The organism is Allobosea massiliensis (genome assembly GCF_042655245.1).
Lineage (GTDB): Bacteria > Pseudomonadota > Alphaproteobacteria > Rhizobiales > Beijerinckiaceae > Allobosea > Allobosea massiliensis.
Genome location: NZ_JBHSLU010000082.1, coordinates 114,132 through 168,672, shown reverse-complemented (window position 1 = coordinate 168,672; position 54,541 = coordinate 114,132). Strand labels below are relative to the sequence as shown.

The window sequence follows — 54,541 nt, the reverse complement described above, 5'->3', positions numbered from 1 at the left end:
GCGACGATGATCGAGAGAAAGCCGCCGGACGCCGCGATGAATGCGCCCTCAACGAAAATCGGCGGCGCATAAGCATCGTAGCAATACCACCACCAGAAGAAGATCGGCGGGTAATAAACCGGCCAGCCCGCCACATCGAACCAGGGCTGTCCGAGTTGCGCTTGAAAGCCGAGGCGCCACGCCGTCCATTCTGTCGCGCACCAGATCGTGGCGAGCACGATGGCGAGAACGATGGTGACTTGTCCCCACAGGACACGGCTTCCAGACATACAGGCTCCAATCGACAAAATAGACGGAGCCGATCAGAGAATAGCCGTTCCGGCCAGAAGCAACAGAAAATCCGAAGCGTCGGGGTTTCGGATACCATGGCGAAGAAAAAGGACGGTCAGTGCCGCGTCGATCGTGCCTCGGCTGCTGCCTGCACCAGTATTTTGCGATAGCCTGTCTTTGTCATCCAATGCGCGCGGCTGAGGTGACTTTCCCAACAGCTTCGTGTGCGATCTGCTTCGGTTGCTGGATCGCGATGCAGCACGATCCGCGCCACCTCTTTCCAATCCGCCCCGTCCGCCTCGGCGTCGAGCAAACGCAGATAAGTGACGAAATGCCGTTCGTCATAGATCGTGATCTCCGATCCGGTCGGGGCCAGATCATCGACGTCGGGGTCAAGCTCGGGACGCACACGCATCGCACGGCCCTCCCTCAGACCTCGCATCCAGAACAATCCCGAAATGGGATAATCCTAAATCAGGATTAGCGCACTGGCTCGCCCTTTTCAATGGAGAGCCAGTCCGAATGCAGAAATCCTTGCGCACGCCCCGACAAATACTGCTGCAATCTCTTCTCGTCGAAGCGCGCAAGGCTAAAGGATTGACCCAGGCGGAATTGGCTGATTTGCTGGGGAAACCACAATCCTTCGTCGCCAAATATGAGAACGGCGAGCGGCGGATTGATGTCATAGAGTTCGTCGACATCACCGCGATCCTCGGAATTTCGACTCACAATCTTCTTGCGAAGATCGAACCGGCTGGCGCAAAAACGCGACCAACCGCACAGTAAATACCATGGATCATTCCTGTGCTGGTTCCTCTCATGCCATGGATCTCAAGGAGGTCATGGCGGTCAACCTGCGCCGGATTCGTTATGATCGGAACATGACGCAAGAAGATTTGGCGGACCTCGCCAACTTGAGCGCGCGTTACATCGGCGCGATCGAGCGTGCCGATGTGTCAGCGAGCGTCACAGTCCTCGGGCAAATTGCTGACGCACTTGAGGTCGAGCCAGGCGAATTAGTGAAGCTATCAGATAAGGCGTGCTGATTGGCTCATTTCAAAGGCGAGTTCGAGCAGGTTCAATAAAGCCGGATTGCGGTTGTACGGCGACCACACGGCGCTAAATCGAGCCGATTCCGACTCATCAGAAATAGAGCGAAATACCACGCCGGGAAATGGCATATATGTCGTCGCCTCGCTGGTAAGCGTAATGCCATCGCCTGCGGCGACTAGCCCCAATAGAGTGTCGCGCGCGACATCATAGCGATGGATACGAGGTGAACGCTCACGCTCGCTAACTCGACGCACGACATGTTCAAACACCTGCGGGCCGGTGCCGCCATGTCTCACAAGAAAGGTCTCGCCAGCAAGATCGAGCCAGGTGATCGCTTCCCGCTGGACCAAGCGATGATCGGCCGGCAAGGCTACCACGATCGGCTCACACCATAGCAGTCGAGAATGGCAATCGGGTGCGTTCACCGCCCCAGCAATGAAAGCCAGATCGAGCCTGCCTTCGCGGACCAGCGCAATCGTCTCCGATGAGCGCCCCTCTAGCACCGATTGCTCGATCAAGGGATAACTGACCCGATACCGACGGCGAAGATCGGCAAGAAATCCGGCGGCGATCGGGCTATGCAGGCCGATCGCTAAGCTGCCTTTCGTCCCGTCCAGCATAGCCCCTGCCGTGCGCACCGCATGGTCGATTTGCGCGATACCGGCAGAAACCTCGGCAACAAAGTGACGCCCGGCCTCAGTCAACCTGACACCACGATGACGCCGTTCGAAAAGCAGAATGCCGAGCGTTTCTTCCAATGCCTTAATACGGGTGCTGACGCAGGATTGGGTCACACCTAGGACGTTAGCAGCGTGTCGGAAATTCAAATGTTCCGCAACGGCCAGTGTTTGGACAAGAGCTATCAGCGGTATTTGTCCGCTGGCGACGCGCACAGGTTCTATTTTGCGGCGTGCCCTGCGCATCTTGGCGCTATCTAGGCGGTTGAAAGGCCACTCTCGCCTGAGCGACCTTTTCGCGGATGATACATTCATACAGATGATCGTTGATAAGGCCCATGGCCTGCATGAACGCATAAACGGTTGTTGGCCCGACGAAGCTCCAACCTCGTCTTTTCAGGTCCTTCGACAACGTGTGTGACGCTGCTGACATTGATGCGGTCTGCGCCGCCGCCAGTTCCTCGACCTTTGGCTCGAAACGCCAAATATACGCGGCAAGCGATCCCTCCTGCGTGACCAACTCTTGTGCCCGTTTCGCGTTGTTGATGACAGCAGAGATCTTGCCGCGATGCCGAACAATTCCTTTGTCGTTTAATAGACGCTCGACATCAGCGTCGGTAAATGTAGCGATCCGGTTAAAGTCAAAACCATGGAACGCCACGCGAAAATTCTCTCGCTTGGCTAAGATAGTCCGCCAGCTTAATCCCGACTGAAAACCCTCCAGGCACAACTTCTCGAAAAGGCGGTTGTCGTTATCAACCGGAAAACCCCATTCCCTATCGTGGTAAGCCATAAATTCGGGAGCCGCCGCGCACCAGCGACAACGTGAGAGGCCGTCTGGACCGGAGATCGTGGCGCTCATGGCTACCCTTTCAGGAAAGCTAGGCGCTCATCGACGCGACCTGCCGTGATTTCAAGAATCTCGGAACTAACGACGCCCTGCGTTACGAAGGGATCGTCCTGCACGCGGGCCTCAATGTCAGCGCGCGAGACGTTATGAGCGATGATCGCGCCACCAGCATTTGGTTGAAGGCTACCGACAAAGAGGAAAACGCCATCATCGAAACCGCGCTTTATCCAGGCATTATGCCCATCCATCAATTGCGGCGCCTTCGTTTTGTCGGCAAACTGAAGAATTATAACAAACATAGCGGCTCCATCATGCGTGCTGTCGAGGGTTAGGTTGAGATGCCTCAGCGGCGGCCGGGCAATGAGCGTCGAGCCAAGCGTGGATGTCCTCGACTTCACGGCGAATGAAGTCCTCGTCCCGAAAAGCTGTCGCGAGTGTCGCCACGCCTTGGCTGCGCATCAGAACATGCATTGCGAGTTTATCGGCATCCGCTTTGCGCCCGAGTGCAATGAACTGGCGAGCGAGCCATTCGCGGAACAGAATGAACAACTTTACAGCGTCATCCTTAGCGACATGATCGAGCTTGGCGAGTTCGTTGGAAAGTGTGCCGACTGGACAGCCGTGCGCCATGATCTTCGTCTTGTTCATAATAAGAATATGGACGAAGCTACGGATACGTTCGGCGGGTTGGGAGGCCGCTTCTTCCCATTCGTCGAGCATTGCTTGCGTGTTGGCGATGCGAAGTGCGATCACCGCATCGAGAATTTCGTCCTTCGTTTTGAAGTGATAGTAGAAATTACCTCGTGAGAGGCCCACAGCCTTCGATATGTCTGCGAAGGAAGTCGCCTCGAAGCCGTTCTCGTAAAAAAGTTGGTCGGCAGCTTCTACGATTTGTTGGCGGGTTTCAGTAGCCCCCATCAGGCATCCCTTTCTGACTGACAGGCCAGCAGGCGGCACATTTATAGGACAAACGCCCTACAGTGCGTTCTAGGGCATTTGTCCTATGCAGTCAAGACTGACCTGTTACGCTTTGTGGCGAGGCTATGGGGTTGCAACATTGAGAAACTGCATCCAATTCATAGTCCTACCCCTCTCTGTCGCCCCAACTGCCAAGACACCGATCCGCCTTGCACGATGCCGGAGACCTCGCGCCCAAGCTGGCGGTCGATGGTTGGCCGCCACGGAACCAGCGTGAACTCTTGGCTCTTCTCGACGATGGCGAACTTGCCGCTCGATAGCTGCACGGTCCCGGTGAACTTGCCGCTGATGGTCTCGCCATCAACGGCGGCGCGGAACGGCAGCGCCTTCTTCACCGCCAGGTCTTCCCCGGCGTGGGCGACCTCGCGCTCCTGAAGCGTAGCGATCAGGTTGCGACGGTAACGGACACCGCCGTCCTCGTGTCTGATCGCATCCCCCCGGTCGATCAGCGTCTCGCGCCGCCGCTCCATCGCCTCGCGCACGTCATTGCCGAACCCGGCCGCCGACAGGTCCGCTGTGCCAGCGCTGACTAGCCGCCGGTCGAGCCAGGTCGCACCCTCCGATCCAATCTGGCGCTCAAGGTCAAAGGTCGAGAGAACGCGAATATTGGCGCGAACGCCGCGACCGGCGTCATGGGCGGCGGCACGCGCCTCGAAATCGTCGGGAATACGCCATTGGTCTACGTCGATCCGCTCGGCGATCCCGGCGCGGCGTAGCGCCTCCAGTCGCCGGACATGGGCCTGCACGAACCCCTCATAGTCGCCGCCCGGCACGCGGCCGTCGAATCGGGCCTGTTCCAGATGGCGGCTCGGTCGATAGATGCCGTCATCGGCCATGCCGACGATGGCGCGATCCGATGGACGGCCGGCGCTGTCTGGCGGCCCGATCTCGATGATGCTGCCGATGCGGGCGTCCTCGACGCGGGTCGGGTCGATGCCGGCGACATGATGCGTCCGGCCGTCGATGCCATCGACCACCAGCGTCAGGTTCTCGCCCAGCTCATCGCTGAGGTGCTTGTCGATGACGTGGCCGACGATCGGCGTCGGCGGAGCCGCGTCATGAATCTGGAAACTCATCGGATCACGCTCCAGGCCATCGGCCCTCAGCGCCTTCTGCATGGTGCGGATGATGTCGCCGCGCTCGCCCATCTCGCGCAGCGTCGGCTCCAACCGCTCGCTCAATTCCCAAACGCCCGGAGCGTGCTCGGTGGCAAGGCCCATGTCCTCCAACTTGCCGAGGCGGCGCAAGCGCAGCGTCCGGTCGGATTGGCCGCGCGGATCATCCGGCTCGTGGTGCAGGTCAATGAAGCGATCCTGGCTCTCCGCGATCATCGCCCGGTCGATGCGGGTGTGCCTATCCTGATCGATCTCGGCCATGAGCTTACGGCGCTGCTCGATCTCGGTGACGGGTCCGAGTTCCAGCGTCGCCAGTTCACTCGCCCGCTCGCGGATGCCATTGGCGAGATAGTCGCCATTGATGACGAGATCCTCGCCCAAAGTGTCGCGGCCGTTCACAACGACATGGACATGGGGATGGCCGGTGTTGTGGTGATTGACCGCGACCCAATCGAGCTTGGTGCCGAGGTCGGTCTCGATCCTAGCCATCAACTCACGGGTATAGCCGGTGAGGTCTGCGAGATCGGCGGCATCCTCGGGCGAGACGATAAGCCGGAACTGGTGCCGATCCTCTTGGCCGCGATCGAGGAAGCTATCCCCATCGGCACGATCCTCGGTCGCCGAATAGAGCCGGCCGCGCTCGCCGTCGCGCGACGTACCGTCACGCTGGATGTAGCGCAGATGGGCGGCGCCCTTGCCGCTACGGCCGGCAGCACGAACCGACCGGGACTTGACGATGACGCGGCGGCTGCCGAGCTGGCGATGGCTCCAGCGGTTCGACAGGTTGCGGGCGCGCACGAAGGCCGCACCGCGCCCGCGCTGCACGCCCCGGCCGGAAGAGACGATGCTTTTGCCCTTCGACGCATGGCCGGAGCTACCGCCCTTCGCGGACCGGCTGCGGCCCGACGCGGCCTGCTGCTGCCGAGTGATCTTCCGAACCTTGCTGAGGAAGCTCTTGGCCCGGCCTGCCCTCGAAGCGTCGGAGCGGACGCGGCCGGGCCTCGGCCGAAAATGGGTGTCGTCGTCGCTCATAGCTGGCGCGCCGACTGAAACCGCCGATTTCGGCGGAGAGTGCCGCGAGAAACGCGGCAGATGCTGTCTTTGCCGCGCTTCGCGGCACCATGACGGCGCGGAGACGGTGCCGCCTCGAACAGTGTGCAGACAAGGGCTTGCCCTGCGGATCGGACCCATGGGGTGCCGTCCGCTTTAATCTTGCCCTCCCGCCCTCTTTCCCCTTCTGCCCCTCCAGCCAACGAATGAGACTGACGCCAGCCCCATCCGCTGCACACAGAAACCTCTCGTCGGACCACCGCGACCACGATCCTCATGGCTGCCGTCCGGCATCGGCGCGTGCGACAAACAGGCCGCCAGGTTGCGGCATGATGGCAGAGACATCGCGCACCGTGGGCGTGGAAGACGTGACTTTCGGCGGCGTTCCGTTTCGCGCAGAATCGGCAGCGGAAACGCGATATCCCTGCACGACGAACAGCGGTGCTCTTGTCCAGGACAGCGGATCGGCTGTCGCGATGACGGTATCACCGCGATCGCCCGCACCGTCCAAATGGGACGCAACGGCGGTGAGATAGGCGCGGGTTTCCGGCGGCAGCGAACGTCCTTTCAGCGACGCCTCGTAGCGACCGGGACCGGCATTATAGGCAGCGATCCAGCCGGGTGATCCGTAGCGGTCGAACAATTGGCGGATATAGGCCGCGCCCGCGATGATGTTGTCGTGCGGCCCGTAAGGATCAGCGCCGAGGCGATGACGGGCGCGAAGATCGCGCCAGGTCGCCGGCATGATCTGCATCAGCCCGATTGCGCCCTTGGGCGAAATCGCGCGTGGATCGCCGTTGCTTTCGGCGGTCATCACAGCACGTATCCAGGCGGCGGGAAGCTCGAAGCGCTGCGCCGCCTCAGCGATGTGATCGGCATAAGGATCACGCGGCGATGGTTGGGCGGCGGGCGCGTTTTGCGCCAGAGCCGTGGTCGCGAGGTTCGGCAAGAAGCCGGTGAACAGGATGAGCGCAAGTCGAATGGGCGTGCCGATCTGCGGCATGAAAGCCTCCTTGGGATGACGGTGATTGACAGAGCGGGCGCGGCTCAGCGCGTGGCGGCACGCCAGACGTAACGGCCATCGCCGTCCTCGTCGGTGTAGAGCGGTATCGCCTTGCCGATGACGGTGCGTGCCGGGATCGGGCCGAAGTAGCGCCCGTCGAGACTGTCCGGCACATCCGGGTTCATCAGGAAAATGTCGCCGTCCGCGATGCGGCGACAGCCCTGCCAGACCGGCAGCGGACGCCCGCGTTTGTCGCGGTTGAGCGCATCGCCCAGCGGCATGGCATCGACGGTGACGGCGATGCCGGTGCGGCAGACGGTCTGCCCCGGCAGCGCGGCGATGTGCTTCATCAGCGGCACGCCGCGCCCGATATAGCCGCGCTCGACCATGAAGTCGGCGAGCGGCTTGTCCGGCATGACGGCGACCAGATCGCCGACCGCTAGATGGCGCGGCGGATGGAGATCGTAGAGACCTATCGGCACGCTAGCCGAGGCGTTCCAGACGAGGCGCAGCGGCGTCGGAACGAAGGAGGCGATGGCGACGCCCATCGCGGAGAAATACGTCACCATGACATAGCCGAAGCGGGTCATCGTTCGATCTCCCGCCGCTTGAGCCACGCCTGATGGCGATCCGGCGTGTAGGCGCGCGGCTCATGACCGGTGCCGATCCGGTTGCCGACATGCCGCCAGTGATCCGGTGCGACGTCGCAGGCATCGACGCCGGTGGCCTCCACCGCGTCGATGTGGCGGAGTACCTGTTCGACCTTGGGCCAGTCCTTGACCTTCAGCAGGATGTCTCCACCGGGGCGCACGAAAGGCAGCGTCTGGTAGCTCTCGCCCGGATCGACGGCGCGCACGATGTCGATGCGCGAGATGATCGTGCCAAAGTCGTTCGCCGCCCATCGGACGAAAGCGAAGATGCTGCCCGACCGGTAGGAGAAGACACGGCGACGGCGATCGAGGATCTGTTCATGGACCTTACGGCCAAACCTGATCCAGTTTTCGATCCGCCTTTCAATATGCGTCAGTTCGACATGGGTGAGGTTGTCGGATGAACGTGGGAACGGCACGGGGCCGCCGTGCACGCGGGGAACCGCGTTGCCAGTCATGATGGGTCTCCTGGGGTGGGTGGGAATTCGCGCGCGAGCAAGTCGCGCAACATGTCTGCGACGGTGATGCCGCGCTGAAACGCGGCGATTTTGATCCGACCACGCAAGTCTGGCGTCACGTCGATTGTCAGCCGCGCGGTGAAACCGGCGGCATTACCATCACGCGGCGCGCTATCCGCCGCCTTGATCCAGTGCTCGGGATCGGCGGGCCGAGCGGCAAAACCGCGACGGGACGGACGTTCACTCATGGTGCCGCCCTCCCGATGCTCAAGCGCTTGATCTCCGCCGCCAGCGCCGCGATCTCGCGCGCGGCGGGCGTGTCGTGCAGCTCTGACACCAGCCGGCCAGATTGCGCGGTGACAGCAAAAGCGATGCGCTGGCCGATTGTGGCGGCAAGCACCGGCGGATCGTGGTCGGCCAGCGTTTCGGCCGTCTCGCGGGCCAGCACGGTGCGCGCCCCGCAGCGGTTGAGGATGAAGCGAGCCGCCAGATCGGGCCGGTAGATGCGCGCCTCGGCAACGAGCGCCAGCATCTCGGCCGAGGCCCAGCCATCGAGCGGCGACGGCTGCACCGGGATCAATACCAGGTCAGATGCGAGCAAGGCCGAGCGCATCAAGGCGGCGACGCGCGGTGGCCCGTCGATCACGATATGATCGGCATTACGCGCCAGCTCCGGCGCTTCCCGGTGCAGCGTATCCCGCGCTAGGCCGACGACACCGAATAGGCGTGGCAGGCCCTCGCGGGCACGCTGCTGCGACCAGTCCAGCGCCGAGCCTTGCGGATCGGCGTCGATCAGGGTCACGCGCTTTCCCTGCCGCGCCCATTCGCCTGCGAGGTTCAGCGCCAGCGTCGTCTTACCGACGCCGCCCTTCTGATTGAGGAGCGCGACAATCATGGCGCACCTCGCCTGACGGCACTGGCACCGTGCCTTTCATGCGCGCGCGTCAACAAAGAAGAGTTAGATTCTTTGTTAGACTCTAAGTTAGCAGTCGGAATCCGCGTTTCAGGCCAGAGACTTAACTGCGGTTCGTGCGCCCGAAATCCCGATAGTGCTGCGCCCGAAGTCCCGATAGCGTTTGCGCCCGAAGTCACGAGCGTTTCCACAGCGCTGTCCACAGGCACTGTGGACAGGTTGCAGGGGCGAATTTGCAGCATCTCGCGCCGCCCTTCGCGCCAGATATCGAGCCGATAGCCGGGTAGCGGCTGACGTGCGGCGATGCGGCGCAGGTCGAGCGCGAAGTCGGAGAGACGCGCCAGGCTGCCCGACTTCTCGTGAAGATGGCTGACCTCGAACAGCCAGCCGTGCGGCTGATGCCCGGCGTGCTTGCGGGCGACACGGTAAAGCCAGCGTTCGATGCCGCCGGTCAGCCGGAAGTAGGCGGGATCGATGGTCAGGACCAGCGAACGGTCGATGACACCGCGATAGAACCAGTCGGGCAGGACAAACTCCATGCCCTCGACGCGACCGTCGCGGGTGGTCAGTTCCTCCCATTCGTTGATCCAGGAGAACTGATGCCGTCGCCAATGCTCGCCGTGACGGATCGTGGTGCGGATCACCGTCGATTGCAGACGGGCGAGCGCGCCCTTCAGCAGGCGGTATTCGCGCGCGCCGGTGGCGCGGCCAATCCCCAGCAAGAGCTGATAGGGGGTGAAGCGGAGGAAGCGCGACGTGCGCAGGCCGTGGTTCTCGGCCTCGACGGTCTGGCTGGCGGCCCAGATCAGCACATCGGCGTCCCAGATCGTCGCCATGCCGTGCTCGGGCATCCCGAAGACCTCGACGTGCTGGCCGCCAGCCTCATAGAGGATCGGGGCAACGCGCTTGGTCTTGGCGAGCGAGAAGAACGGCCGCTCCATGAGGTCTTGCTGATCACGGGGTGATGCGTCACCCGTGGCGATCACAAAGGGATCTAGCCGCTGGCGTTCGCTCCCGGCGGAAAGGTGTCGGCCGTGTTGAGGATCGGTGGCCGACATTCAGCGGGACGCCTTCTCGGCCGGAGTCAGCGGACGAGCTGGAAAGACGCGCGTCGCCGTTTCCTCACGGGTCGATGTGCGGACGCCGATCTCCGTCCATGCCTGAAGATCATCGACGGAATAGACGATCCGCCCGCCGATCTTGCGATAGGTCGGGCCGGTGCCGTAGGTGCGGTGCTTCTCCAGCGTGCGGATGGAAATACCGAGGAAGCGCGCCGCATCGGGCGCCCGCAGGTATCGGGGCGGCAGCCCCGTTTTCGGGTCGATCACGATCGGGTCTCCGGTCGGGTTCGGCGGCTGTCAGCGGCGACAGCGGGCTATGGCGAACCGTGGCGGAGAACCGGCGGCGGCGAGCGTGCCGGAATCAGGGGGTGGCGATTCCGGCACCCCGGCGGCCATAACAACATGCAAGCGCTATGGCGATCAGCGGCGGCGCGGCAGGCGAAGAGGATAGTGCAGAAGGTCGCGATAGCCGCCGCGCATGTAATGCTTGCCATCGGCGACTAACCGACGGGTCTGGTTCTTGCTCGGATCGGTCTCCCAGTCGGCCTTGGTGCCACGAAACCCAAGCAGCGTTTCGGCGATCTTGCGATAGCTCGCGCCGTCGCTGTGGCCGTCGAGCGCGCGCAGGATCAGGATATGTCGGCTGCGGCTCTGTGGCGGCAGGCCGTGGGCATATTCGCCCGGCGGTCGTCCGACCACGGCGCGCCAGAAGCGCAGGATCGCCAGAGCGCGCAATTCCGTGAATGCGTCCAGCGGCAGCAATACGATATAGGACGTTGCACCGCCGACCGTGGCATCGCTCATCCAGAACTGATGCCCGGTATCCCCGCGCCGCCAGAGGCCATGCTGTGTGCCATTCTCGGCCGCGCGGAGATCGACATTGGGCAAGCGGACGAGATCGATGGGCATCGCCGCTGGATCGCTGGAAACGGCAGCGACGGACTTAAATTCGAAGGCGTCAGGAAGCAGCGCCGGAAGCCAGAATACTGGGGCTGAACCGGCCGATTGATCGGGATCGGCCGGGAAATCGCAACCCCCAGCGTTCGGAGAACGCGCTGAGGGTGTCCGACTTGTCTGTTGAGCCAGCGCTCACGCGATGAAAATCGCGGCGATAGTCTGCGTCGCGGCGGAGATATTCCCAGGCAAAGCCGGCAGCAGGAATGCTCTTGGCATGTGCATAGGCTGCCGGCGAGCGCCAATCAGAACTCGGCATGGCGTCACCTTTCCAGTCATGCGCCTGTAGGGCGGCGCTTGAGCTGAACAGCATGAACAACCATGGGTTTATTTTGGAGAGACTGCTTCGAGATATGTTGATCGCGCAAGACGATCAAAACGGGTTAATGATTACTATCAGTTCACACCGTCTTTGGCGAGCCGGGCCACGCCCGGCGAGCCGCCGTTATTTGGCGCAGCCAAAATGCCGCCGATCCGCCAAGTCGGATCGGCGCAAAAACTGAAAGGTGTATAACCCGAAAGAAGGAAAGCCGTAGAACCGACAATCCGGCTCTACGGCTTTACGGTCAGGCGGATTTTAGGCGCTGCATCCCTTCGGCCAGCGTCCACAGTGCGCGGTTCAGCCCGACATTCTGGTCGATACCGTTGATGGGTCGGGTCTGGCTACGGCGGATACGGCCATCGGCGGTCTGGCGGCGTCCGGTGATCCCGCCCCGGATGAGGTTTTCCTGAATGACGTTGAAGGTCTGCCACAGGCTTTGTCCGACATCCTCGCGGCGGCGTGGCTGGATGATCTGGTCCGGGCGGATGGGGCTTTCGTCCTCGCCGTAGCGGGCGACAAGGCTCGCCTCGGCCAGCACGCGCTGTTCGTCCTGCGACAGGCGCGTCTCCTTCATCGTCTCCGTGGCATCGATCAGACGCGGGAAGTCTTCCGCCACGGTATAGACGCCCTCGATGATTTGATCCTGAATGCCGCCCTTGTGGGGGACGCGGACCTCCTCGAACCGCTCGCCCGCAATCATGGAATTGGTGCAGACGAAACGGAGCATCCCGGCGAACATCTGATAGGCGCTGGTCCCGTCATGCGAATTGACGATGATGACTTCCGCCGCCTCCGGCTTGCCGATCCCGTCATCGCGGCGCAACCGCAACATATGCTTGGCGTGGCCCATGCGGGTGCCATCGCGCGGCACGGCCTGCACGGCGAAGAACGGGAACCAACCTTCCCGGCGCAAGCCTTCAACGACATCGATGGTGGGAACGTAGACATACCGCTCCGACCGGCTGTTATGGGCTTCGCGGGCAAAGATCGACGGGACGTGGCGAAAAAGGGCTTCGTTATCGAGGGCTTCGCGCCCGCCGATCTGATGGGAATTGCGGCCGAACCGGGTGGCAAGGTGGTGGTAGGTCATGGTCTTGATCCTCTTGGGCTTGGGTTTCCGCGCAGCGGGAAGCGCCGCGCTGAAACCCTGCCCGTCGGCGAGACCGGGGGGTGCAAGGTGCAAGGGCGGCCGGGACGGAGGGGGATCACCTGGCCTGCACGCAATGAAATGAAGGAAGGCTGGGGAAACCGTCCCGGACGAGCGTCAGCGACCCTTGCGCCGCGCCAGGGGGCAGAGCGCCCCCAAGCAACTTGTCCGGCGTGAGCACGAGCGGGAGCCGGCCACAAGACCGAATCAGGATGTAAAAGCCGCTGAACCTGAAATCCGCACATCCTGATTGCCGTATGACCTGAAAGACGGCGACAAGCATGACGAAGCCCCGCACCATGTGCGGGGCTTCGGGACGATGTCCGGCCTTAGTCGCCGTTGCGGCGGGACCAGATGAGGTTGTGGGCCTCGCCGCCTTCGTCCTCGATCAGGCTGGCGTAGATTGGAGCGGGGAAGCTCGGATCATCCAGCTTGACCGATAGATAGTCGCGGCCGGTTTCGCGGGCGGTCTTCTTCCAGGCCGCCCCGAACTCCGTGGTTCCAGCGAAGATCCGATAGTCGGGGCCGCGCTCGCTTTCGCCTTCGGTGGGGACGAATTTGGCCTTGACGTTGAGGGTCAGGGTCTTGACCGTGCCGGTGAAGTCGCCGTTCGCGGTCTTGGTGAAGGTGCCGATGGTCGCCATTGCCTTGTCTCCATGTTTCGGGCCGCGCCTGTCGCGACCTCGATGGCGGTCGTGAGACCGGAGACGATCAGCCCGCACCCGGAGGGCTGGAACGCAGTGGAAGGCGGCCGGAGACGGCTTTTTTGCCTCGCGGTGCAAAGCGCGCTCGCGCGCGGCGGAAAAAAACCGGTGACGGTCGTTGCGGGAGGATGATCGAGGCGAAGCCGCTCTTCGGTCAGACCCATGCCCTTCGAGGACGCCGCGGGCGTGGCCCGGTAGGACGGTGGAGGCAGGACGATGCGATCCCGCAGCTTTTGACTCGATAAGACCGGCGGATGACGGTTTCACCGGCATGGCTGGCCCGGATATGAAACGGCTGTCTGTCCCAACCACTATGGAGATCGAGCGCGGTTTCGGCCCTCGGATCGCCCACGCCCTCGAAAGCAGCGGCAGGAAGTGCCGTACCCGTCTGGTCTGCCCTATCGGGCGTCGATGCCGGATGGTTTGCTTTCCCCGCGATCAGCCATTCCGGTCAATGGGACAATTGTAGAGCGTCGTGCGCCGGTCGTCGTAGTGGAGACTGAGGACCGACATCTCCCGAAGCCTTGCTATGTGTGGCTTTTCGCGCCGTGGCCGCCATCCGCGTTAGCGATCGATGCCGAACGGCGGAAACACGCGCAAGCGGGGTTCCGGCGCAGCCGAGAGCGCGGCCCGGAGGGAAACGCCAAATCGCACGCCTCTTAAGCCTCGCGATCACGGCTGTTGATCTGGGTATAGCTCTCGGATGATGTCGGTGACGATCTCGAAGGTCGTCAAGAACATCGGTGGATTCAAAACGGTATCGCTTCCGTGCATGAACATGTTACGCATATGGCTCAGATAATCGATTTCCGAGGAAATCAGTTTTTGTTGCTTGGCGGATTTCAGCAACTCGTCGAGCATCGCGGGACGCGGTCGTCCGTTCTTGTGCACTCGCCCGGCGAACTGGTGGCCGATCCGTTCGCGCAAGGCGAGTTCGAGGCATGGAAACGTCTGGCTCGCCGCCATGGTGAGTAGGTCATAGGAAAAATAGGCGTAGATATAGGCGTGCCGAATGGCGTCATGGGATCGCCGTACAGATTCAGGGACCACAGCAGGCAGCTCGAATGCACACATATCGCGATGCAGTTCTTGAATAGTGCTTCCGACAAATCCAGCTGTCCCGGCGAAATAGGGATCAGGTAAGTTGAGAGTGGATAGGCCTTTTAGCATATGAAAGACTTTCATTCGATGGCCGGTTGAAGCATTCATAGCCTGAAACATCAAATATATTAGTCGCCCCGACGACTGGGCGACGCCGTTCCAGCCAGCCGCACGAGCGCCGACAAGCCGGTGACACCGCCGCCGACAAGACAGAAGATCATGCGCCATACCTCTGACGGGACAGCCTCGCGCGTAATGCCGTGGACCAACGCGAAGCCTGCGACGGCGGCAGGCGCGGCGAAGACGAACGCCACTGCAAGGCGCAGGATCGGCGGGCGCGCCGTCATAAACAGCACGATCAGTAGGCCATAGGCGGCGGCATCCGCCACCAACCCGATCAGTCCTGCGCCGATCAGGCCGGAGCCGGAGGCGTAGGCCCATTTGGTGGCCTCGACGCCGAGCATGAACGGCAGCGCATAGACGGCGAGCGTATAGGCCAGGACGGAAAGACCGGCGATCAGCGCAACGGCCATGAGCATAAGCACGATCATCGAATGATCCTCCTGTATCCGATGGTCGCGACGGGCATCGGATCGGTCGCGCGGGGTCGATCCCCGCGCGACGCGATTTTTGGATGATGGGAGAGCAGGAAGGCCGGGACCGCTTGGGCGATCCCGGCTCGGTCCCTCACTCGGCGGCTTGCAGGTAGGCGTCCGTTTCGAGCCATGCGGGCCGCGCGGTGCGCAGCACGGAAGGCAGCCAGCCGGTTCCGGCAAGAAGCTGTTCGGCAGCTTGCGCCATCTCCGTCTTCCTCAAGCCCGCGATCCGCTCCGCCGCCTCATCGCTGACCGCTTCCCGCACGGCAGCAAGGATATGTGCCTTGGTCACGCGACCGAGATAGGTCTTCTCGGTCGGGGTCCAGTGCGTCGTCATGTCCAGCGCCACGGCGCTCGCCAGCTTCTCCGCCGTGCCACGAGTATTCGGCTTCTGCTCCCACGGCACGCGAACCGCGTTGACGGTCAGCGATGCGCAATGCGCGAGCAAGGCCATGAGGCTCGCGTGATCCAGACCGACGACGAAGGCCCACAGGTCCGCAACGTCGCTCGGCATGTCCGACGCCCATCCGGCATGACGATCCGCCAGCGCCTTCGCGGCGGGCGTGTCCTCGATGCCGTCCGCGTGGGAAGCGAGATAGGCGCTGGTCAACCGGATTTCGAGGCAGGACGCTTCCCCGCCACGATAGAAGGTCTGCGCCGCCAGCGCATAAACCACGGCGACCAGCGCCATATCCGGCTGCTCCCCGAGTGCGAGACGAAGGCCAAGGGTGCGGTGAGCGGTCAGATCGCGGATGAGAAGGTCCGACAGGGGCTTGCCCGCATCCCCGGCATCCTCGTCTTCTGCCTGCGGCTCCGTGCCCTCGTCCTCGCCATTTCCCACGTCTCCGACAATCTCCCCGTCTTCGGTCACGGTCGCGCCATCCACCTCATGGTTGGCGCTGACCGCTTCTTCCGGTTCCGGGGCCTCGTCCTCGGCGCGGATGAAACCACGCTCCATCCGGGCTGTGCCGTCATGGTTGAGGATGACGAACACACCGCCACGGGCAATTTCGTCGGCGTCATAGGCGTGGCGCTTGGCGTCGATGCGCTTGATCTCGGCCTCAAGCTCCGCGAACCGTTGATCCACCTCGGCGGGCCGGTCTACGTCCGCATCCTGCCACTCTGCCGATAACCGTTCCAATTCTTCCTGCGCGGCGTCATAGGCGGCGGCGTCTTCCTCCGACAATTCCACCGGATGGGGATAGCTGCGGCGCATTCCATGGGCGTGGGGATAGTCGATGTGAACCGAAGTCCACTTCCACCCCTCAACTGCCTGCACCTCGGCGGCGATGCCTTCCAGCTTGGCGATGACGAGCCGATCCAGCAACGCGGCATCCTCGAAATAGCCGCCCCGGTCCTCGGTGAAGAGGTCGCGGATGATGGTGCCGCCGGCCTCGGCGTAGGCATCCGCGCCGATGAAACGCGCCCGCCTGTCGCTGGCTTCCACGTTCGCCTTGGTCAGGTCGCGGCGGATGATCCACGGCTCCCGGTTATAGGACAGATTGTCGAACACCTGTTCCTGCCGGTCGTGATCCTCGGTGATCGCGAAGGCCATCAACTGGTCGAGCGACAAGCCGCCATCCCGATAGACCTGCATCAGCTTGGGGCTGACCGCGCCAAGGCGAAGCCGCTGGCGGACGACGTGAGCGCTGACGCCGAACCGGGCGGCAATCTCTTCCGCGCCCCATCCCCTGTTCTCTGCCAGCTCGCGGAACCGCTCGAACTGGTCGGCGGGGTGCATCGCCTCGCGGGTGACGTTTTCATCGAGGGAGATTTCCGCCGCGTCGTTCTCGGTATCCAGAACGCAGCGGAGGCTTTCCGTCTTCTTGATCTGCTTGCGCTTCACGCGCAACATCTGCGCCAGCCTGCGGCCTTCGCCGATGGTCACGAAATAGAAGCCGGTCGGCTCGCCCTCCGCGTTCGTTTCCGGCTCCACCACCAGATTTTGCAGCATCCCCTTGGCGGCGATGCTGGCCGCCAGCGCCTCGATATGAGCTTCGCTGTGCGCGGTCTTGCGGGCGTTGCGGGGCGACTTCTTCAACCTGTTCAGCGGCACGAACAGCACCGCGCCATTGGCGGCGGGGGCTTCGGATACCGTGGCGGTCGTTTCGATGGTGTCGGTCATGGTCTTGATCCTTTGGCTTGGGTTGGAGCGCAGCGCTGCGCTGCAACCCTGGCCGTCGCCGAGACCGGGGGGTGCAAGGTGCAAGGGCGGCCGGGATGGAGGGGGATCACCCGGCCTGCACAAGCGGATCGAAACCATTGGTGAGAGTGTGAGACACGCATCCGCGCGGAAGGCTGGGGAAACCGTCCCGGCCGAGCGTCAGCGACCCTTGCGCCGCGCCAGGGGGCAGCGCCCCCAAGCAGCCCGACCGGCGTGAGCGAGAGCGGGAGCCGGGCACAAAGCTCGATCAGGATGTGTAAAGCCGCAAAACCTGAAAGCTGCGCAGCCTGATTGCAATTTTTATTATGCTGTAGTGTATAGTCGGTATCGATTGGTGGTTGATCTTCAGGCATATTGACTGAATCGGTCTTCGAAAAGACTGCGCGAGGAAACGCTTGGATATCCACGACCTTAAACTGCTGTTGCAACAGCATCTGACAGATGGGCTGGTCACGATCGTTGGCTCCGGTCTGTCATGCGCTGAAGGTCTTCCGGGCATGGGAGAGTTGGCAACTCATCTCGACGCAACGGTGACAACCGGGTTGGCGGCTGCGGACATAGATCGATGGGGCGCGATTTCACTGCTCCTGCCGGCAAAGGGCCTCGAAGCGGCTCTGCTGGAAGCGCCTCCGACGCCAGGATTGGAGGCCGCGATCGTTGCGCGCACTGCCGAGTTGATAGCTATGCGGGAGCGCCAAATCGTTGCCGATGTTTTCTCACGGACACGAACGTTGCGTTTCACCCGGCTGGTCAAGCAATTGCTGAAACCGCAGACCGGGCTTCCAATTGTTACGACAAACTATGATCGACTGGTCGAGGTCGCCGTGGAGGAAGCGGGCCTCGGCGTCGATACGTTGTTCGTCGGTTATTTCGCAGGCGAGTTAAACGAGCAGGAAAGCCGTTTGAGTTTTTGCAGGGAAGTCACGCTGAAGGCCGGGCGTGTCCAATACCGCTATCGTCCGCGAGCCAACGTATTTAAGCCGCACGGTAGTCTCGATTGGTATCACCGTGAGGGGAGACCCGTTCGCTATTCCGGCGACCTCGATCTCCCGCGGCTCATCATCACGCCCGGATTGAACAAATTCCGTAATGGTTACGAAAGCCCGTTCGACCGTCATCGTGAACGGGCAAATTCAGCAATTGATCGTGCCAGTCGGTTTCTGGTGATCGGCTACGGCTTCAACGACGATCATCTGGAGACGCATCTCACACCCCGGATTCGCAGTGGCGTGCCCACGCTCCTGCTGACCTACGGGCTTTCAGACAACGCAGTAAAGCTCGTCAATGAGTGCCGCAATGTCATCGCCATTCAGCGCGCCGAACAAGGTGGCGCCTCAGGTTCCGGCGTTTTTGTCGCCGGCACCGAGACTTTCTTTCCCGGTCTGGACCTGTGGGATCTAGGCTCATTTGTTGCCGAGGTGCTTGAACCATGACTGAAGCCGCTCTCCAGTTTGCTGATGAAGACAAAATCGGGCGCGTCGCGTCAGTTGATACGAGCCGAGTGGCGATCGACGTAACCAACTCCGTTCTGCTCACGCGGATTGGTATCGGGCAGCTTGTCGCCATTCGCGGTGCGACAGAGCGCGAATACCTTATTGCCATGACCGAGCGCGTCACCCGCAGCATCAGAGAAGAACTGCCAGGCCCGGATGATGAAGACGCCGATGGAGCGCTTCTGGCGGCGGTCCCTACCGATCTGATTCAGGGCGTCTTGATCGGTACATTTAGAACCGTGGAGGGTGATCGTAGGAATACCTTCAAGCGCGGTGCGGATAGCTTTCCGCAAATCGATAGGGACTGCTTCGTCATCGAAGGCGGCAATCTCCAGCGCTTCATGGGCATTCTCGGAGCCGGTTTCTCTCCCGATGAAAGGCTCAAGCTCGGCACGTTCGTTGCGGATCGCACGGCCGATGCGATCGCCAGTGGCGACAAGTTCTTCCAACGGCACGCAGCGATCCTCGGTAGCACCGGATCGGGCAAAAGCTGGGCCGTTGCACTGATCCTCGAACGGGCCGCCAAGCTGAAGTTTCCGAACATCATCGTGTTCGACATGCACGGCGAATATGCACCCCTAGCGGACAAAGCGAATGGAGGATTTGCAACGCGCTTTCGTGTTGCTGGTCCCGGCGATCTGGAAAATCCGGGGGACGACACGCTGTTCCTGCCCTACTGGCTGCTTAACCGTGATGAAATGTTGTCGATGATCCTTGATCGGAGTGATCAGAACGCACCCAATCAGGCGTCAAGATTTACACTGCATGTCCGTTCTCTGAAAGGACAGACGCTGGATGCCGAAGGCAAGGCCGATATCAAGAAAACATACACGGTCGATTCACCGATTCCCTACGACGTGAAGCAGTTGGTCGGACTTCTGAACACCGACAACACGACAAAGGGAGTGGGAAAGACTGGTCCCGTAAAGGGCGAATGGGAAGATAAGCTGACTCGTTTCCTGTCGCGTTTGGAAGCTAAGCTAGACGATCGTCGCTATGGTTTCATGTTTGCACCGCCGCCGGCGGCGATGAAATACGATTGGCTAGCAGCACAGGTGCTGAAGCTGCTGCAATCTGGCGATGACACTGGCATCAAGGTTATCGACTTCTCTGAAGTTCCCGCCGACGTGCTTCCTGTGGTGACGGGGACGCTGGCGAGGTTACTTTATGATGTTCAGTTCTGGATGAATGGCAAAACACGGACGCCGGTTACTCTGCTGTGCGACGAGGCGCACCTCTATCTTCCGGTTCGCGATGACGCCGATGCGGTCCAACGGCAGGCTCTTGGATCATTCGAGCGGATCGCCAAGGAGGGCCGCAAATATGGCTTCTCCCTGCTTGTCGTCAGCCAGCGTCCCTCTGATGTCAGCCGAACGATCCTAAGCCAGTGCAATAATTTCTTGGCTCTGCGTCTTACGAACGAAACTGATCAGGGCGTCATCAAGCGCCTGATGCCGGATTCGCTTTCGGGGCTAACGAGCATCTTGCCGTTGCTTGATACGGGTGAGGCGCTGTTATTGGGTGACGCGGTTCTGCTGCCTACGCGGATCAAGCTCGACATGCCCAAAGTGCCACCGGATAGCGCAACGCGAGATTTCTGGAAGGAATGGGGATCAGCCAAGCCAGATGATGCTGCCATCGCGTCGGCTATCGAGTGCCTGCGGGGACAATCGCGCAATGGTGGCTAACGCTCGCTGGTATCAGTTGGAGGGGCAATGATTCTCACCGACAACGAGACAAAAATCGATCTCCTCAACAATGAGGCGATCGCGAAGACCATCATCGAGCTGCTGCGTGAAAAGCCCGAGCGCGCCGTAACGATCGGCGTTCACGGCGACTGGGGCGCAGGCAAGTCAAGTATCTTGGAGATGATTGAGAGCGGCCTCAGTTCTGATGAGGACGTGCTCTGCATCAAATTCAACGGATGGCGCTTTCAAGGATTCGAAGACGCCAAGATCGCGCTGATCGAGGGCATCGTCACCGGCCTTATCGAGAAACGGCCGTTGCTGACCCAGGCGGGCATAGCCGTCAAAGATATCTTCCGAAGGATCGATTGGCTAAAGATTGCGCGGCACGGGGGTGGTCTCGCGTTCACCGCGTTCACAGGCATCCCCACGGCCGATCAGATCGGCGCGGTGGTCGGTACCTTGAAGGGGATTTTCTCTGATCCCTCGAAACTCGCCACGAAGGAGAACTACGACAAGGCTATTGACGGTGTGCAGGGCCTTCTGAAACCGGGAGAGTCGAAAAATGTACCGGAAGAGATCGAGGCGTTCCGGAAGGCTTTTGACGACCTGCTCAAGCAGGCGGGCATCAAACAACTGATCGTCCTCATCGACGATCTCGACCGCTGCCTGCCGGACACCGCGATCGAAACGCTCGAAGCCGTACGGCTGTTCGTCTTCACCGCCCGCACCGCGTTCATCGTCGCGGCCGATGAAGCGATGATCGAATATTCCGTGCGGAAACATTTCCCCGAGCTGCCGGACACGACGGGCCCGCGCGACTATGCGCGCAACTATCTCGAAAAGCTGATCCAGATCCCATTCAGGATCCCGGCTTTAGGCGAGACCGAAACCCGCATCTACGTCACCCTGTTGCTCATCGGCGCCGAACTGGGCGAGAATGATCCCGCTTACTCGGCGCTCATCACTGTTGCGCGCGAATTGCTCAAACGGCCTTGGAAGACTGCTGGGCTCGACGCGCAGACGGTCAAGACCGCCTTGGGTGACAAGGCCGGCCAGGTCCAGAACGCGCTCACCTTGAGCGATCAGATCGGTCCAATCCTGGCCAGCGGGACCCAGGGCAATCCTCGGCAGATCAAACGCTTCCTGAACACCTTGCTGCTGCGCCATCAGACCGCGCTCGCACGCGGTTTCGGAGATGAAGTAAAACTGCCGGTCCTGGCGAAGCTCATGCTGGCCGAACGGTTCCTGTCCAGATTGTTCGACCAGATCGCCAGCGCCGCTGCCCGCGATCCGGACGGCCGCTGCGTGGATTTGACGGCGCTTGAAGCCGCCGCGTCGGAGGAGAAGCCAGCCGCCAAGGCGAAGCGGACCGGGCCGAAGATCAGTTCAATCGATGACGCCAAGCCGACCACCGTGCCGGACTCGAAGGACAGCGCCATCCTGACGGAGTGGAAGGCGGCCGATGCGATACGGGCCTGGGCGCGGCTGTCACCGGCCTTGGCCGAAGTCGATCTGCGCCCCTATCTGTTCGTGACCAAGGATCGAAAGGACTATTTCGGCGCGGCCTCCGTCCTCGGACGTCTCGCCGCTGTGGTTCAGAAACTGCTCGGCCCGAAACTTGCCGTCCAGGCGTTCGAAGGCGAACTCAAGCAGCTCGTTCCGGCGGAAGCCGCGCAGGTCTTTGAAGAGCTGCGAGGGCGCGTCATGGGGGGCGACGCCTTCGATACGGCACCTCCCGGCATTGACGGGCTTGCCGTGCTGGTTCGCGCCCATCCGACATTGCAAGCCAACCTTCTCGACCTACTCGAAGCCTTGCCGACCGATCGGTGCGGGCCTTGGCCCGCGTCGGGCTGGGAGGGAATCATCAAGGACTCTGACGCCGTGGCGCGCTTCGAGAAGCTACTTCAGGGATGGTCCAAGTCACAATCTTCCTTCCTGAAGACGACGGCCAGCGCCGCGCTTCGCACTCGGAAAGGCGGGCGCTGATGGGAACGTCGAACGCTTATGGAGGTGCAGGTGGTGGCACACCGTTGATCCCTAGTTGGTTGCAGGGCGACGGTGACAGCGGGGCTGGTGTGGGCGCGGGTGATGGCAACGGGGCACAGCCGCCATCGCCTGATGGATCACCTCCAGCAGTTCCTCCAGCACCGGCGCCGCGGCCGACCGCGCCGGCCGGGGCATCGGATCGGTTCACATCGGCCCGAAACAATTTCACGCGCTTCGCAAGTTCGGGCGGAAGCGACCGTCGGAGCCTCGGCCGCGCTGTCTCGCAATATGTGTCTAAATCGGCGGGCGGCGCACGTCAGGCCGCGCAGCGCATGGGCTCTTCGCGGGGCGCGGGCGCTGGGCTCGTCCGGTTTCTCAATGACGCCAGCGCGAATGGCGTTCGAGAGGCGCTGCGAACGCTCAACCTCGAAAGCCTCGCCGGGAGGCCGATCGAGGAGGTGTTCGCAGGGCTTGCCGATTACATCTGCCCCGAAGGCGGGTCGATCGACGAGGGGATCGCGCGAGACGCCTTTGTCGAGACGATCGCGGATCTCGCTGGCGCCGGCATTACTGATATCGACGCGCTGACACCGGGCCAGATCCAGACCGTCTTCGAACTATATGCGACGCACGCGATCGAGGCGCGCATCTGCAACGACATCGGCACCAAGGTCGTGACCTTGCCCGCCGATCCGCGCGCGGCCGAGAGGGTTCAGGCGCAACTGCGTGATTTCATCCAGCGTGGGGTCAGCGACGCGATCAACGCCGCGGGTGTCAACATCCAGTCGCTGACCCCTGATGCGGTGATGGGCTTCGTGACCAACGTCTATCAATCCGCCTTCGACGTATTGCAGACGATGGGCGATGGGGAGGCAGCGAAATGAGGCGCCATGTCATCATCGGCCGTTTCGGGCCGGACGATAAGACCCGCGTCCCCAAGGCGCGCGACGAGGTCGCATCGACCTTGCAGTTGGTGGCGGGCAAGCGTCTCGATCATGGGATCGGCCATGCCTTGGCCGACCTCAAAGCTTTGCATCTGACACCGAGCGAGATCGGCGCGGACATACTGGTTGTCGCTGCCCATATTCATGCTGCGGATACCCGCATCTCCCGCTCGACCGAATCGCAGGACGCCTGGACGCGCGAGATTCGGCTGGTCATCCCCGTGAGCGATCCGGCGCGATGGACGGCCGCCGCACCCATCTTGGTCCGCGCCTTGAATTTCCTGACCGGCGACAGATGGGATGTAGGCTTCCGCAAACGGACGAAGGGTTATGCGAAGCTAGTTTCTCCTGCCGCGCCCACCCTTCTTCCCACCCCGTTCGATGGCGTGAGCCTGTTCTCCGGTGGTTTGGACAGTTTGATCGGCGCGATCGACAGCCTGAATGCAGGCGAGACGCCGCTCCTTGTCAGCCATGCCGGCGAAGGGCTGGTGAGCAAGTCGCAGGAGCAGTGCTTCGACGGTTTGAAAGCCGCTTACAAATCATCCGCCTTCGATCGGTTGCGCGTGTGGATGAACTTCGATAGCGGACTGGTCGAGGATGTCGGATCGGAGGACACCACGCGCGGCCGCTCGTTCCTATTCTCCTCCTTGGGCGTTGCCGCCGGCACCGCGCTCGGCCGCGACTTCGTGCTCAAGGTTCCGGAGAACGGCTTAATCGCGCTCAATGTGCCGCTTGATCGACTTCGGCTCGGCGCGCTTAGCACCCGGACGACGCATCCTTTCTACATGGCCCGCTGGAACGATTTACTCCGGGCGCTTGGCGTCGCGGGGAAGGTCGAGAATCCCTATTGGGACAAGACCAAGGGGGAGATGGTCGCCCAATGTGCCAATCCGGCCCTATTGAAGCAGCTCGCCCCGCTGTCTCTATCATGTTCGTCACCGACGAAGGGGCGCTGGACCAAGAAGCCCCAGGGGCACTGCGGATACTGCCTGCCGTGTCTCATCCGGCGGGCCTCTCTTCGAGGCAAGGATTCGACAGTTTACGGCGTGCCCGACCTGAAGGCTGCCACATTGGACACCAAGCAGGCCGAAGGTCAGCAGGTCCGATCCTTCCAGATCGCGATCGCGCGGCTATCGAAGCGACCGGAACTCGCCAAGGCCCTCATCCACAAGCCGGGGCCGCTCTTTGATGATCCCTCCCGCCACGATGATCTGGCCGATGTCTATCGCCGCGGATTGGAGGAGGTTGGGCGCTTGCTGACTGGCGTTCGCGCCGCACCGTCTTAAGAGGTCCCATGCAATCGGGTCTCGTCGATTTTCATTGCCACCTTGATCTCTACCCCGACCACGCGGCCGCGGTGGAGCGTTGCGAGCGCGATGGCGTGTCTACTCTTACCGTAACCACGACGCCCAAGGCTTGGCCGCGGAACCACAAACTGGCGTCCGCCACCCGTCATGTTCGGGCGGCTCTCGGTCTGCATCCTCAACTGGTCGCCGACCGCGCCCATGAGATCGGGTTATGGGAGGAATTGCTGCCGCAGACCCGCTATGTGGGCGAGGTCGGGCTGGACGCCGGCCCGCGGTTCTACAAATCGTTTGAGACACAGAAGGAGGTTTTCGCTCGCGTGCTGACGCTCTGCGCGGCGGCGGGGAACAAGATCGTCACGACCCATAGCGTTCGAGCGACCAAGGCCGTGCTCGATATGATCGAGCAACATATGCCGCCGCCCCGTGGCCGTGTTGTGCTTCACTGGTTCACCGGCACCGCAGCGGAAGCCAAGAGGGCGGTCGATCTCGGTTGCTACTTTTCTGTGAACGCGGAAATGCTCGCCAATGAAAAGCGCATGGCAATAACCAAGATGCTGCCTCTGGATCGAATTTTGACGGAGACGGACGGACCGTTTACCCAAACCGATGGCCGCGTCACTTGGCCGAGCGATGTTCGGGTCGCAATTGATGGCCTAGCACGCCTACATGAAATACCCCTGACCGACATGTCCACCACGATCATTCGGAATCTGAAAGTCCTTCTTGCAGATAAGGTCTAACGAGCTGGTGACTTGCGTGGGCAGTCGATCGCGACCCATTTGGACGGCTTTAGAGGGCTATAGCGTAGACATAGTTCTCGTCTTCGCCCGGCGCGGCGCGCCATTTCAGAAACCCTTGAGATCACTCGGGTTTCGGCTTTTCATGACCTTCGCGGAATTCATCGCGCAGCTCGGCTGGCACGGCCTCCGTCACAATCGGCGCAGGGTTCGCGAGGCGCCGCGAGGGGGCTTTGGCTGGCAGGCATCGGCGCGGCGCGGAAGCCCGTTTCCGGTTTTGGGGAGCTATCGCCTCAGAACGCTGCTGCAGCATGGGCCAGGGCCCTGGCGCTAGCGCGTCGAAGCCTTGGCGGGTCGTTCTCGCATGATGTAGGCATCGACGCGGGGGACGGTCGTCAGGTGCTCGACGCGATCGTGGAGCGGAGAGAGGACGCAGACCGGATCCGTGTTGCGGGGATCTCCGGTCAGCGCCATCGCCTGGCAGCGGCAGCCGCCGAAGTCGATCTCGCGGCGCTCGCAGCTCCGGCACGGCTCGCGCATCCAGTCCGTGCCGCGGAACGCATTGAAGGCCGGCGAATCCCGCCAGATCTCCGCAAGGGAGCGATCGCGCACGTTCCAGAACGAGAGGCCGGGGATCGTCTGCGCGGCATGGCAGGGCAAAACCAGCCCGCGCGGCGTCACGTTCAGGGACTGGCGGCCCCAGCCGTTCATGCAGGGCTTGGGATAGCGCGCGAAATGGTCGGGCGGGACGTAGTCGATGGTGATCCGTCCGGCCGTGCGCTCGCGAAGATCGGCCACCGTCGCGCTCGCCGCTACAGCGTCCGTCAGCTCCGGCATCAGGGCCTCGCGATTGCGGGCGGCCCAACCGTAATACTGCGTGTGTGCCAGCTCGATCCGCCGCGCGCCCAGGCCGATCGCCTCGTCGACCATGGCCGCCATGCGGGCCAGGTTGCCGCGATGCAGAACGGCGTTGATCGTCAGCGGCAAGCCAACCTCGGTGACCATGGACGCGAAGGCGCTCTTGCGCCGGTGCGAGCCGGCCAAGCCGGCGATCCGGTCGGCGTTGCCTGCGTCGGTGTCCTGGATCGAGAGCTGGACATGGTCGAGCCCGGCCTGGGCCAGCGCAGCCAGCCGATCGCGATCAAGCCCGATGCCGGAGGTGATCAGGTTCGAGTACAGCCCATGCCGCGCAGCGGCCGCGACGAGCTCGGTGAGATCCTGGCGCGCTGCAGGCTCGCCGCCGGAGAGATGAAGCTGCAGGACGCCGAGGTCGGACGCCTCCTCGAAGACGCGGATCCAGTCGGCGGTCGCCAGTTCGTCGGCCTTGCGATCGAGCTCCAGGGGATTGGAGCAGTAGGGGCAGGCCAGCGGGCAGCGATGCGTCAGCTCGGCCAGCAGTGCGAAGGGGGCCGGGGCGCTCATGGGTCGATCAGACCTCGGGAGGCGAGATCGCCGAGCAGCGCGGTGACGTCGCGTTCGATCCGGGTCCGGTCGGCGGCATAGTCGCGCGCGAGGTGATCGACGATCGCAGGCAGCGAGCGCTGTCCATCGCACAACGCCAGGATCGCAGCCGTCGATGCGTTGATCCGCAGCACATGCTCGGGCGCCAGCATATTATGCCCGCCGCGGACGCGATCCTCCCGGATGCGCACACCCGCCGCCAGCCGGGGCTTCGATCCGGTGTCGGTCACGATTCAGGCTCGAATGCGCCGGGCGGAATCTGCCCCGGCTCGCCATAGGCATGGTCGAGCGCATCAAGCATCGCCCAGAGCACGTCGCATTTGAATTCGAGGGCAGCGACCACCGCCTCCTGATCGGCCGGTGTGGTGGCGTGGGCCGTGACGTAAGCGAGTGCGCTCTCGACATCGCGCGATGCCTGCTCGGGGCGGGCCGTGAAGTAGCTCAGGCTTTCGGCGCTGACGAAGTCGTAATGGGCGAGCATGCCCGCGACGCGCGTCTTGATCACCTGCGGCGAGAAGAGTTCGGTCAGCGACGACGCCACTGCCTCGAGCAGCGGACGCTCACGGACGAATTCGACATAGGCGCCGACCGCGAACCGCGTCGCCGGCAGAACGCCCCTGAACGCGACGACGTCCGCGCGCGCAAATCCCAGACTTTCGCAGAGGCGCAGCCAGCGCTCGATGCCGCCCTCGCCATCGGCCCCACCGTCATGGTCGACGAGGCGCTGGCGCCAGGCCCGCCGCAGAGCGGGATCGTCCAGGCGGGCGATGAGCGTGGCGTCCTTGCGGGGGATCGCGGCCTGATAGGCGTAGCGGTTCAGCGCCCAGGCCTGCACCTCGCCCCTGGTGCAGCGTCCGGAATGAAGACGCTGATGGAACGGATGCCGGTCGTGATAGCGCCGTGCGCCGACATCGCGGAGCCTGTCCAGAAAGGCGTCAGGTGAAAGCAGGCTCACAGAGGGATCTCCATGCCATCCCGGGCGATCTCGACGCCGGCGCTCTCGACGAGCCTGCGCTCGCGCGAGCCCTCGATGAGAACCGGGTTGGTGTTGTTGATGTGGGTGTAGATTTTGCGCGACGCCGGGAGCGCTGCGAGCCAGTCGAGCGAGCCGCCCGGACCGGTCATCGGCATGTGCCCCATCCGGCGACCGGTCTTTTCGCCCAGCCCAGACCTGATCATCTCGTCGTCCTCGAAGAGCGTGCCGTCGAACAGGACGATGTCCGCCCGCTCGGCCTGAACGCGCACCCCGTCGCTCAGAGTCGCACAGCCTGGGATGTAGAGGAGGCGCGTCCCGCGTCGGCTCACCACCAGACCGGCCGTTTCGCCGTCCTCGCTGCCGGTCTCAGGCTCGGGTGTCTCGAGATAGAGCGGCGCCTTGCCGGGCACCGGAAACAGCGTCATTTCGGTCTCGTCTCCAGCCGGGATCGGGGCATCGGCGCGGAGCGCGGCCCAGTCCGCCTGCAGAGGCTGCAGCATCGGATTATCCGCGATGGCGGCTCGGACAGGGTCCAGCGCCCAAATCTGAAAGGCATGGCGCTCGCGCAGCGACAACAGCCCGGCGACGTGATCGATCTCCGCGCTGGTCAGGACAACCTTGGCGATCGGGGAGTGCCGCGCGGATTGCGGCCAGAGAGCCGGCGTGGCGCGCAACTGCTGGCCGATGTCGGGGGAGGCGTTGACGAGGATAGCCTCGTCGCGCTCCACGAGAGCGAGCGAGGATTGCGTCCGCCAGGACGCACGCGGGTCACCGGCCCAGGCCAAAGAACAATTGGCGCAGCGGCAGTTCCATTGTGGAAAGCCGCCGCCCGCAGCGGAACCGAGGACGACGGCCTTCATCGATGGTCAGTCGGCCTGCGTGTCGGCGGTCGGCTGCGCGGGGAGGCTGGCGATCTCATGGCTGGCGATTTCATGGCTCTCGGTCGCCGGCGCGTAGGCCGTGACTTCCATGCCGCAAGCGATGGCTTCGATGGTGGGAGTTTCCCAGGTCATGACGTCTCCTTTCAACGATACAGAGGTAACGCGCCGGCCCGGTGTGAAGGTCCGGCTTGGGCATGCGCCATGATGGCGCGGCTTTCCGTGTCGGTATACGCGCTCACGGCGCCGTCGGTTTTGGTCCCTGTGCCGCCCCGGCACCGTCTTCCGGGCCGACCGCCGGTGCGATGTCGGTCTGCGACGGCTGGGACCGCGCGCCGACTGGCGGGGCCTCGCCGGTCGGACGCCTGGAATCCGGCGCCGCCGACGCGGCCTGAGCCGAGACGCGGTCCGTGGGGATCGGCTGGGGGGTGGTCGAGCCATCCGCCGCCGCGACGCGCCAGACCGTGTTGCCAGCATCGTCGGCAATGAGCAGCGCGCCCGTCCCGTCCATCGCCAGGCCGACCGGCCGCCCCCGCGCCTGTTCGCCCTCGAGGAACCCCGTCACGACATCCTGCGGCATGCCGGTGGGGCGACCGTTCTCGAAGGGGATGAAGATCACCTTGTAGCCGTTGAAGGCATTGCGGTTCCAGCTGCCGCGGTTGCCCACGAAGGCGCCGTTGCGATAGGCCGCCGGCATTGCGGAATCATGGGTGAAGGCCAGCCCCAGCGCTGCGACATGGCTCGTCAGCGCGTAATCCGGCGAGATCGCCTTCGCGACGAGATCGGGACGCGGCGGGACGACGCGCCGGTCGGCATGCTGGCCGTAATAGCTCCAGGGCCAGCCGTAAAACCCGCCCTCGCGAACGGAGGTCAGATAATCCGGCACGAGATTGCCGCCGAGCTCGTCGCGCTCGTTGACGACGGTCCAGAGCTGGCCGGTTTCCGGATGGAAGTTCAGCCCGTTCGGATTGCGCAGACCCGATGCGAAGATACGCGCCGCCCCCGTGCGGCGATCGACCTGCCAGATCGCGGCCCGGCCCTTCTCCGCTTCGAGACCGCGCTCGGCAGCGTTGGAATTGGAGCCGACCGATGCGTAGAGGAAGCGGCCGTCGGGACTGAGCGCCAGATCCTTGGTCCAGTGATGGTTGATCGGCCCGCCCGGTAACGGCGTCAGGACGGTCGGTTGCGCGTCGATCGCGGTCTGCCCGAGCGCATAGGGATAGCTCAGGATCGCATCGGCCGCGGCGACATAAAGCGTGTCCTCGTACCAGGCGACGCCGAAGGGCGAATTGAGCCCCGTGAGCAGCTCGACGCGCTCGTCGACCGTGCCATTGCGGTCCGTGTCGCGCAGAAGCGTGATCCGGTTCGTCTCCGGCTGCCCTTCCGGGCTACCCGAAGCGATCGACATGATGAAGTTGCGGATGATGTCCTTGGGACGGTTGATGGGCTTCCCGGGCGGGGCCTTCGACTGAACGACGAGCACGTCGCCATTCGGCAGGGTATGCACCGTCCGGGGGTTGGCGAGACCCTTCGCGAAGGGGGTTACCACGAGACCTTCCGGCACGCGCGGGGCCTGGCCATCGCGCCAGCCGACCACCTCGGCCACCTTGAGAGCCGGCAGCAGGTCCGAACTCGGAGCCGGCAGCACCGGATCGGGTCCGTACTGCTTTGACACGTCGAAGCTCTCGTCGTTGCAGCCCGCCAGAACGAGGCAGCTGGACGCGAGTGCGATCAGGGACAGGCGGGAGGTTTCAGTCATGGCGCGCTCCCAGCCAGGCGGTGGCGATCATCACGACGACGGTCAGCACCGACACGGTCAGCCCGTACGGCATGACCGCGGTCCAGCCGTCGGCCGTGTGGATGAAGCTGTTGAGCGTGGCGAGCAGCAGAACCACGATCCCCGCGAGGACAGCCGACCAGGCCGGCCGGACGCGGTGGAGGGCAAAATCGATCGCCAGCGTCAGCAGCGCAAACGCGCCGAAGACCAAACCTGCGAACAGCAGCCATTCCGAGAAATGCAGCCACAGCAGATTGAGCGTCTGCCAGTAGGCGACGTCGGTGAGAACCGTGAGCGTGAAGCAGGCGACGGGAAACGACAGCAAGGCCGACGAGACGAGGTCGATCGGGCGATGCCGGTCGAACCGGGCGTGTTGATAGGTCATGCGAACGGCTTGCCTTTGGTGCGAGGAACTCTGGACCCTACTGATGGATCACGCGCTGGTTCCGGGAGGTCACGGACGTGTGAAGGCGCGCGCGGCCCGCAAGCACAACCGATGCAAGCAGCGATCGGGACCCCGAGCTTAGGGAACCTCGCGCGGCGCTTTGCGTATTCCTGACTGGTGACCCCATTCCCTGGCCGGGGTCGCGCGGTCCGGGGAGGTGGTTCGGGTGTCGGTCGGAAGTGTCGTTCCCTATTGCGGGCTGCCACCCGCCCCCGCCGATCTCCTTGCCACCTGGAATTTCGACCCTCCCCTCTTGATGGTGCTGGCGCTGGCTGCCGCAGCCGCCCTCGGGCTGCGGGACCGGCGCCGCCTCGCGGGGCTTGTCGCGGTCGCGGTGCTGACGATCGTTTTCGTGTCGCCGCTCTGCGCCCTCGCCTCGGCGCTGTTTGCAGCGCGGGGCCTGCATCATCTGGTCATGGCTGCGCTGGCCGCGCCGCTCCTGGCTATCGCATTCCCGGCAGGGCGGCCCTCCGGCGTTGCGGCGCCGCTGGGTCTGTCGAGCCTTGCGCTGTGGTTGTGGCACTGGCCGGCGCTCTATGAGGCGCTCTATCGCGATGCGAGCCTCTACTGGCTGATGCAGGTGTTCTTGCTGGCGAGCTTCGTCTGGTTCTGGCGCAATGTGATGTCGGCGCGGACCGCACCGGTGACGGCGCTGCTGGCGATCGCGGCAGGGGCCGGGCAAATGGGCCTGTTGGGGGCGCTGCTCACACTCGCCCCGACACCGCTCTACCCGGTCCACGCCGCGGGCGCGCTGCTCTGGGGCCTCGATCCGCTTCAGGATCAGCAACTCGCCGGGCTGCTGATGTGGGTGCCGGCCTTCTTCATCTATGGCGGTTATGCCCTCTGGACCGCCAAGCGGCTCGACCGGGCGGCATTCTCATGATCGCCTGGCTCAAATTCCTGCACATCACCACCCTCCTGGTCTGGTGCGGCGGTCTGCTGTTGCTGCCTCTGCTGCTGGCGCGGGCCGACAATCCCGTGCGGGCCGGCGAGGCGGCGCGGATGCGGATCTTCGCCCATTTCGGCTATAATTTCTGCGTCAGTCCGGCCGCCGTCCTCGCCACGATCGCTGGCGGCAGCCTGATCTTCGCCCGCTGGGTGTTCGAGCCCTGGATGTTCGCCAAGCTGGCGCTGATCGGCGGGCTGGTCGTGCTGCACACCTATGTCGGGCATTGCGTCGCGCGGCTGGGCGAAGAGGGCTATGTCCGCCCCGCCGTGCCGCCGGCGCTGTTGCTGTCCGCGGGCCTCGCCATCATGACCGCGATCCTGCTTGTCGTGCTCGCCAAGCCGCATCTCGACGCCGCGCTGATGCCAGACTGGCTGCAGCAGCCCCTCAACCGTCAGCTTTTGCTGCCGCCGGCGCCGAGCCGGTAGTCGAAGACGAGCTTCCCGCCATGCCAGCCCGTCAGCCCCGTGAAACCGGCACACAGCACCGACAGCAGAACGCCGAATGGCAGCACCGCGTCCTCGTAACCGCTCAGCCTGTAGCCGAAATTGGCGCCGAGCATGCTGAGCAGCGCGACCGCGATCACGAAATGCGTCCAGCTCGGCGGGCGGGTGCGGATGCCCGGGACCAGCAGCAGTTCGACGGTGCCCGACAGGCCAGCGAGGAGGCCGATCAGGAAGGCGGCGCCAATCGCCCAGAGCGCGACGCGCGTCCAGAAGATGTCGCCGGTCCACCAGTAGAACAGGTCGGCGCCGAGCGTGCACATCGTCAGCGAGATCGGGAAGGCAACCAACATCGCATGGATCGGGTGGCCTGCGACGGCGACGCGGGTGTCGGTGTCGCTCAGCACCTTTTCCGCATGCAGCGGATCCAGCGCCTGGTCGGTATCGGGGCGCGGCGGGCTCATCGCCTCGCCCCCATCGCGACGGCCGGCATCGCTTGCGGGGCGTGCAGCGGCCCTCTCTCCGTGCTCGATCCTGCCGGCCCGGCGGCGGACAGCATCCTCACGCTGATGACCGTGCTGCTCGCGCTCTCGATCCTGTCCTTCGTCGTCATCTTCGGGCTGTTCCTCCTGGCCTGGCGCCGTCGCCGCAGGCCGGCGCCGTCGCTGCGCCTGTTCCTCGTCGGCGGCGGACTGGTCTTCCCGCTGGTCCTACTCAGCGTCGCCACGGTCTATGCGGTGGTGCTCGGCGAGCGCATCACCGGCGCCCGCGAGGTGCCGGCGCTCCGCGTCGAGGCGCAGGCCCGACAATGGCGCTGGGAGTTTACCCGCCAGGGCCCGGGAGGTTCCGTCACGCGCGCCGACGTGCTCGACATCCCGGCCGGGCGCAGCGTCGAGGTCTTCGTCACCAGCGCGGATGTGATCCACAGCTTCTGGGTGCCGCGGCTCGGCGGCAAGATCGACGCCGTCCCCGGCAGCCGCAACCGCATCCTGCTGCGCGCCGACCTACCGGGGCGCTATGGCGGCGTCTGCGCCGAGTTCTGCGGCACCGGCCACAGTGTCATGAATTTCAGCGTCCTCGCCCATGACGAGGCGGCCTGGGCGAAGCTCGCTGGCGGAGACCGTCCATGAGCGCGCTCAAGCTCCACGCCGAACTCGATGCGATCTGGCGGCGGCAGAGCGGCTGGAAAGGCGTTCTCACCAACGTCAATCACAGCGATCTCGGCATCCGCTTCATGGTCGCGGCGGGTGTCTACTTCACCATCGGCGGCATCCTCGCCATGCTGATCCGGGCGCAGCTGGCGACGCCGCGCTCGGCCTTCGTCGGGCCGGAGATCTACAACCAGATCTTCACGATGCATGGCAGCCTGATGATGTTCATGTTCGCGATCCCCTTCTTCGAGGGGCTCGCCATGTACATGCTGCCGAAGCTGCTCGGCTCGCGCGACCTGGCCTTTCCGCGCCTCTCCGCCTTCGGCTGGTGGTGCTATCTCTTCGGCGGATTCATCCTTCTCGCTGCGATGGCGCTGGGGCTGGCACCCGACGGCGGCTGGTTCATGTACACGCCGCTTGCATCGAAGACTTACACGCCAGGCATCAATGCCGATGTCTGGCTGCTCGGCATCACCTTCGTCGAGATTTCGGCCGTCTGCGCCTCGATCGAGATCACCGTCACCGTGCTCAAGCTGCGCGCGCCGGGCATGTCGCTCGGCAAGATGCCGATCTTCGCCTGGTACATTCTGGTCACGGCGCTGATGATGGTGGTCGGGTTTCCGCCGCTGATCCTGGCCTCCACCCTGCTCGAGATCGAGCGCGCCTTCGGCTGGCCCTTCTTCGATCCGGCGCGGGGCGGCCACCCGCTGCTCTGGCAGCATCTGTTCTGGCTGTTCGGCCATCCGGAGGTCTACATCATCTTCCTGCCCGCGGCTGGGGTCATCTCGACCGTCCTGCCGGTCATGGTCCGCCATCCGCTGGTCGGCTATGGCTGGGTCGTGGGCTCGATCCTGGTGCTGGGCTTCTTCAGCTTCGGGCTCTGGGTCCACCACATGTTCGCGACCGGCATCCCGCATCTGGCGCTGGCGCTGTTCTCGGCGGCCTCGGCGCTGGTGGCGGTGCCCACCGTGGTCCAGCTCTTCGCCTGGCTTGCGACGATGTGGGCCGGGCAGCCGCAGATGCGGCTGCCGATGCTCTACATCGCCGGCTTCTTCTTCAATTTCCTGATCGGCGGGCTGACGGGCGTGATGCTCGCCATGGTGCCGTTGAACTGGCAGGTCCATGACACCGCCTTCGTCACGGCCCATCTGCACTATGTCCTGATCGGCGGCTTCGTTTTCCCGATGCTGGCCGGGCTGCATTACTGGTTGCCGCGGCTGATCGCGCGCCGCAGCCACCCGCTGCTCGGGCAGCTCGCCTTCTGGCTCATCTTCGCCGGCTTCAACCTGACCTTCCTGGTGATGCATCTGACCGGGCTGCTCGGCATGCCGCGGCGTGTCTCCAGCTACGAGACCGGCCTCGGCTGGGACTGGCCCAACCTGCTCTCTTCGGTCGGCTCCTTCATCATGGCGATCGGCGTCGCCGTCGCCGTCATCGATTTCAGCCTCGCGGCGCTGTTCGGTCGGCGCTCCGGACGCAATCCCTGGCGGGCGGGCACGCTCGAATGGGCGCTGCCGATCCCGGCGCCGAGCTACAACCTCGCCAGCCTTCCGCAGGTCGACAGCCGCGAGCCGCTCGACCGGCGCCATGCGCTGGCCCGGAGCCTCGCCCAGGGCGAAGGCTATCTCGGGCGGACCCGCGACGGGCTGCGCGAAACGACCGGCGTCGACATCGTCTCGGGCGCGGTGAGCGAGATCGTGATCGTGCCCGGCAATTCCTGGCTGCCGATCGTGACGGCGGCCGTCACGGGGAGCTTCTTCCTCTCGCTGCTGCTCGGCTTCTACATGGCAGCGCCGGTGGCGCTGGCGGGTCTCGTCATCCTCGGATGGCACTGGGCGGCCGGACTAGGGGCCCGGGCCGATCTGGGTCCCATCCCGCTCGGCCGTGGCGAGCAAGCGGTGCCACATCATGAATCGGCGGAGGCGCCGGGTTGGTGGGGCAGCGTGTTCGCGCTGGTGACGGACGCGACCTTCTTCGCCTCGCTCCTCTTCGGCTACGCCTTCCTCGCCACCGTCGGCGCGGGATGGCCTCCGCCCGTGCTGGCGCAGCCCTCGCTCATGGCCGCGATTCTCGTCCTGGCAGGCGTGTCCGCAGCGCTGTTGGCCGAGCAAGCAGCGCTGGCAGCGGTCCGAACGGGGCGGCCGCAGCGGGCGCGCTCCGCTTATGCGCTGGCGACAACCGGCCTCGTCGTCGGGTTGCTGGCGCTCGGCACCTTCGGCTGGCTCGGCCTGCCGAGCCCGCAGAGCCATGCCTATGGCGCGGTTGTCTGGGTGCTGCTGATCTATGGCGCCGTGCATGGGCTGATCGCGCTCGTCATGCTGCTCTTCGTCCGCCGGCGACTGGCGCAGGGCTATGTCTCGCCGGCCCGGCTGCTCGAGCCGCGGGTGGCGCGGCTCTGGCTCCGCTACGGCGTGCTCGCGATGATCGTCTCGCTCGCCGCCATCGCCCTGCCAGCGGGGGCGTCATGGCGGTGGTGATGCGCCTCCTCGCCGGCCTGCTGATCTGGGCCCTGGGCTTCAACGCGATCTACGCCGCCCATGGCCTGGGCTGCGGCCTCGGCTGGGGAGAGCGCCTCCTGCTTGGCCCCTTCACGCTGCTGAACGGGCTGCTGATACCGCTCTGGTTGTCCTGTCTGGCGCTAAGCCTGCTGCCTTTGCGCCAGGCACTGCGCGCCCGCGGCACGACCGCCGATCCGGTGCTGCGGCGTGCCTGGCTCGTCGGCGGCTGGGCCGGTCTCGGCGGGCTTGCCGTCACCGGAGCGCCCGTGCTGCTACCGGCGCATTGCCTCTGACGGCGTTGCGACCATCTGCACCGTCGGCGGCGCATGGTCCTGGCGAGGGAACGCCGCGCCGCCCCAGCGGCACCGTGCGCGCTCATGCGCGAAGAGGCGCTCCGCCGAAGAGAGGCTCTCGCGCATCCACGCAGCGCGGGTCACTGCAACACGAGCCGTGGCAACCAGAGGACGACTTCGGGAACGAAGGTGATGATCGCCAGCACGCCGAAGCCAACGCCTAGGAAAGGCAGCACCTCCCGCACGACGCGCTCGATCTTCACTTGGGCGAAGTTCCCGCAGATGTAGAGCAGGATGCCAACGGGTGGCGTCAGCAGGCCGAGCATCAGGTTGAAAACGATGACCAGCCCGAAATGAACGAGGTCGATCCCCACCGCCTCGACGATCGGGATCAGCACCGGGATCAGGATGATCATGGCCGCGATCGCTTCCATGAAGCAGCCGACGATCAGCAGCAGCACGTTGATCAGGATCAGGATGACCCAGGGATTGTCCGAAAAGGCTCCGATCCACGCGGCAATCTCGCGCGGCAGGCCGCTCACCGCCATCAGCCAGCCGAAGCCGGCGGCAAAGGCGATGATGATCATGACCACGGCGGAATCGAGCCCGCTCTGGACGCAGATGCTCCAGAGCTGGCGCCAGGACAGTTCGCGATGGATGACCATGGCGACGAAGAGCGCATAGAGCACCGCCACGGCCGCGCTCTCCGTCACCGTGACGACGCCGCCAGTGACGCCGAACAGGATGACGAAAGGCATCATCAGCGCCCAGATCGCCTTGCTGCCGGAACGCAGCACCTCGCGCATCGGCACCGCCTCATGGACCGGGTATTTCCGGGCCCGCGAGATCAGGTAGACGACGACCGCGAGCCCGCCGCCGAGCAGCAGGCCGGGAATGACGCCGCCGAGAAACAGGGCGGCGACGGACACGCCCTTGCCGACCGAGAGGGCGTAGATCACGAGCGGGATCGAGGGCGGGATGATCGGCCCCATCACCGAGGCTGAGGCCGTGATGGCGGCGGCATAGCCGGGGTCGTAGCCGGAGCGCTTCATGCCCGGAATCAGCACCTTGCCCAAAGCGGTCGCATCGGCCACCGCCGAGCCGGAGACGCCGGAGAAGACCATGCAGGACATCACGGTGGTGAGGCCGAGCCCGCCGCTGAACCGGCCGACGCAGGCATTGGCGAAGCTGATGATGCGGGCGGTGATGCCGCCGACATTCATGATGTTGCCGGCCAGGATGAAGAACGGGATCGCCAGCAGCGAGTAGGAATCCGCACCGATCAACGCCCGTTGCACGAAGACCGAGAAGGGCAGAGTCGGGTGGTTGGCGATCGTCATGACGGCGGCGAGCGCCATCGCGAAGGCGATGGGCAGGCCCAGCACCATCATCACGCCGAAGGAGAGCATCAGCACGCCGGCCATGGGGATCGTCTCCTCGCAATGCGCGTCTAGAGATGAACGTCGCCGAACGGATCGCGACGGGCCGGATCCAGCAGCTTCTCGATCCAGAACAGGATCATCAGCGCGGCGCAGAAGGGCGCGGCGAAATAGAAGGAGGCCGGGCTGATCTCCAGCGCCCCGAAGGTCTGGCCGAGCGTGCCGATCGAAATCTGCAGCCCGAACCAGAGCATCAGCACGGCCAGCAGCAGGATCAGCCCCTGGTTGAGCCAGAGCACGACCATCTGCAGCCGCTGCGGCAGCATCAGCACGAACATGTCGATCGCGATGTGCAGCATGTTCCGGTAGAGCACCGCGGCGCCGGCGAAGACCGACCAGACGAACAGGATCCGGCAGACCTGCTCCGTCCAGGACAGCGGGCGATCCAGCCCGTAGCGGTACCAGACCGCGACGATGGTGATCAGAACGATGGCCGCGATCGACGCGCCGACGATGGCGCGGGCGATCCAGTCGCCGGCATCACAGACCCTGCGCCACAGCGCAGGCAGACCGGTCAGAGGCTGCATGGCAATCCCGTCACGCGAGAGCAAGGTGCCGGGCCCGACGGGCCCGACAACGGTGGCGATCCGGTGATCAGGCGATCGTCTTGATCCGGTCGACCCATTTCTTCACATGGGCGAACTCGGTCTCCATGCCTTCGAGCGTCTTGCGGAAGGCGTCCTTGTCGACATCGTTGATCGCGATGTTCTTGGCCTTGACCAGGCCGAGAATGCGTTCGTCGTCGGCGATCACCTTCGGACGCAGCGTATCCTCCGTGTCGCGGGCGGCCTGGACGAGGGCCTTGCGCTGGTCCTCGCTGACCGCACGGAAGCTCGCTTCCGAGATCACGATCATGTTGTCCTGCATCATGTGCTCGGTCAGCGCGAGGTTCTTGTTCACGTCGAAGATGCCGCCGTTGAAGGTCAGCGCCATCGGGTTCTCCTGACCCTCGATCACGCCCGATTTCAGCGCCTGGAACACCTCCGGCCAGGGCAGCGGCGTCGGCGAGGCGCCGAAGCGCTCGAAGGTCCGGCGCCACATCGTCGTCTCCGGCACGCGGATCTTGAAGCCCTTGAGATCGGCCGGCGTCTTGACCACGCGGCTGGAGGAGAGCTGACGCGGCATGCGCGGGATGGCGCCGAGCGGACGCAGCTTGGCCTGGGCCGCGACGTCGTTGCCGTATTCGGTCATGATCGCGGTCATGACCTTGTCCTTGTGGGCGACGTTCTTGAACAGATAGGGATAGGTGAAGACCTCGGCCGGCTTGTACCAGCCGGCGAGCAGGGCGGCGCCCGGCGTCGCGACATGGATCGAGCCCTGCAGCAGCCCCTCGACATTCTCGCGCTCACCGCCGAGCGCGCCGGCATGGTGCGAGGCGATGTCGATCTGGCCCTTGGTCAGCTCCTTCACGCGCGCGGCGAACACGTCGAGACTCTGGGCGATGAAGTCGGTCTGCGGCGTCGCCGAGGCGCCGATCCATTTCAGCTGCTGGGCCCGCAGGATGCCGGGCATGGCGACGAGGCCCGCGCCGAGCGCGGCTCCTGCCAGGACGGTCCGGCGGGTCGGCTGGTCTGCTCTGATCTTGGTCATGATGTCCTCCCTGGACGGTTTGGCCGGCCCGTTATCTCGGGCTCTCGCCGGTCTGCACTGCTGGGCCGGGGCGGCGTCAGCCCCGGAAGTGATCCTCCATCTCGCGGCGAACCTTGACCGCGGCGTCGTCGGCATCGAAGGCGACGTCCGACCATTTCAGTCGCTGGCCCAGCGCGATGTCGTGCTTGAGCTTGACGCGATGGGCGAGGCCGAGCGGCAGATAGCCCTCCGCCAGCGAGGTCTTGGCCGGTGTCTGCTTGCCCCAGACGCAGAAGCCGCCCTCGCCATCCAGCATCTCGCCGGCCTTGAGGTCCCGCTTGGCGGTGGCGACGACGTCGGAATTGAAACAGATCGGCGCGCCCGTCGGCTCGTGGCGCAGCGCTGCCGAGGCGACCGAGATTCCGAGCTCGAGCCCGATCATGTGGATCGGCCGGTAGAGGCAGGCATAGCGGCCGCTCTTGTCGGGCAGCATCGAATACTCCCGGAAGCACTCCTCGCTATAGGCGCTGTCGGATTCGAAGACGACATAGGTGCCCATGACCAGGCTGTGGGGCACATCCGCGCCGTCGCGATAGACCGAGGAGGTGACTTCGGTGACGCCGGCCCGCTCGAGCACGCCGCCATCGGCTTTCGGCTTGCAGATCTCGGCATGCTCGAACCGCGTCGCCGGCGGGAAGGACAGACCCTCGGCCTGGGATTCGAGCCCCGTCGCATTGCAGACGGCCGTCATCTCGATGCCCGACTTGGTGCCGTCGACGAAGGAGTTGAACATCTTCGGATTGATCGAATTGCGATCCTTGATCTTCATGTACTTGTCGAGGATGTCCCAGACCGTGTCGGGCGTCGACTGATGATAGGTCGGGTGGTAGCGCGTGCCCTTGCCCGCGCAGACGACGCGGAAGCCGGCCGCGCGGGCCCAGTCGACATGGTCCGCAATCAGGGCCGGCTGATCGCCCCAGGCCAGCGAATAGACGACACCGGCCTCGCGAGCCTTGCGCGCCAGCAGGGGCCCCGCGCAGGCATCAGCCTCGACATTGACCATGACGATGTGCTTGCCATTGGCAATGGCGCGCATCGCGAAACGGATGCCGGCGCCCGGATCGCCCGTCGCCTCGATGATGACCTCGACACCGGGATGGTCGATCAGCGCGTCGCCATCCTCGGTGACGAGCGTCGCGCCGTTCTTCAGGGCATCGTCGATGGAGGCCGCCGCATATTGCTCCTGCGGCCAGCAGGCCAGCTTCAGCTGCGAGCGGGCGCGGGCGGTGTTGAGATCGGCCACGCCGACGATGTGCATCCCGTCCGTGCTGCGCGCCTGGGAGAGGAACATCGTGCCGAACTTGCCCGCGCCGATGATGGCGACGGTGACCGGCTTGCCGGCGGCTTTCCGTTCGAGAAGCAGTCTGTGCAGGTTCATGCGCCGGTTCTTTCCTCGCCAGGCCGGCCATTCGGGCCGGACATCCCGTTTCTGGAGGAGGCACGCATGGAGGACGGTGGCGTACGCGACTGCGCGTCACCTGGCGCCGGTTGCCGGCGCGTTTTTCTCCCTGCGGGCCGCAGCTTCGTTTGATGAGCTGCATTCCTCATGCTTCAGGCGTAACATGGGGCTCGCTCGGGCGAAAAACGAAGAATTTTGGCGTGATCGACGAATAGGGCTCATCGATGATCGGGGGGATGCCACCGCTGCAATGGCTGCAGACCTTCCGCGCCGTGATGGAGGCGGGCAGCTTCTCGGGCGCGGCCAAGCTGATGAACCTGACGCCCTCGGCGATCAGTCACCAGATGCGCGCGCTGGAAGGCATGCTGGGCCGGCCCCTGTTCCTGCGCGTGCGGCGCAGCGTCGTCCCGACCGAGGAGGCGCTGACCTATTCCGCCTCGATCGGCGAGAGCTTCGCGCGGCTGATGACGGCGACGATCCGCGTCGCCTCCGGGGCCGGCGTCAGGCGGCTGCCGATCCATGCCTCGCCCAGCCTCGCCACGCTCTGGCTGATGCCGCGGCTCGGCCAGTTCCTGCGCGAGCACCCCAGCATCGACGTCGCGCTCTTCGCCAGCCATGAGCCGGCCCGGCTCGGGCAGGACGGCATCCTCATCGACATCCAGTATGCGCGGCCCGTTCCCGAGGATTGCGAAGCGGTGGCGCTCGGAGAAGAACTGATCGTCCCGCTCGCCAGCCCCGCCTTCGTGGCCGCACATGGGCTGGAGACGGCCGACGACATCGCGCGCGTGCCGCTGATCCACTCGCTGCGCTGCGTGGTTCCATGGGACCAGTGGGCCGCGCGTCATGCGCCCTTCGTGCCCCTGAGCGCCCGCGGCCTGCAGTTCGACCGCGCCCATCTCGCTCTGGCCGCCGCTGTCGACGGGCTGGGCCTCGCGCTCGAGTCGACCTTGCAGGCGCGCGACCTGCTGGCCGCCGGCCGCCTCGTCATGCCGCTGGGCCCGACCGGCATCGGCGTCGTGGCCCATCGCCTGATCTATCGACGCGCGGAGCGTGCCAATCCCGAGGTTCAGGCTTTCGTGGAGTGGCTGATGCGCGAGATCGTCGAAAAGCCCGTCCCGCCAACGGAGACGTAAGAGCGCCCGCAGGCCTCAAAGCCTTGGACCATCAGCCGGATTGACGGCCTCGGGCCGGTCTGCGGCTGCGACCTCCGGCGTCGGCTCCAGAGCGGTAGGTGCGGCCGGCCTTGCAAAGCTGCGCGGCGCCGCGGCGGCCTCCGCTTCACCGTGACGCAGCGTTAATCGGGGCGCCAGAGGGTGCGCGAAGCCCGGCTCTAAACCCGCCATTAACCTCAATCGGCGAGTTTCCGGGATCACCAGTGGCTTCGCGTGGGCTTTTCCTGCGGCGGCGCGAGGGTAGTAATCGCCATGCGGCTCATCGTCGGCTCGATCATCGTCATCCTCTGCGTCTTCGGCGGCTATGCCGCGATGGGCGGGAAGCTCGGCGTGCTCTGGCAGCCCTTCGAGTTCGTCATCATCCTCGGCGCGGCGATCGGTGCCTTCGTCATCGGCAATCCCGGCCCGGTGCTCAAGGCCGTGCCGTCCATGTTCGGCACTCTGATGAAGGGGCCGAAATACAAGCAGGAAGACTATGTCGAGCTGCTGGGAATGCAGTACTCGCTCTACAAGCTGATCAAGCAGAAGGGCATGCTGGCAATCGAGCAGCACATCGAGAATCCGCACGACTCGTCGCTGTTCAACGCCTTCCCGAGCTTCGCCAACAACCATCACGCGGTCGAGTTCGTGTGCGACTACATGCGCATGCTGACCATGGGCGCCAACAACGTCCACGAGATCGACGCGCTGATGGACGAGGAGCTGGAGACCCACCATCAGGAGCAGGAGCGGATCGTCGGGGCCATGCAGTCGATCGCCGACGGCACGCCGGCCCTGGGCATCGTCGCGGCCGTGCTGGGCGTGATCAAGACGATGGGCTCGATCACCGAGCCGCCGGAGGTGCTCGGCCATCTCATCGGCGGCGCGCTGGTCGGCACCTTCTTCGGCGTCTTCGTCGCCTATGGCTTCTTCAGCCCGATGGCGGCCTCGCTGAAGAGCACCTTCGAGGCCGAGTCGAAATACTATCTCTCGCTCAAGGCCGGCCTGCTGGCCCATATCGCCGGCCAGCCGCCGGTGATGGCGGTCGAGTTCGCCCGCAAGGCGCTGATGAGCGACGTCCGCCCGACCTTCGCGGAAGTTGAAGCGTCGACGGCCAATCTCCCCGCCTGACCCTCTTTCCCTTTCCAGCGGGGTTCCCATGGATAAGCCGGTCCAGCCGATCATCATCAAGAAGATCAAGAAGGCCGCCCATGGCCACCATGGCGGGGCCTGGAAGATCGCCTATGCGGATTTCGTGACCGCGATGATGGCCTTTTTCCTGCTGATGTGGCTGATCAGCATGACCACGCAGGAGCAGAAGGTCGGCCTGGCGGAGTATTTCGCTCCCGCGGCGGTCAGCCCTAGCAACAGCGGCGCCGGCGGCCTGCTGATGGGCACCGCTCTCGACAAATCGGGCAACAAATCCTCGTCGCCGCGCGATGCGGCCATGGGCACCTCCGGGCAGGATGACGGCGCGCGCCGGACCAGCTGGGACCGCGAACTCAGCCGGCCCGCGGCGAACCAGCAGTCCCTGCACAGCGCCATGGTCAGCATCCGTCAGGCGCTCCAGACCATGCCGGAAATCTCCGAACTCTCACGCAACATCCTGATCGAGCCGACGAAGGACGGGCTGAACGTCTCGCTCGTGGACGAATACGGCCGCTCCATGTTCCCCGAGGGATCGGTGCAGCCGCATGAGCGCACACGCCGTCTGCTCGAGGCGCTGGCGCCGACGCTGCGCCGGCTGCCGAACCGGCTCTCCGTCACCGGCCATACCTCGAGCGCGCGGCCGGGCTCGATGGAAACCACCGACGCCTGGAGCCTGACCGCCGGCCGCGCGCTCGCCGTGCGCGAGATCCTTTCCGGCGCGGGCTTCCCAAGCGACCGCTTCGCTTTCGTGGCGGGGCGCGCCGACACCGAGCCGGTCTTTCCCGACAATCCCTACATTCCGCAGAACCGGCGCGTGACGATCACGCTGCTGAACGCGGAGCCGCCCCTGCCGCCCAACGTGCTGCGCTGAGGCATCGCCGGGGAACAGAGCCAATATGGTTCCAGATGGAACCAGATCGCAATCCTTTGGTAACCTGAATCGCCAAGGTTCCTGACCCAGCGGCATAACGGTCAGGAACCCCATGATGAATTTCTTCAACAGGAAGACGACGCAGTCCCTGGCGGAAGCCTCCTCGATCCGGCGCTGGCAGGCCGTGATCGAGTTCGATCTCGACGGCACCATTCTCGAGGCCAACGACCTTTTCCTGAAGACCGTCGGCTATGAGCGCGCCGAGGTCGTCGGCAAGCACCATTCGATCTTCGTGCCGCCGGAGGAGCGCGCCTCGGTGGGCTATCAGGGCTTCTGGCGAGATCTGCGCAGCGGCAAGGCCTTCCAGGCGGAGTTCGCCCGCATCACCAAGACCGGCAGCCGGATCTGGCTGCAAGCGACCTACACACCGATCTGCGGCACGGACGGCAGCAAGCCGTTCAAGGTGATCAAATACGCGACCGACATCACCGCCATGAAGGCCATGGTCTCGAACGCGGAAGGTCAGATCGCCGCAATCCAGAAGGCGCAGGCCGTGATCGAGTTCGATCTCGACGGCACCATCCGCGACGCAAACGAGAACTTCCTCAAGACGCTCGGCTACACCCTCGCCGAGATCAAGGGCCGCAAGCACGACATCTTCGTCGCGCCCGCGGAGCGCGGGAGCGAAGCCTATCGCCAGTTCTGGGCGAAACTCGCCCGCGGCGAGCATGACGAGAACCAGTATCTGCGCATCGGCAAGGGCGGGCGCGAGGTCTGGATCCAGGCGAGCTACAACCCGATCCTCGACCCGTTCGGCAAAGCCTACAAGGTGGTGAAATACGCCACCGACATCACCGCCTCAAAGCAGGCGGCCGAAGCGCTGGCTGGCGCCGTTGCGGAAACAGGCTCGGTGATCGCGGCAACCCAGGGCAACGACCTGACCCGACGCGTGCCGCTGGAAGGCAAGAGCGGCGCGATCTTCGAGCTTTGCCGCGGCGTCAACGCGCTGCTCGACACCTTCTCAGGCGTGATCCAGGTCGTCGGCCAGATCTCGGGTCGGATCACCACCGGATCGCGCCGGATCGGCGCCGACAGCCGCGACCTCGCCCAACGCACCGAGGAGCAGGCCGCCTCGCTCGAGGAGACCGCGGCGACGACCGAACAGCTCGCCGCCTCCGTCAAGCAGAGCTTCGAGCGGGCCACGGAGGCCGCGGGCCTCGGCGCCGCCGCCAACGACATTGCCCATCGCGGCGGTTCGATCGTCACCGACGCCGTCATCGCGATGGAGCGGATCGAGAAGGCGTCGACCGATATCGGCGACATCATCCGGGTGATCGACGACATCGCCTTCCAGACGAATCTGCTGGCTCTGAACGCCGCGGTCGAAGCGGCGCGGGCCGGCGATGCCGGCAAGGGCTTCGCCGTCGTCGCCTCCGAGGTGCGGACGCTCGCCCAGCGCTCCGGCGAGGCGGCGAAGGACATCTCGGGGCTGATCAACAATTCGAGCGTCCAGGTCGCCAGCGGGGTGAAGCTGGTCAAGGAGGCGGGCTCCGCCCTGTCCGAGATCGTCGGCTCCTCGACCAGCGTCTCGGCCTCGCTCGACGAGATCAAGAGCGCCTCGCGCGAGCAGGCCCATGGCATCGAGGAGGTGGCGCGGGTCGTCGCCCATATGGACGAGATGACCCAGCAGAACTCCTCGGTCGCCGACCAGAGTGCGAAGGTGGCTGCGGACCTCCAGCAGGCCACCGAGGCATTGCAGGCCCTGGTCGAGACCTTCCGGATTCGCGCCGATCGCTCCGGCACGGCCGGCCCGTTGGGCAGTGCGGTGCCGCGAGCCGCCTAGCGCACGGCAACCGGCGTCGGGCGCGGCTGGGTACGGTATCTGTCCGTTACTGCTACGCGAGTTGCTGGCGTGCCCGCTGTCCGTCGACCTAACTACAATTGTTGGGCTCGCAGCAGCATGCCGAAGAGATCGCGCGGCTCGTCGGGGTCGGCGAGGAGGTCGAGTTCATCATACTCGCCCTGCCGCACAGCTTCCTTGGCCAGCCAGCGCAGGGCCGAGAAATCCTCGATCGCGAAGCCGACCGAGTCGAACAGCGTGATCTGGCGTGGATCGCGCCGGCCCGGATGCTGGCCTGCAACGACGCGCCAGAGCTCGGTCACGGAATGATCGGCCGGCAGCTGCTGGATCTCCCCCTCGATGCGGGTCTGCGGCGGGTATTCCACGAAGATCTCGCTGCGGCGCAGGATGTCCGGATGCAGCTCCGTCTTGCCGGGGCAATCGCCGCCAACGGCGTTGATGTGCAGGCCGGGCCCGACCATGTTGTCGGTGAGGATGGTGGCGTTGGCCTTGTCGGCCGTCGCCGTGGTGACGATCTCGGCGCCGAGCATCGCGGCCTCGGCGGAGGCGCACAGCGCAATGTCGAAGCCGTAGCCGGTGAGATTGGCGGCGCAGCGCGCGCTGGCCGCGGGGTCGATGTCGTAGAGCCGCAGCCGGTCGACGCCCAGCAGCGCCTTGAAGGCGAGCGCCTGAAACTCCGACTGCGCGCCGTTGCCGATCAGCGCCATGCAGCGCGCCCCGGGCGGGGCGAGGTGGAGCGCCGCCAGGGCCGAGGTCGCGGCGGTGCGCAGCGCGGTCAGGATCGTCATCTCGCTCAGCAGCAGCGGATAGCCCGTCGCGACATCCGAGAGCACGCCGAAGGCGGTCACGGTCTGGCGGCCGTCACGCGTGTTGCCGGGATGGCCGTTGACGTATTTGAAAGCGTAGTGCTCGCCATCGCTGGTCGGCATCAGCTCGATGACGCCGGTGCGGCTGTGGGCGGCGACGCGCGCCGTCTTGTCGAACCGCTCCCAGCGCCGAAAGTCGGCCTCGATCTCGCTCGCCAGCGCGGCCAGGGCCGGCTCGATGCCGCAGGCGCCGATGATGCGCATCATCCGGTCGACGCTGACGAAACGGACGAGGTTGAGCTTGCGATCCATCGTCAGAAGCTCCGGGTCGGGCGGTCGAGCACGCTGCGGCCCATCAGGCTGGCTGTGAGATCGACCATCAGCCGCGCCGTGCGGCCGCGCTCGTCGAGAAAAGGGTTGAGTTCGACCAGATCGAGGCTGGCGACGCGGCCGCTGTCATGCAGCATCTCCATGATCAGATGCGCCTCGCGGAAGGTGGCCCCGCCGGGAACGGTGGTGCCGACGCCGGGCGCGATGTCGGGATCGAGGAAGTCGACGTCGAGGCTGACATGGAGCAGCCCGTCCTGCGCCGCGACCTCGTCGAGAAAGCCGCGCAGCAGCGCCGCGACACCGTTCTCGTCGATGGCGCGCATGTCGTGGACGCGCAGACCCGTGGCGGCGAGCACCTGACGCTCCGCCGGATCGACGCTGCGCAGCCCCATCATGCAGACCCGCTCGGGAGAAAGCGCGGCGGCGAGCGGCGGGAAGATGCCGTCGAAACCCGGCAGGCCGAGCGCATAGGCCATCGGCACGCCGTGGAGATGGCCGCTCTCGGTCGTCTCCAGCGTGTGCATGTCGGGATGCGCGTCGAGCCAGAGCACGAAGAGCTTGCGGCCGCGCTCCTGGGCGAGGCGGGCATGGCCGGCGAGCGTCCCCGCGGCGAGGCTGTGGTCGCCGCCGAGCACGATCGGCATGCCCTCGGTGCCGGCGTCGTAGACGGCCTGCGACAGCACTTCCGTCCAGGCGACGATCTCCGGCAGCGCGTGGATGGCGGGGTTGGGATGGCTCAACGGGCGCAGCGGCGCCGGCGCGACATTGCCGCGATCGACGACGCCATGGCCTAGCGAGCGCAGCGCTTCGCCGATGCCGGCGGCGCGGAAGGCGCTGGGGCCCATGTCGCAGCCGAGCCGGCCGGTGCCGTCCTGGACTGGGGCCCCGAGAAGAATGCAGTTCGTCCGATCCATCGCGCCCTCGCCCTCGAACGGCGGGTCTAGACCGGTGGGGTGGCGGGACGAAGAAGCCAGATTGGCAGAAATGGAGGCTTAATCTATCGTTTTGAAATTCTCGACTTATCATAACGGCAGAACCGGACATGGATGATCTCGACCGCCGCCTGGTGACGCTGCTCCGGCGCAACGGGCGCCGCGCCATCTCGGACCTCGCGCTCGACCTCGGCGTCTCGCGGGCTACGGTGCGAACGCGGCTGGAGCGCCTCGAACGGGCGGGCGAGATCGTCGGTTACACCGTCATCCTGCGGGCGGACGTGGTCTCGGCGCCGGTGCGCGGCATCACGCTGATCGAGGTCGAGGGCCGGGCCAAGGACCGTGTCGTGACGGCGCTGAGCGGCTTCGCCGAGATCACCGCAATCCACACCACCAGCGGCAAATGGGATCTCGTCGCCGAACTCGGCACCGACAGCCTGACGGCCCTCGATGCCGTGCTGACCCGCCTGCGGCTGATCGGCGGCATCGCGGCGTCCGAGACCCATCTCCTGCTGGCGACGCCGCGCAGCAGCCGGGCAGGGCTCGGTCCGACGCAGCCGGGCTGAACAGCGGATCGCCTGGCGCGGATGGCCGCGCTTGCGGCGGGCCGCCCACCCCGGCACTAAGAGGGACGGGGAACGAATCGGCGGGCCCGGGGGTTGACGTCCCGCCGTATCAGGACGGCGCGAAAGGAATTTTGGATGAGCAGGCTTTCCGCCCTCGCGGGCCTCTTTGGCCTCGTCGTGCTGGCCAGCACCGGAGCGTCCGCTCCGGCCGCGGCGTCCGAGGCCCTTCCGGCCGAGGCCGCGCAGCGGCTCGACGGGCGGGATCTCGCCTTCACCATGACCGCCGCCAAGCAGCGCCGCCTCTACATGATGCAGGAAACCGCGCGTCAGCAGCGCGGCCGCGGCGGCCCCGGCTATGGCCGCGGCTACGGCCCCCGCCCCTCTTACGGCCGTCCCGGATATGGACCGCGGCCCTATTACGGTCGTCCCGGCTACGGCCCGCCGCCCGGCTATGGCTATCGCCGCTACGACCGCTACTGAGGTCAGGCCGCCCTATCCATCGCGCCGCTCGAGACGCTAGAACAGCGGACCGACAGCGCGAGGAGCAGGGCATGAGCAGGAAAGTCGCCATCGTCACCGCAGGTGGCAGCGGCATGGGGGCGGCGACCGCGCGCCGCCTCGCGAAGGACGGCTACGAGGTTGCCATCCTGTCCTCCTCCGGCAAGGGCGAGGCGCTGGCCAACGAGTTGGGCGGGCTGGGCGTCACCGGCTCGAACCTTTCCGGCGAGGACGTCAAGCGCCTGGTCGATCTGACGATGGCGCGCTGGGGCCGTATCGATGCGCTGGTCAACAGCGCCGGCCACGGGCCTCGTGGGCCGCTGCTCGAGATCAAGGACGAGGACTGGCAGCGCGGGCTCGACGTCTATTTTCTCAGCGCGGTGCGTGCGATCCGGCTGGTGACGCCGATCATGCAGGCGCAGAAATCCGGCACGATCGTCAACATCACCACCGCCTGGGCCTTCGAGCCCGAAGCGATGTTCCCGACCTCGGCGATGGCGCGGGCGGGGCTCGCCACCTTCACCAAGATCTTCGTCGACCAGTATGGCGCGGACAACATCCGCATGAACAACGTCCAGCCGGGCTGGATCGACAGCCTGCCGGCGACGGAAGAGCGGCGCCAGCGCGTGCCGATGCAGCGCTATGGCCGAAGCGAGGAGATTGCGGGAACGATCGCGTTCCTGCTCTCGCCGGATGCGGGCTACATCACCGGGCAGAACATCCGGGTCGATGGCGGGCTGACGCGCTCGATCTGAGCCGCCACATCGCCTGGCACGAAAATGGCCTGCACCACGCATCACCCGACCGAGGAACCCTCTCCATGGCCATCCCCAGGCGTTACGCGCATGTCCTCTTCGGCGTGATCCAAGCCGGGCTCACCTCGGCCATCGCCTCGGGGGTGGCGGTCGTAGCCGCTCCGGGGGCCGCGCCCGCCCTGCAGCGCTGGCTGTCGGCCTGGTTCCTGTCATGGGCCATGATGCTGCCCGTGGTCGTTTTCGCCGCGCCCTTCATCCGCCGGGCCGTCGAGGCGCTGACGGCGGACTGACGTGCGTCAGCGAATGTCCCGCGCGGTGAGGTTCGGCCAATTCCGCTCGGAGCGCGCGAGATAGGTCTTCGTGTCCTTCGACCAGGTCTCGCGGACATCGAGATCATAGTTGAGATACAGCCGCCCTTCGACGATCGACCAGGCCTCGGGCTCGATCTTCACGAGATAGCCGCGCGAGGTGCCATAAGCGCAGAAGCCGCCATAGGCCGGCTTGTAGCGCTCCGGATCGGCCAGGAAGAGCGCGCGGTTGGCGGCGCTGGCGAAATGCCAGGTCGCGCCGTCATGGCGGACGGCGTGCTCGGGCGAGCCCCGGCGCGGGCCGCCGTCGCGGAAATAGGCGACGGGGTCATAGCCGCGGATCGCGATGCCTTCCGCCGAGCCCAGCGTGTTGACGGGCTTGCCCGTCATGGCCGGCGCGATCGCGACGCCGGGAACGAACAGCGCAGCGAGAAGTCCGGCGATCAGCGCGACGAGGGCACCGGCCCGGCGGCGGCGGTTGGGTGTCGAGGCTTCCGGCAGGGTGACGTCGGACATGGGCACCGTCCCCGTTCAATGAGCGATGGCGAGGGGCGTCGCGGCGAGCGCGAGCGCCGCCAGCCCGGTTCGCGTGGTATCGAGGCGGGCGAGCCGGCGGCCGGCGAAGAGATTATGCCCGCCGCGGCGCGCCAAGCGCTCACGCAGCACATGGGCGGCACGGTCCCGCGCGCCGGAGCGGATCAGGCTCTCGATATAGGCCTGCTCGAAGAGATCGCGCTGGGCATGGCTGCCGCCGATCGCGACGAGGCCGCCGCGGGCGGCGCCGAGGAGCCGGGCCGCCTCGGCATGGTCCCGCTCGCGCAGCGCGATCAACCCATAGGCGGCGAGCGCCCCGGCGCGGGCGGCCTCGCGGCGCTCGCCGCTGGCATGGCCGTGGCTGTCGGCGGCGAGCGACCGGGCGATGGCTTCAGCCGCTTCCTCACGCCCGGCGCCGAGCAGGGCGAGCGCGTAATGCAGATCGGCGAAGACGAGGCGTCGGTCGTCGAGGCGGGCCTCGGCCTTCTCCGCCAGCTCCTCCCAACGCGCGCCGACATCGACTCCGGCATAATCGAGGCGGGCCAGCAGCGCGGCGCCATTGGCGATGTCGCGGTAATCGTCGGTCTGCTCGGCGCGGATGCCCTCGTCATAAAGCCGCAGCACCTCCGTCGTCTCGCCGCGCTCGAGCCGGAACAGGGCGAGATGCCAGGTGATGTGGAAGCGGAAATTGTTGGCATGGGCCCAGCCGGCGCTGTCGGCCAGCCAGGCGACGCCTTCGTCCGTGCGGCCGGTCATCTCCATAACATGGGCGACGGCATGGCGCCCCCAGGCGTCGCGCGGCGCCCGCTCGACGGCACGCCGGCCGGCGGCCTCGGCCTCGCGGTAGAAGCCGCGTTCCTCCAGCGCGAAGGCGTAGCAGCCGGAGACGTAACCGGCGAAGGGGTGGTCCTCCGGGAAACGCGGCACGATCCTGCGCAGGCAGGCGAGCATCTCGCCCTGATCGCCGAGCATGAAGCGGATCCCGTGGGAGAGCTTCAGCGCCAGCACGTCGCGGGGATGCTCCTCGAGAACGGCTTCAAGCGCTCGGGCGGCCCGGCGCGGCCTGTCCTCGAGCCACTGCGCCAGCGCCTCGACGAAAGCCGTCTCGCGCGTGGTCACCGGACGCTCGGCGATGGCGCGGCGGGCCTGGGCGAGACAATCCCGCGCGGTGCCGACCAGTTCGGCGCGCGCCAGGGAGAGCAGCATCAGGCCCTTGGCGGCATGGGCGAGCGCAAAACGCGGATCGGCCGCCAGCGTCCGGCCGAGATGCTCGGGCGCGGCCGCGGCATGGGCCAGGACCGCTTCGAGAGTGGCGTCCCAGGCGAGCCGGGCTTCGTCATTGGCGACGGCGATGCGGTGACCGCAGCAATCGAAGAACATGGCCGGCTCCTGGCTTTTGGGCGAGGCCCGACCCCGCCGCTCGACAAGGACTTCGCAGCGGCGCGATCAACCGCCGTTCAACTCGCTTCACGCAGGCGTGATGTCGACGCGGCCGGCATCTCGGGAGCCTCGCGCGGCGCGGGCGGCGGGCCGGCCCAGGGCGCGCGCTTGAACCATGCGACGACGCAGGCGACGCCCAGCAAGGCCGCAAAGCCGGCCAGGTTGAGCAGGGCGACGACGACCGCGTCATGGCCCGCCGTCTCGGATGCCGTCCAGGCCAGCCGAGCGAGCACGATGCTGGCGAGGAAGGCCGCGAGCGACTGCCGGCCGATCAGGATGAGCAGGTGGCCCAGGCCTGAATCGAGCCGGTCCCGCACCGGCTCGATCGCGCTCAGGACGATGTAGGCCAAAGCGAGGAAGTGCAGGATGCGCAGCGGGTGCAGGTTGCTCTTCTCGAAATCGCCCGGCAGCAGGATGTCGCGCCAGCTCTGCGCGGCGGGCCAGATTTCCAGGATCCCCCAGAAGGAGAGCGGCACCGCTGCGACGACGATCAGCCCCGCCGCCAGCAGCAGGGCCGGCCGGCGCAGCGGCGGCACCGGCAGCCACTTCATCGCAATGAAAAAGCCGATGAAGAAGATCGCCTGCCAGGCAAAGGGATTGAGGAACCAGCCGGCGCCGTTCCAGGGATTTCCGGGGAGGTTGAGCCCTTCCGTCCAGACCAGGGCGTAGAGCAGCGCCACCATCAGGAAGGGCAACCAGGGGTGGAGCCGCCGCAGCGCGATGGCGAGCGGGATCAGCGCCAGGATGACGAGATACATCGGCAGGATGTCGAGATAGTCGGGCTGCCAGGTCAGGGTGACGAGGCCCAGCAGCGCGCGTTCTGGGTCGGCCATCAGCGGCGCGAACTGGCGCCCGAGTTCGGCACTGCCGACCAGCGTGTCGAGCAGCGCGGCCAGCGCCACCAGCGCGACGACGAGGCCGATATGGGCCCAGTAGACCTGCCAGAGGCGCTGCAGGATACGCGCCGTGCCAAGCCACCAGCCGCGCCGGACGAAGGTCGCCCCGAAGGCGAGCGCGCTGGCGAAGCCGGAGCAGAAGACGAAGAGTTCGGCGCCGGACGAAAAGCCGAAGCGGGCGGGTATCCAGGCGTTCCAACTGTTCGCCGGCACATGGGCGACGAAGATGATCAGCATGGTCAGACCGCGGAAGATGTCGAGGCGCTCGTCGCGCGGCCGTTTCGATGGGCGGGCGGCCTCGGCCATCAGAAGGCCCCCTGATAGGCGGCGGCGTCGATGCGGCAGGCGAGCAGGCTGAAACCGGGCCGCGCGAAGGCGGCGGCCGCCTCGCGGGCGAGGCTTTCTCGGTCCGCCACCGTCGCGCCATGGCCGCCGAGGGCACACGCCACCGCCGCGAAGTCGCTAAGGCCGAGATCGACACCGGCGCGGGCGAGGCCCATCTGCTTCTGCTTCAGCGCGATCAGCCCGAGCGCCTCGTCGACCAGCACCACGACGACGACCGGCACAGCGAGGTCGCGCAGCGTCGCGAGTTCGCCCAGCACCATTTCGAGCCCCGCATCGCCGACGAAGCAGAGCGTCGGCTGGCCGCTGCCCAGCGCCGCGCCGGTGGCGAGCGGCAGGGCGCAACCCATAGTGCAAAGCCCCGTCGACTGCAGCAGGCGGCGCGGCCCGTCGCAGGTCCAGAGCTGCGAGAGCAGGATGCGGTGGGCGCCGGAATCGGCGGTGGCGACCGTGCCGGATGGGGCGACCGCCCGCAGCGTCTCGAAGACGGCATGCGGGCCCCACTCCGCCGGTGCGGCGAAGGCCTGCCGGAAGGCGGCGCGGACCGCGGCCGGCTCGCCTTGGTCCCAGACAGTCATGGGCGAGAGCCGCTCCGTCAACCGGTCGAGGATCGTGCCGACATGGCCCTCGAGCGTCAGCGTGGCGCCATGCATGCCGTGCGGCAGTGCCTCTGCGACGATGTCGATGACCGGCTTGTCGGCCGGCCAGGGATTGCGCCAGCCCTGTCGCATCTCGATCGGGTCATAGCCGGCCAGCACGATCAGATCAGCCGCCTCGATCAGCGGGCGGATCAGCGCATCGGCCTTCGGCGAGAGGCCGACGCCGCCGATGACGCGCAGGTCGTCCTCCGGCAGCAGCCCCTTGCCCTTGTAGGTGGTGAGCAGCGGCGCGCCCGTCCTGTCGAGCAACCGCACGAGCGAGGTGGCCGCGTTCTCGTTGACGAGGTCCAGCCCGGCGAGCACGAGCGGCCGTCGCGCGCCGGCGAGCAGCGCCACCGCGCGGTCGAGGTCGGCGGGCACACACGCGGGCGCCATGGCGGCCGGCGGCGGCGGAACAGCGACGGCCTTGGCCTCGGCGACGGCGATGGGCAGGTCGATATGGACCGGGCCGGGCCGGCCGGAGCGGGCGATGGCGAGCGCCTTGTCGACGACCAGCGCCTCGGTGCCGGGCGCGGCGCGGAAGCTCGCCTTGACCAGCGGTCGCAGCACAGCCTGATGATCGAAGACCTGATGGGTGTAGCTCTCGGCGAGCGCGTGATCGACGCAGCCGGTGATGAAGATCAGCGGCACGCGGTCCTGCTGGGCATGGGCGACCGCCGTTACCGCATTGCTGACCCCCGGCCCCAATGTCGCGACCAGCACCGGCAGCGCCCCCGTGACGTGCCAGAGCCCCTCGGCCATGAAGCCCGCGGCGTTCTCGTGCCGCGCCAGTTCGAAGCGGATGCCGGCGCGCCCGAGCGCATCGACCAGTCCCAGGACCTCGCCGCCGGGAATGCCGAAGGCATGGGTCGCGCCCGCCGCCGCCAGCCTCGCCGCGATGATGTCCG

The 54,541-nt window shown here is 65.4% G+C and carries 60 protein-coding genes and 1 pseudogene (2 of these 61 only partly in view); 21 read left to right on the top strand and 40 right to left on the bottom strand.

What is annotated here, in order from left to right:
* Window positions 1-269, bottom strand: the start of a protein-coding gene (locus tag ACFPN9_RS23070; protein ID WP_377817766.1) for a conjugal transfer protein TraG. It extends 1,726 nt beyond the left edge of the window; only the first 269 of its 1,995 coding nucleotides appear in the window; the start codon lies at window positions 267-269; its stop codon lies beyond the left edge, outside the window.
* Between the two features lie 116 nt (window positions 270-385).
* Window positions 386-685, bottom strand: coding sequence for a DNA -binding domain-containing protein (locus ACFPN9_RS23065; protein ID WP_377817683.1), 300 nt, complete (start codon window positions 683-685; stop codon window positions 386-388).
* A gap of 107 nt (window positions 686-792) precedes the next feature.
* Here ACFPN9_RS23065 and ACFPN9_RS23060 point away from each other — a divergent pair, with 107 nt between their 5' ends.
* Entirely contained in the window at window positions 793-1,056 is a 264-nt protein-coding gene (locus ACFPN9_RS23060; RefSeq protein ID WP_377817682.1) for a helix-turn-helix domain-containing protein, read from the top strand.
* Window positions 1,057-1,094: 38 nt separating this feature from the next.
* Window positions 1,095-1,316, top strand: a complete 222-nt coding sequence (locus ACFPN9_RS23055) for a helix-turn-helix domain-containing protein (protein ID WP_377817681.1) — start codon at window positions 1,095-1,097, stop codon at window positions 1,314-1,316.
* Here the strand turns inward: ACFPN9_RS23055 and ACFPN9_RS23050 are convergent.
* From ACFPN9_RS23050 to ACFPN9_RS22955, 20 genes and pseudogenes are all read right to left on the bottom strand, one after another.
* On the bottom strand, window positions 1,299-2,246 hold the full coding sequence (locus ACFPN9_RS23050; protein WP_377817680.1) for a LysR substrate-binding domain-containing protein: 948 nt from the start codon (window positions 2,244-2,246) through the stop codon (window positions 1,299-1,301). The genes ACFPN9_RS23055 and ACFPN9_RS23050 overlap by 18 nt on opposite strands.
* Window positions 2,247-2,253: 7 nt before the next feature.
* Entirely contained in the window at window positions 2,254-2,862 is a 609-nt protein-coding gene (locus ACFPN9_RS23045) for a DNA-3-methyladenine glycosylase I (RefSeq protein WP_377817679.1), read from the bottom strand.
* A gap of 2 nt (window positions 2,863-2,864) precedes the next feature.
* Complete coding sequence (locus ACFPN9_RS23040) at window positions 2,865-3,149, bottom strand: YciI family protein (protein ID WP_377817678.1); 285 nt, start codon at window positions 3,147-3,149, stop codon at window positions 2,865-2,867.
* A gap of 10 nt (window positions 3,150-3,159) precedes the next feature.
* A complete protein-coding gene (locus tag ACFPN9_RS23035) occupies window positions 3,160-3,768 on the bottom strand; it encodes a TetR/AcrR family transcriptional regulator (RefSeq protein WP_377817677.1) in 609 nt (202 codons plus the stop codon).
* 158 nt (window positions 3,769-3,926) lie between these two features.
* Window positions 3,927-5,159: a DUF3363 domain-containing protein gene (locus ACFPN9_RS23030; protein ID WP_377817765.1), complete on the bottom strand. Its 1,233-nt coding sequence runs from the start codon at window positions 5,157-5,159 to the stop codon at window positions 3,927-3,929.
* Between the two features lie 177 nt (window positions 5,160-5,336).
* A pseudogene (locus ACFPN9_RS23025) lies at window positions 5,337-5,975 on the bottom strand (relaxase/mobilization nuclease domain-containing protein); the annotation flags it as partial.
* 292 nt (window positions 5,976-6,267) lie between these two features.
* Window positions 6,268-6,996 (bottom strand): lytic transglycosylase domain-containing protein, encoded by a 729-nt coding sequence (locus tag ACFPN9_RS23020; protein ID WP_377817676.1) that lies wholly within the window; start codon window positions 6,994-6,996, stop codon window positions 6,268-6,270.
* 44 nt (window positions 6,997-7,040) lie between these two features.
* The gene (locus ACFPN9_RS23015; RefSeq protein WP_377817675.1) at window positions 7,041-7,586 is read right to left on the bottom strand and encodes a S26 family signal peptidase; all 546 of its coding nucleotides are present in this window, start codon (window positions 7,584-7,586) and stop codon (window positions 7,041-7,043) included.
* Window positions 7,583-8,104 (bottom strand): DUF2840 domain-containing protein, encoded by a 522-nt coding sequence (locus tag ACFPN9_RS23010; protein WP_377817674.1) that lies wholly within the window; start codon window positions 8,102-8,104, stop codon window positions 7,583-7,585. Before ACFPN9_RS23010 ends, ACFPN9_RS23015 begins: the two co-directional genes overlap by 4 nt.
* Entirely contained in the window at window positions 8,101-8,352 is a 252-nt protein-coding gene (locus ACFPN9_RS23005) for a ribbon-helix-helix protein (protein ID WP_377817673.1), read from the bottom strand. Before ACFPN9_RS23005 ends, ACFPN9_RS23010 begins: the two co-directional genes overlap by 4 nt.
* Window positions 8,349-8,999, bottom strand: coding sequence for a ParA family partition ATPase (gene parA / locus ACFPN9_RS23000; protein ID WP_377817672.1), 651 nt, complete (start codon window positions 8,997-8,999; stop codon window positions 8,349-8,351). Before parA ends, ACFPN9_RS23005 begins: the two co-directional genes overlap by 4 nt.
* Complete coding sequence (locus ACFPN9_RS22995) at window positions 8,996-10,075, bottom strand: replication initiator protein A (protein WP_377817671.1); 1,080 nt, start codon at window positions 10,073-10,075, stop codon at window positions 8,996-8,998. Before ACFPN9_RS22995 ends, parA begins: the two co-directional genes overlap by 4 nt.
* Window positions 10,076-10,345 carry a helix-turn-helix transcriptional regulator gene (locus tag ACFPN9_RS22990; RefSeq protein ID WP_104217299.1) on the bottom strand — a complete coding sequence of 90 codons (270 nt, stop codon included), beginning with the start codon at window positions 10,343-10,345 and terminating at the stop codon, window positions 10,076-10,078. It abuts the gene before it with no gap.
* Window positions 10,346-10,498: 153 nt separating this feature from the next.
* The gene (locus tag ACFPN9_RS22985; protein WP_377817670.1) at window positions 10,499-10,987 is read right to left on the bottom strand and encodes a DUF2285 domain-containing protein; all 489 of its coding nucleotides are present in this window, start codon (window positions 10,985-10,987) and stop codon (window positions 10,499-10,501) included.
* 49 nt (window positions 10,988-11,036) lie between these two features.
* Window positions 11,037-11,345, bottom strand: coding sequence for a transcriptional regulator domain-containing protein (locus ACFPN9_RS22980; RefSeq protein ID WP_377817764.1), 309 nt, complete (start codon window positions 11,343-11,345; stop codon window positions 11,037-11,039).
* A gap of 253 nt (window positions 11,346-11,598) precedes the next feature.
* The gene (locus ACFPN9_RS22975; RefSeq protein ID WP_377817669.1) at window positions 11,599-12,444 is read right to left on the bottom strand and encodes a DUF932 domain-containing protein; all 846 of its coding nucleotides are present in this window, start codon (window positions 12,442-12,444) and stop codon (window positions 11,599-11,601) included.
* A 386-nt stretch (window positions 12,445-12,830) separates the two neighbouring features.
* The gene (locus ACFPN9_RS22970) at window positions 12,831-13,145 is read right to left on the bottom strand and encodes a DUF736 domain-containing protein (protein WP_377817668.1); all 315 of its coding nucleotides are present in this window, start codon (window positions 13,143-13,145) and stop codon (window positions 12,831-12,833) included.
* A gap of 732 nt (window positions 13,146-13,877) precedes the next feature.
* On the bottom strand, window positions 13,878-14,414 hold the full coding sequence (locus ACFPN9_RS22965; RefSeq protein WP_377817667.1) for a hypothetical protein: 537 nt from the start codon (window positions 14,412-14,414) through the stop codon (window positions 13,878-13,880).
* Between the two features lie 20 nt (window positions 14,415-14,434).
* Complete coding sequence (locus tag ACFPN9_RS22960) at window positions 14,435-14,857, bottom strand: hypothetical protein (RefSeq protein WP_377817666.1); 423 nt, start codon at window positions 14,855-14,857, stop codon at window positions 14,435-14,437.
* A 136-nt stretch (window positions 14,858-14,993) separates the two neighbouring features.
* Complete coding sequence (locus ACFPN9_RS22955) at window positions 14,994-17,027, bottom strand: ParB/RepB/Spo0J family partition protein (RefSeq protein WP_377817665.1); 2,034 nt, start codon at window positions 17,025-17,027, stop codon at window positions 14,994-14,996.
* Window positions 17,028-17,461: 434 nt separating this feature from the next.
* Here ACFPN9_RS22955 and ACFPN9_RS22950 point away from each other — a divergent pair, with 434 nt between their 5' ends.
* From ACFPN9_RS22950 to qatD, 6 genes are read left to right on the top strand one after another with little or no spacing between them, the layout of a single operon-like run.
* On the top strand, window positions 17,462-18,499 hold the full coding sequence (locus tag ACFPN9_RS22950) for an SIR2 family protein (protein WP_377817664.1): 1,038 nt from the start codon (window positions 17,462-17,464) through the stop codon (window positions 18,497-18,499).
* Window positions 18,496-20,247, top strand: coding sequence for an ATP-binding protein (locus tag ACFPN9_RS22945; protein ID WP_377817663.1), 1,752 nt, complete (start codon window positions 18,496-18,498; stop codon window positions 20,245-20,247). The genes ACFPN9_RS22950 and ACFPN9_RS22945 overlap by 4 nt, the downstream gene beginning before the upstream one ends.
* Before the next feature lie 27 nt (window positions 20,248-20,274).
* Entirely contained in the window at window positions 20,275-22,233 is a 1,959-nt protein-coding gene (gene qatA, locus ACFPN9_RS22940; RefSeq protein WP_377817662.1) for a Qat anti-phage system ATPase QatA, read from the top strand.
* Entirely contained in the window at window positions 22,233-23,117 is an 885-nt protein-coding gene (gene qatB / locus ACFPN9_RS22935; protein WP_377817661.1) for a Qat anti-phage system associated protein QatB, read from the top strand. The genes qatA and qatB overlap by 1 nt, the downstream gene beginning before the upstream one ends.
* Complete coding sequence (gene qatC, locus ACFPN9_RS22930; RefSeq protein ID WP_377817660.1) at window positions 23,114-24,463, top strand: Qat anti-phage system QueC-like protein QatC; 1,350 nt, start codon at window positions 23,114-23,116, stop codon at window positions 24,461-24,463. The genes qatB and qatC overlap by 4 nt, the downstream gene beginning before the upstream one ends.
* 8 nt (window positions 24,464-24,471) lie before the next feature.
* Window positions 24,472-25,224: a Qat anti-phage system TatD family nuclease QatD gene (qatD, locus tag ACFPN9_RS22925; RefSeq protein ID WP_377817659.1), complete on the top strand. Its 753-nt coding sequence runs from the start codon at window positions 24,472-24,474 to the stop codon at window positions 25,222-25,224.
* Between the two features lie 327 nt (window positions 25,225-25,551).
* On the opposite strand, the gene pqqE is transcribed toward qatD, so the two are convergent.
* From pqqE to ACFPN9_RS22890, 7 genes are all read right to left on the bottom strand, one after another.
* The gene (gene pqqE / locus ACFPN9_RS22920) at window positions 25,552-26,643 is read right to left on the bottom strand and encodes a pyrroloquinoline quinone biosynthesis protein PqqE (RefSeq protein ID WP_066722424.1); all 1,092 of its coding nucleotides are present in this window, start codon (window positions 26,641-26,643) and stop codon (window positions 25,552-25,554) included.
* Window positions 26,640-26,912, bottom strand: coding sequence for a pyrroloquinoline quinone biosynthesis peptide chaperone PqqD (gene pqqD / locus ACFPN9_RS22915; protein WP_066722426.1), 273 nt, complete (start codon window positions 26,910-26,912; stop codon window positions 26,640-26,642). The genes pqqE and pqqD overlap by 4 nt, the downstream gene beginning before the upstream one ends.
* Window positions 26,909-27,637, bottom strand: a complete 729-nt coding sequence (gene pqqC, locus ACFPN9_RS22910) for a pyrroloquinoline-quinone synthase PqqC (RefSeq protein WP_066722429.1) — start codon at window positions 27,635-27,637, stop codon at window positions 26,909-26,911. The genes pqqD and pqqC overlap by 4 nt, the downstream gene beginning before the upstream one ends.
* On the bottom strand, window positions 27,634-28,518 hold the full coding sequence (pqqB, locus tag ACFPN9_RS22905) for a pyrroloquinoline quinone biosynthesis protein PqqB (protein WP_066722432.1): 885 nt from the start codon (window positions 28,516-28,518) through the stop codon (window positions 27,634-27,636). Before pqqB ends, pqqC begins: the two co-directional genes overlap by 4 nt.
* A gap of 6 nt (window positions 28,519-28,524) precedes the next feature.
* Window positions 28,525-28,671 carry a pyrroloquinoline quinone precursor peptide PqqA gene (gene pqqA, locus ACFPN9_RS22900; RefSeq protein ID WP_082735363.1) on the bottom strand — a complete coding sequence of 49 codons (147 nt, stop codon included), beginning with the start codon at window positions 28,669-28,671 and terminating at the stop codon, window positions 28,525-28,527.
* Window positions 28,672-28,774: 103 nt separating this feature from the next.
* Entirely contained in the window at window positions 28,775-30,295 is a 1,521-nt protein-coding gene (locus ACFPN9_RS22895; protein ID WP_066722435.1) for a PQQ-dependent sugar dehydrogenase, read from the bottom strand.
* Window positions 30,288-30,698, bottom strand: coding sequence for a DUF2231 domain-containing protein (locus tag ACFPN9_RS22890; protein WP_066722438.1), 411 nt, complete (start codon window positions 30,696-30,698; stop codon window positions 30,288-30,290). The genes ACFPN9_RS22895 and ACFPN9_RS22890 overlap by 8 nt, the downstream gene beginning before the upstream one ends.
* Before the next feature lie 226 nt (window positions 30,699-30,924).
* Between ACFPN9_RS22890 and ACFPN9_RS22885 the strand changes: the two genes are divergently transcribed.
* Both ACFPN9_RS22885 and ACFPN9_RS22880 read left to right on the top strand, forming a co-directional pair.
* Window positions 30,925-31,641: a cytochrome c oxidase assembly protein gene (locus ACFPN9_RS22885; RefSeq protein WP_066722441.1), complete on the top strand. Its 717-nt coding sequence runs from the start codon at window positions 30,925-30,927 to the stop codon at window positions 31,639-31,641.
* Window positions 31,638-32,132: a CopD family protein gene (locus ACFPN9_RS22880; RefSeq protein ID WP_066722444.1), complete on the top strand. Its 495-nt coding sequence runs from the start codon at window positions 31,638-31,640 to the stop codon at window positions 32,130-32,132. Before ACFPN9_RS22885 ends, ACFPN9_RS22880 begins: the two co-directional genes overlap by 4 nt.
* Here ACFPN9_RS22880 and ACFPN9_RS22875 read toward each other — a convergent pair.
* Window positions 32,099-32,611, bottom strand: a complete 513-nt coding sequence (locus ACFPN9_RS22875; RefSeq protein WP_066722447.1) for a DUF2231 domain-containing protein — start codon at window positions 32,609-32,611, stop codon at window positions 32,099-32,101. The two genes, ACFPN9_RS22880 and ACFPN9_RS22875, sit on opposite strands and share 34 nt — an antisense overlap.
* A gap of 60 nt (window positions 32,612-32,671) precedes the next feature.
* Between ACFPN9_RS22875 and coxB the strand changes: the two genes are divergently transcribed.
* Genes coxB through ACFPN9_RS22860 form a run of 3 tightly spaced genes read left to right on the top strand, consistent with a single transcriptional unit; the run spans window position 32,672 to window position 36,089 of the window.
* Window positions 32,672-33,277, top strand: a complete 606-nt coding sequence (gene coxB / locus ACFPN9_RS22870; protein WP_245282272.1) for a cytochrome c oxidase subunit II — start codon at window positions 32,672-32,674, stop codon at window positions 33,275-33,277.
* Window positions 33,274-35,775 (top strand): cytochrome c oxidase subunit I, encoded by a 2,502-nt coding sequence (ctaD, locus tag ACFPN9_RS22865; protein WP_066722450.1) that lies wholly within the window; start codon window positions 33,274-33,276, stop codon window positions 35,773-35,775. The genes coxB and ctaD overlap by 4 nt, the downstream gene beginning before the upstream one ends.
* Entirely contained in the window at window positions 35,775-36,089 is a 315-nt protein-coding gene (locus ACFPN9_RS22860; RefSeq protein ID WP_156446589.1) for a hypothetical protein, read from the top strand. Before ctaD ends, ACFPN9_RS22860 begins: the two co-directional genes overlap by 1 nt.
* Window positions 36,090-36,229: 140 nt before the next feature.
* Here the strand turns inward: ACFPN9_RS22860 and ACFPN9_RS22855 are convergent, their stop codons facing one another.
* The 4 genes from ACFPN9_RS22855 to ACFPN9_RS22840 all read right to left on the bottom strand — a co-directional run bounded on the left by ACFPN9_RS22855 (window position 36,230) and on the right by ACFPN9_RS22840 (window position 40,535).
* A complete protein-coding gene (locus tag ACFPN9_RS22855; RefSeq protein WP_066722455.1) occupies window positions 36,230-37,513 on the bottom strand; it encodes a TRAP transporter large permease in 1,284 nt (427 codons plus the stop codon).
* Between the two features lie 26 nt (window positions 37,514-37,539).
* Window positions 37,540-38,055, bottom strand: coding sequence for a TRAP transporter small permease (locus tag ACFPN9_RS22850; protein ID WP_066722458.1), 516 nt, complete (start codon window positions 38,053-38,055; stop codon window positions 37,540-37,542).
* A 67-nt stretch (window positions 38,056-38,122) separates the two neighbouring features.
* Complete coding sequence (locus ACFPN9_RS22845) at window positions 38,123-39,118, bottom strand: TRAP transporter substrate-binding protein (protein WP_066722461.1); 996 nt, start codon at window positions 39,116-39,118, stop codon at window positions 38,123-38,125.
* Window positions 39,119-39,194: 76 nt separating this feature from the next.
* Window positions 39,195-40,535: an NAD(P)H-dependent oxidoreductase gene (locus tag ACFPN9_RS22840; protein WP_066722464.1), complete on the bottom strand. Its 1,341-nt coding sequence runs from the start codon at window positions 40,533-40,535 to the stop codon at window positions 39,195-39,197.
* A 257-nt stretch (window positions 40,536-40,792) separates the two neighbouring features.
* On the opposite strand from ACFPN9_RS22840, the gene ACFPN9_RS22835 reads away from it, so the two are divergent.
* From ACFPN9_RS22835 to ACFPN9_RS22820, 4 genes are all read left to right on the top strand, one after another.
* Complete coding sequence (locus tag ACFPN9_RS22835) at window positions 40,793-41,689, top strand: LysR substrate-binding domain-containing protein (RefSeq protein ID WP_066722467.1); 897 nt, start codon at window positions 40,793-40,795, stop codon at window positions 41,687-41,689.
* Window positions 41,690-41,980: 291 nt separating this feature from the next.
* A complete protein-coding gene (gene motA / locus ACFPN9_RS22830) occupies window positions 41,981-42,838 on the top strand; it encodes a flagellar motor stator protein MotA (protein ID WP_066722470.1) in 858 nt (285 codons plus the stop codon).
* Window positions 42,839-42,866: 28 nt separating this feature from the next.
* Window positions 42,867-43,727, top strand: coding sequence for a flagellar motor protein MotB (locus ACFPN9_RS22825; RefSeq protein ID WP_066722472.1), 861 nt, complete (start codon window positions 42,867-42,869; stop codon window positions 43,725-43,727).
* 115 nt (window positions 43,728-43,842) lie between these two features.
* Window positions 43,843-45,570: a methyl-accepting chemotaxis protein gene (locus ACFPN9_RS22820; protein ID WP_068072159.1), complete on the top strand. Its 1,728-nt coding sequence runs from the start codon at window positions 43,843-43,845 to the stop codon at window positions 45,568-45,570.
* 92 nt (window positions 45,571-45,662) lie between these two features.
* Here ACFPN9_RS22820 and ACFPN9_RS22815 read toward each other — a convergent pair whose 3' ends face one another.
* Window positions 45,663-46,706: an ornithine cyclodeaminase gene (locus ACFPN9_RS22815; protein WP_066722477.1), complete on the bottom strand. Its 1,044-nt coding sequence runs from the start codon at window positions 46,704-46,706 to the stop codon at window positions 45,663-45,665.
* A gap of 2 nt (window positions 46,707-46,708) precedes the next feature.
* Window positions 46,709-47,638 (bottom strand): arginase, encoded by a 930-nt coding sequence (rocF, locus tag ACFPN9_RS22810; RefSeq protein WP_066722480.1) that lies wholly within the window; start codon window positions 47,636-47,638, stop codon window positions 46,709-46,711.
* A 128-nt stretch (window positions 47,639-47,766) separates the two neighbouring features.
* Between rocF and ACFPN9_RS22805 the strand changes: the two genes are divergently transcribed.
* From ACFPN9_RS22805 to ACFPN9_RS22790, 4 genes are all read left to right on the top strand, one after another.
* On the top strand, window positions 47,767-48,222 hold the full coding sequence (locus ACFPN9_RS22805; RefSeq protein WP_066722482.1) for an Lrp/AsnC family transcriptional regulator: 456 nt from the start codon (window positions 47,767-47,769) through the stop codon (window positions 48,220-48,222).
* Window positions 48,223-48,357: 135 nt separating this feature from the next.
* Window positions 48,358-48,702: a hypothetical protein gene (locus tag ACFPN9_RS22800; RefSeq protein WP_066722485.1), complete on the top strand. Its 345-nt coding sequence runs from the start codon at window positions 48,358-48,360 to the stop codon at window positions 48,700-48,702.
* A 71-nt stretch (window positions 48,703-48,773) separates the two neighbouring features.
* On the top strand, window positions 48,774-49,475 hold the full coding sequence (locus ACFPN9_RS22795) for an SDR family oxidoreductase (protein WP_066722488.1): 702 nt from the start codon (window positions 48,774-48,776) through the stop codon (window positions 49,473-49,475).
* 65 nt (window positions 49,476-49,540) lie between these two features.
* Window positions 49,541-49,765: a DUF2798 domain-containing protein gene (locus ACFPN9_RS22790; RefSeq protein ID WP_066722491.1), complete on the top strand. Its 225-nt coding sequence runs from the start codon at window positions 49,541-49,543 to the stop codon at window positions 49,763-49,765.
* Window positions 49,766-49,771: 6 nt separating this feature from the next.
* Here the strand turns inward: ACFPN9_RS22790 and ACFPN9_RS22785 are convergent, their stop codons facing one another.
* The 4 genes from ACFPN9_RS22785 to ACFPN9_RS22770 form a co-directional block, all read right to left on the bottom strand.
* The gene (locus ACFPN9_RS22785; RefSeq protein ID WP_066722502.1) at window positions 49,772-50,299 is read right to left on the bottom strand and encodes a YHS domain-containing (seleno)protein; all 528 of its coding nucleotides are present in this window, start codon (window positions 50,297-50,299) and stop codon (window positions 49,772-49,774) included.
* Window positions 50,300-50,314: 15 nt separating this feature from the next.
* Window positions 50,315-51,697 carry a tetratricopeptide repeat protein gene (locus tag ACFPN9_RS22780; RefSeq protein ID WP_197426657.1) on the bottom strand — a complete coding sequence of 461 codons (1,383 nt, stop codon included), beginning with the start codon at window positions 51,695-51,697 and terminating at the stop codon, window positions 50,315-50,317.
* A 77-nt stretch (window positions 51,698-51,774) separates the two neighbouring features.
* Window positions 51,775-52,959 (bottom strand): OpgC family protein, encoded by a 1,185-nt coding sequence (locus ACFPN9_RS22775; protein ID WP_377817658.1) that lies wholly within the window; start codon window positions 52,957-52,959, stop codon window positions 51,775-51,777.
* Window positions 52,959-54,541: the 3' portion of a thiamine pyrophosphate-binding protein gene (locus ACFPN9_RS22770; RefSeq protein WP_197426658.1), read on the bottom strand. It continues 61 nt past the right edge of the window; 1,583 of the gene's 1,644 nt are visible here — the last part of the coding sequence; its start codon lies beyond the right edge, outside the window; the stop codon is at window positions 52,959-52,961. The genes ACFPN9_RS22775 and ACFPN9_RS22770 overlap by 1 nt, the downstream gene beginning before the upstream one ends.

Coding starts and splice junctions, on each gene's coding strand:
- ACFPN9_RS23065 (WP_377817683.1), bottom strand. CDS start 685: ATGCGTGTGCGTCCCGAGCTTGACCCCGACGTCGATGATCTGGCCCCG.
- ACFPN9_RS23060 (WP_377817682.1), top strand. CDS start 793: ATGCAGAAATCCTTGCGCACGCCCCGACAAATACTGCTGCAATCTCTT.
- ACFPN9_RS23055 (WP_377817681.1), top strand. CDS start 1,095: ATGGATCTCAAGGAGGTCATGGCGGTCAACCTGCGCCGGATTCGTTAT.
- ACFPN9_RS23050 (WP_377817680.1), bottom strand. CDS start 2,246: ATGCGCAGGGCACGCCGCAAAATAGAACCTGTGCGCGTCGCCAGCGGA.
- ACFPN9_RS23045 (WP_377817679.1), bottom strand. CDS start 2,862: ATGAGCGCCACGATCTCCGGTCCAGACGGCCTCTCACGTTGTCGCTGG.
- ACFPN9_RS23040 (WP_377817678.1), bottom strand. CDS start 3,149: ATGTTTGTTATAATTCTTCAGTTTGCCGACAAAACGAAGGCGCCGCAA.
- ACFPN9_RS23035 (WP_377817677.1), bottom strand. CDS start 3,768: ATGGGGGCTACTGAAACCCGCCAACAAATCGTAGAAGCTGCCGACCAA.
- ACFPN9_RS23030 (WP_377817765.1), bottom strand. CDS start 5,159: ATGATCGCGGAGAGCCAGGATCGCTTCATTGACCTGCACCACGAGCCG.
- ACFPN9_RS23020 (WP_377817676.1), bottom strand. CDS start 6,996: ATGCCGCAGATCGGCACGCCCATTCGACTTGCGCTCATCCTGTTCACC.
- ACFPN9_RS23015 (WP_377817675.1), bottom strand. CDS start 7,586: ATGACCCGCTTCGGCTATGTCATGGTGACGTATTTCTCCGCGATGGGC.
- ACFPN9_RS23010 (WP_377817674.1), bottom strand. CDS start 8,104: ATGACTGGCAACGCGGTTCCCCGCGTGCACGGCGGCCCCGTGCCGTTC.
- ACFPN9_RS23005 (WP_377817673.1), bottom strand. CDS start 8,352: ATGAGTGAACGTCCGTCCCGTCGCGGTTTTGCCGCTCGGCCCGCCGAT.
- parA (WP_377817672.1), bottom strand. CDS start 8,999: ATGATTGTCGCGCTCCTCAATCAGAAGGGCGGCGTCGGTAAGACGACG.
- ACFPN9_RS22995 (WP_377817671.1), bottom strand. CDS start 10,075: ATGTCGGCCACCGATCCTCAACACGGCCGACACCTTTCCGCCGGGAGC.
- ACFPN9_RS22985 (WP_377817670.1), bottom strand. CDS start 10,987: ATGCCCATCGATCTCGTCCGCTTGCCCAATGTCGATCTCCGCGCGGCC.
- ACFPN9_RS22980 (WP_377817764.1), bottom strand. CDS start 11,345: ATGCTGTTCAGCTCAAGCGCCGCCCTACAGGCGCATGACTGGAAAGGT.
- ACFPN9_RS22975 (WP_377817669.1), bottom strand. CDS start 12,444: ATGACCTACCACCACCTTGCCACCCGGTTCGGCCGCAATTCCCATCAG.
- ACFPN9_RS22970 (WP_377817668.1), bottom strand. CDS start 13,145: ATGGCGACCATCGGCACCTTCACCAAGACCGCGAACGGCGACTTCACC.
- ACFPN9_RS22965 (WP_377817667.1), bottom strand. CDS start 14,414: ATGAATGCTTCAACCGGCCATCGAATGAAAGTCTTTCATATGCTAAAA.
- ACFPN9_RS22960 (WP_377817666.1), bottom strand. CDS start 14,857: ATGATCGTGCTTATGCTCATGGCCGTTGCGCTGATCGCCGGTCTTTCC.
- ACFPN9_RS22955 (WP_377817665.1), bottom strand. CDS start 17,027: ATGACCGACACCATCGAAACGACCGCCACGGTATCCGAAGCCCCCGCC.
- ACFPN9_RS22945 (WP_377817663.1), top strand. CDS start 18,496: ATGACTGAAGCCGCTCTCCAGTTTGCTGATGAAGACAAAATCGGGCGC.
- qatA (WP_377817662.1), top strand. CDS start 20,275: ATGATTCTCACCGACAACGAGACAAAAATCGATCTCCTCAACAATGAG.
- qatB (WP_377817661.1), top strand. CDS start 22,233: ATGGGAACGTCGAACGCTTATGGAGGTGCAGGTGGTGGCACACCGTTG.
- qatC (WP_377817660.1), top strand. CDS start 23,114: ATGAGGCGCCATGTCATCATCGGCCGTTTCGGGCCGGACGATAAGACC.
- qatD (WP_377817659.1), top strand. CDS start 24,472: ATGCAATCGGGTCTCGTCGATTTTCATTGCCACCTTGATCTCTACCCC.
- pqqE (WP_066722424.1), bottom strand. CDS start 26,643: ATGAGCGCCCCGGCCCCCTTCGCACTGCTGGCCGAGCTGACGCATCGC.
- pqqB (WP_066722432.1), bottom strand. CDS start 28,518: ATGAAGGCCGTCGTCCTCGGTTCCGCTGCGGGCGGCGGCTTTCCACAA.
- pqqA (WP_082735363.1), bottom strand. CDS start 28,671: ATGACCTGGGAAACTCCCACCATCGAAGCCATCGCTTGCGGCATGGAA.
- ACFPN9_RS22895 (WP_066722435.1), bottom strand. CDS start 30,295: ATGACTGAAACCTCCCGCCTGTCCCTGATCGCACTCGCGTCCAGCTGC.
- ACFPN9_RS22890 (WP_066722438.1), bottom strand. CDS start 30,698: ATGACCTATCAACACGCCCGGTTCGACCGGCATCGCCCGATCGACCTC.
- ACFPN9_RS22880 (WP_066722444.1), top strand. CDS start 31,638: ATGATCGCCTGGCTCAAATTCCTGCACATCACCACCCTCCTGGTCTGG.
- ACFPN9_RS22875 (WP_066722447.1), bottom strand. CDS start 32,611: ATGAGCCCGCCGCGCCCCGATACCGACCAGGCGCTGGATCCGCTGCAT.
- ctaD (WP_066722450.1), top strand. CDS start 33,274: ATGAGCGCGCTCAAGCTCCACGCCGAACTCGATGCGATCTGGCGGCGG.
- ACFPN9_RS22860 (WP_156446589.1), top strand. CDS start 35,775: ATGCGCCTCCTCGCCGGCCTGCTGATCTGGGCCCTGGGCTTCAACGCG.
- ACFPN9_RS22855 (WP_066722455.1), bottom strand. CDS start 37,513: ATGGCCGGCGTGCTGATGCTCTCCTTCGGCGTGATGATGGTGCTGGGC.
- ACFPN9_RS22850 (WP_066722458.1), bottom strand. CDS start 38,055: ATGCAGCCTCTGACCGGTCTGCCTGCGCTGTGGCGCAGGGTCTGTGAT.
- ACFPN9_RS22845 (WP_066722461.1), bottom strand. CDS start 39,118: ATGACCAAGATCAGAGCAGACCAGCCGACCCGCCGGACCGTCCTGGCA.
- ACFPN9_RS22840 (WP_066722464.1), bottom strand. CDS start 40,535: ATGAACCTGCACAGACTGCTTCTCGAACGGAAAGCCGCCGGCAAGCCG.
- ACFPN9_RS22835 (WP_066722467.1), top strand. CDS start 40,793: ATGCCACCGCTGCAATGGCTGCAGACCTTCCGCGCCGTGATGGAGGCG.
- motA (WP_066722470.1), top strand. CDS start 41,981: ATGCGGCTCATCGTCGGCTCGATCATCGTCATCCTCTGCGTCTTCGGC.
- ACFPN9_RS22825 (WP_066722472.1), top strand. CDS start 42,867: ATGGATAAGCCGGTCCAGCCGATCATCATCAAGAAGATCAAGAAGGCC.
- ACFPN9_RS22820 (WP_068072159.1), top strand. CDS start 43,843: ATGAATTTCTTCAACAGGAAGACGACGCAGTCCCTGGCGGAAGCCTCC.
- ACFPN9_RS22815 (WP_066722477.1), bottom strand. CDS start 46,706: ATGGATCGCAAGCTCAACCTCGTCCGTTTCGTCAGCGTCGACCGGATG.
- rocF (WP_066722480.1), bottom strand. CDS start 47,638: ATGGATCGGACGAACTGCATTCTTCTCGGGGCCCCAGTCCAGGACGGC.
- ACFPN9_RS22805 (WP_066722482.1), top strand. CDS start 47,767: ATGGATGATCTCGACCGCCGCCTGGTGACGCTGCTCCGGCGCAACGGG.
- ACFPN9_RS22800 (WP_066722485.1), top strand. CDS start 48,358: ATGAGCAGGCTTTCCGCCCTCGCGGGCCTCTTTGGCCTCGTCGTGCTG.
- ACFPN9_RS22795 (WP_066722488.1), top strand. CDS start 48,774: ATGAGCAGGAAAGTCGCCATCGTCACCGCAGGTGGCAGCGGCATGGGG.
- ACFPN9_RS22790 (WP_066722491.1), top strand. CDS start 49,541: ATGGCCATCCCCAGGCGTTACGCGCATGTCCTCTTCGGCGTGATCCAA.
- ACFPN9_RS22785 (WP_066722502.1), bottom strand. CDS start 50,299: ATGTCCGACGTCACCCTGCCGGAAGCCTCGACACCCAACCGCCGCCGC.
- ACFPN9_RS22780 (WP_197426657.1), bottom strand. CDS start 51,697: ATGTTCTTCGATTGCTGCGGTCACCGCATCGCCGTCGCCAATGACGAA.
- ACFPN9_RS22775 (WP_377817658.1), bottom strand. CDS start 52,959: ATGGCCGAGGCCGCCCGCCCATCGAAACGGCCGCGCGACGAGCGCCTC.